Annotated in this window: 59 protein-coding genes, 4 tRNA genes and 1 pseudogene (2 of these 64 only partly in view); 40 read left to right on the top strand and 24 right to left on the bottom strand. The window is 24.6% G+C overall.

The features are described 5' to 3' along the window. The 9 genes from QEG99_RS03150 to greA form a co-directional block, all read left to right on the top strand. On the top strand, window positions 1-736 hold the 3' portion of the coding sequence (locus QEG99_RS03150; protein WP_280102368.1) for a segregation/condensation protein A. Its footprint begins 38 nt before the window's first position; only the last 736 of its 774 coding nucleotides appear in the window; its start codon lies beyond the left edge, outside the window; it ends in the stop codon at window positions 734-736. After that, on the top strand, window positions 726-1,319 hold the full coding sequence (scpB, locus tag QEG99_RS03145) for an SMC-Scp complex subunit ScpB (protein WP_280101739.1): 594 nt from the start codon (window positions 726-728) through the stop codon (window positions 1,317-1,319). Before QEG99_RS03150 ends, scpB begins: the two co-directional genes overlap by 11 nt. Before the next feature lie 11 nt (window positions 1,320-1,330). Then, window positions 1,331-4,204 carry a YbhN family protein gene (locus QEG99_RS03140; protein ID WP_280101738.1) on the top strand — a complete coding sequence of 958 codons (2,874 nt, stop codon included), beginning with the start codon at window positions 1,331-1,333 and terminating at the stop codon, window positions 4,202-4,204. A gap of 75 nt (window positions 4,205-4,279) precedes the next feature. Beyond that, window positions 4,280-5,389 (top strand): tRNA 2-thiouridine(34) synthase MnmA, encoded by a 1,110-nt coding sequence (gene mnmA, locus QEG99_RS03135; RefSeq protein WP_280101737.1) that lies wholly within the window; start codon window positions 4,280-4,282, stop codon window positions 5,387-5,389. Window positions 5,390-5,399: 10 nt separating this feature from the next. Beyond that, window positions 5,400-8,021, top strand: a complete 2,622-nt coding sequence (gene alaS / locus QEG99_RS03130) for an alanine--tRNA ligase (protein ID WP_280101736.1) — start codon at window positions 5,400-5,402, stop codon at window positions 8,019-8,021. Continuing rightward, window positions 8,021-8,437, top strand: a complete 417-nt coding sequence (gene ruvX / locus QEG99_RS03125; RefSeq protein WP_280101735.1) for a Holliday junction resolvase RuvX — start codon at window positions 8,021-8,023, stop codon at window positions 8,435-8,437. Before alaS ends, ruvX begins: the two co-directional genes overlap by 1 nt. Window positions 8,438-8,439: 2 nt before the next feature. Beyond that, window positions 8,440-8,754, top strand: a complete 315-nt coding sequence (locus QEG99_RS03120; RefSeq protein ID WP_280101734.1) for a hypothetical protein — start codon at window positions 8,440-8,442, stop codon at window positions 8,752-8,754. A gap of 1 nt (window position 8,755) precedes the next feature. After that, entirely contained in the window at window positions 8,756-9,394 is a 639-nt protein-coding gene (locus QEG99_RS03115) for a BC85_0335 family putative methyltransferase (RefSeq protein ID WP_280101733.1), read from the top strand. A gap of 33 nt (window positions 9,395-9,427) precedes the next feature. Then, complete coding sequence (gene greA / locus QEG99_RS03110) at window positions 9,428-9,925, top strand: transcription elongation factor GreA (RefSeq protein WP_280101732.1); 498 nt, start codon at window positions 9,428-9,430, stop codon at window positions 9,923-9,925. A gap of 47 nt (window positions 9,926-9,972) precedes the next feature. On the opposite strand, the gene QEG99_RS03105 is transcribed toward greA, so the two are convergent. The 12 genes and pseudogenes from QEG99_RS03105 to QEG99_RS03045 all read right to left on the bottom strand — a co-directional run bounded on the left by QEG99_RS03105 (window position 9,973) and on the right by QEG99_RS03045 (window position 20,035). Continuing rightward, window positions 9,973-10,623 (bottom strand): restriction endonuclease subunit S, encoded by a 651-nt coding sequence (locus QEG99_RS03105; protein WP_280101731.1) that lies wholly within the window; start codon window positions 10,621-10,623, stop codon window positions 9,973-9,975. A 13-nt stretch (window positions 10,624-10,636) separates the two neighbouring features. Continuing rightward, window positions 10,637-11,958: pseudogene (locus QEG99_RS04340) on the bottom strand (restriction endonuclease subunit S). 153 nt (window positions 11,959-12,111) lie between these two features. Continuing rightward, complete coding sequence (locus QEG99_RS03090; RefSeq protein ID WP_280101728.1) at window positions 12,112-12,390, bottom strand: restriction endonuclease subunit S; 279 nt, start codon at window positions 12,388-12,390, stop codon at window positions 12,112-12,114. 19 nt (window positions 12,391-12,409) lie between these two features. Then, window positions 12,410-13,153 (bottom strand): restriction endonuclease subunit S, encoded by a 744-nt coding sequence (locus QEG99_RS03085; protein WP_280102367.1) that lies wholly within the window; start codon window positions 13,151-13,153, stop codon window positions 12,410-12,412. Further along, window positions 13,150-13,503: a hypothetical protein gene (locus QEG99_RS03080; RefSeq protein WP_280101727.1), complete on the bottom strand. Its 354-nt coding sequence runs from the start codon at window positions 13,501-13,503 to the stop codon at window positions 13,150-13,152. The genes QEG99_RS03085 and QEG99_RS03080 overlap by 4 nt, the downstream gene beginning before the upstream one ends. Window positions 13,504-13,531: 28 nt before the next feature. Continuing rightward, complete coding sequence (locus QEG99_RS03075) at window positions 13,532-14,170, bottom strand: restriction endonuclease subunit S (RefSeq protein ID WP_280101726.1); 639 nt, start codon at window positions 14,168-14,170, stop codon at window positions 13,532-13,534. Between the two features lie 142 nt (window positions 14,171-14,312). Further along, window positions 14,313-15,536, bottom strand: a complete 1,224-nt coding sequence (locus QEG99_RS03070) for a restriction endonuclease subunit S (RefSeq protein WP_280102366.1) — start codon at window positions 15,534-15,536, stop codon at window positions 14,313-14,315. Between the two features lie 17 nt (window positions 15,537-15,553). Next, window positions 15,554-16,360, bottom strand: coding sequence for a restriction endonuclease subunit S (locus tag QEG99_RS03065; protein WP_280101725.1), 807 nt, complete (start codon window positions 16,358-16,360; stop codon window positions 15,554-15,556). 66 nt (window positions 16,361-16,426) lie between these two features. Further along, window positions 16,427-17,068 carry a restriction endonuclease subunit S gene (locus tag QEG99_RS03060; protein WP_280101724.1) on the bottom strand — a complete coding sequence of 214 codons (642 nt, stop codon included), beginning with the start codon at window positions 17,066-17,068 and terminating at the stop codon, window positions 16,427-16,429. 28 nt (window positions 17,069-17,096) lie between these two features. Next, window positions 17,097-17,735, bottom strand: a complete 639-nt coding sequence (locus tag QEG99_RS03055) for a restriction endonuclease subunit S (protein WP_280101723.1) — start codon at window positions 17,733-17,735, stop codon at window positions 17,097-17,099. A gap of 140 nt (window positions 17,736-17,875) precedes the next feature. After that, window positions 17,876-19,837, bottom strand: coding sequence for a restriction endonuclease subunit S (locus QEG99_RS03050; protein WP_280101722.1), 1,962 nt, complete (start codon window positions 19,835-19,837; stop codon window positions 17,876-17,878). Window positions 19,838-19,949: 112 nt separating this feature from the next. Next, window positions 19,950-20,035 (bottom strand) — tRNA-Leu (locus QEG99_RS03045). Between the two features lie 38 nt (window positions 20,036-20,073). Here QEG99_RS03045 and QEG99_RS03040 point away from each other — a divergent pair. The 9 genes from QEG99_RS03040 (at window position 20,074) to QEG99_RS03000 (ending at window position 29,598) form a co-directional block, all read left to right on the top strand. Beyond that, entirely contained in the window at window positions 20,074-22,542 is a 2,469-nt protein-coding gene (locus tag QEG99_RS03040; RefSeq protein WP_280101721.1) for a DUF31 family putative serine protease, read from the top strand. An 81-nt stretch (window positions 22,543-22,623) separates the two neighbouring features. Beyond that, on the top strand, window positions 22,624-23,448 hold the full coding sequence (mutM, locus tag QEG99_RS03035; RefSeq protein ID WP_280101720.1) for a DNA-formamidopyrimidine glycosylase: 825 nt from the start codon (window positions 22,624-22,626) through the stop codon (window positions 23,446-23,448). Further along, a complete protein-coding gene (locus tag QEG99_RS03030) occupies window positions 23,438-23,695 on the top strand; it encodes a Smr/MutS family protein (RefSeq protein WP_280101719.1) in 258 nt (85 codons plus the stop codon). The genes mutM and QEG99_RS03030 overlap by 11 nt, the downstream gene beginning before the upstream one ends. A gap of 6 nt (window positions 23,696-23,701) precedes the next feature. Beyond that, window positions 23,702-24,208: a hypothetical protein gene (locus tag QEG99_RS03025; RefSeq protein WP_280101718.1), complete on the top strand. Its 507-nt coding sequence runs from the start codon at window positions 23,702-23,704 to the stop codon at window positions 24,206-24,208. A gap of 221 nt (window positions 24,209-24,429) precedes the next feature. Beyond that, a complete protein-coding gene (rpsL, locus tag QEG99_RS03020) occupies window positions 24,430-24,843 on the top strand; it encodes a 30S ribosomal protein S12 (RefSeq protein WP_280101717.1) in 414 nt (137 codons plus the stop codon). A gap of 27 nt (window positions 24,844-24,870) precedes the next feature. Beyond that, window positions 24,871-25,341, top strand: coding sequence for a 30S ribosomal protein S7 (gene rpsG / locus QEG99_RS03015; protein ID WP_280101716.1), 471 nt, complete (start codon window positions 24,871-24,873; stop codon window positions 25,339-25,341). A gap of 2 nt (window positions 25,342-25,343) precedes the next feature. Then, window positions 25,344-27,431 (top strand): elongation factor G, encoded by a 2,088-nt coding sequence (gene fusA, locus QEG99_RS03010; RefSeq protein WP_280101715.1) that lies wholly within the window; start codon window positions 25,344-25,346, stop codon window positions 27,429-27,431. A 174-nt stretch (window positions 27,432-27,605) separates the two neighbouring features. After that, window positions 27,606-28,889: an LppA-related lipoprotein gene (locus QEG99_RS03005; RefSeq protein WP_280101714.1), complete on the top strand. Its 1,284-nt coding sequence runs from the start codon at window positions 27,606-27,608 to the stop codon at window positions 28,887-28,889. After that, window positions 28,882-29,598 (top strand): class I SAM-dependent methyltransferase, encoded by a 717-nt coding sequence (locus tag QEG99_RS03000; RefSeq protein WP_280101713.1) that lies wholly within the window; start codon window positions 28,882-28,884, stop codon window positions 29,596-29,598. The genes QEG99_RS03005 and QEG99_RS03000 overlap by 8 nt, the downstream gene beginning before the upstream one ends. A 227-nt stretch (window positions 29,599-29,825) precedes the next feature. On the opposite strand, the gene QEG99_RS02995 is transcribed toward QEG99_RS03000, so the two are convergent. Both QEG99_RS02995 and QEG99_RS02990 read right to left on the bottom strand, forming a co-directional pair. Beyond that, window positions 29,826-29,902, bottom strand: a tRNA-Arg gene (locus QEG99_RS02995). A gap of 34 nt (window positions 29,903-29,936) precedes the next feature. Then, window positions 29,937-30,428 (bottom strand): dUTP diphosphatase, encoded by a 492-nt coding sequence (locus QEG99_RS02990; protein WP_280101712.1) that lies wholly within the window; start codon window positions 30,426-30,428, stop codon window positions 29,937-29,939. A 150-nt stretch (window positions 30,429-30,578) separates the two neighbouring features. On the opposite strand from QEG99_RS02990, the gene QEG99_RS02985 reads away from it, so the two are divergent. The 3 genes from QEG99_RS02985 (at window position 30,579) to QEG99_RS02975 (ending at window position 32,320) form a co-directional block, all read left to right on the top strand. Beyond that, window positions 30,579-30,665: transfer RNA gene (locus QEG99_RS02985), tRNA-Leu, on the top strand. 3 nt (window positions 30,666-30,668) lie between these two features. Next, window positions 30,669-30,744 (top strand) — tRNA-Lys (locus tag QEG99_RS02980). A gap of 196 nt (window positions 30,745-30,940) precedes the next feature. Continuing rightward, window positions 30,941-32,320 (top strand): BMP family ABC transporter substrate-binding protein, encoded by a 1,380-nt coding sequence (locus QEG99_RS02975; RefSeq protein ID WP_280101711.1) that lies wholly within the window; start codon window positions 30,941-30,943, stop codon window positions 32,318-32,320. 101 nt (window positions 32,321-32,421) lie between these two features. On the opposite strand, the gene QEG99_RS02970 is transcribed toward QEG99_RS02975, so the two are convergent. The 9 genes from QEG99_RS02970 to QEG99_RS02930 all read right to left on the bottom strand — a co-directional run bounded on the left by QEG99_RS02970 (window position 32,422) and on the right by QEG99_RS02930 (window position 39,622). Next, entirely contained in the window at window positions 32,422-32,895 is a 474-nt protein-coding gene (locus QEG99_RS02970; protein ID WP_280101710.1) for an MPN499 family protein, read from the bottom strand. Between the two features lie 3 nt (window positions 32,896-32,898). Next, window positions 32,899-33,759: an HAD family hydrolase gene (locus tag QEG99_RS02965; RefSeq protein ID WP_280101709.1), complete on the bottom strand. Its 861-nt coding sequence runs from the start codon at window positions 33,757-33,759 to the stop codon at window positions 32,899-32,901. Next, entirely contained in the window at window positions 33,737-34,405 is a 669-nt protein-coding gene (locus QEG99_RS02960) for an L-ribulose-5-phosphate 4-epimerase (RefSeq protein ID WP_280102365.1), read from the bottom strand. Before QEG99_RS02960 ends, QEG99_RS02965 begins: the two co-directional genes overlap by 23 nt. A gap of 51 nt (window positions 34,406-34,456) precedes the next feature. Next, a complete protein-coding gene (locus QEG99_RS02955; protein WP_280101708.1) occupies window positions 34,457-35,320 on the bottom strand; it encodes an L-ribulose-5-phosphate 3-epimerase in 864 nt (287 codons plus the stop codon). Then, window positions 35,295-35,951, bottom strand: coding sequence for a 3-keto-L-gulonate-6-phosphate decarboxylase UlaD (locus QEG99_RS02950; protein WP_280101707.1), 657 nt, complete (start codon window positions 35,949-35,951; stop codon window positions 35,295-35,297). The genes QEG99_RS02955 and QEG99_RS02950 overlap by 26 nt, the downstream gene beginning before the upstream one ends. An 18-nt stretch (window positions 35,952-35,969) precedes the next feature. Next, on the bottom strand, window positions 35,970-36,449 hold the full coding sequence (locus QEG99_RS02945) for a PTS sugar transporter subunit IIA (RefSeq protein ID WP_280101706.1): 480 nt from the start codon (window positions 36,447-36,449) through the stop codon (window positions 35,970-35,972). A 1-nt stretch (window position 36,450) separates the two neighbouring features. Then, window positions 36,451-36,741 carry a PTS sugar transporter subunit IIB gene (locus QEG99_RS02940; protein ID WP_280101705.1) on the bottom strand — a complete coding sequence of 97 codons (291 nt, stop codon included), beginning with the start codon at window positions 36,739-36,741 and terminating at the stop codon, window positions 36,451-36,453. A 71-nt stretch (window positions 36,742-36,812) separates the two neighbouring features. After that, the gene (locus tag QEG99_RS02935) at window positions 36,813-38,555 is read right to left on the bottom strand and encodes a PTS ascorbate transporter subunit IIC (protein WP_280101704.1); all 1,743 of its coding nucleotides are present in this window, start codon (window positions 38,553-38,555) and stop codon (window positions 36,813-36,815) included. A gap of 11 nt (window positions 38,556-38,566) precedes the next feature. Further along, entirely contained in the window at window positions 38,567-39,622 is a 1,056-nt protein-coding gene (locus tag QEG99_RS02930) for a phospho-furanose lactonase (RefSeq protein ID WP_280101703.1), read from the bottom strand. Window positions 39,623-39,880: 258 nt separating this feature from the next. Here QEG99_RS02930 and QEG99_RS02925 point away from each other — a divergent pair, with 258 nt between their 5' ends. The 12 genes from QEG99_RS02925 (at window position 39,881) to QEG99_RS02870 (ending at window position 51,323) form a co-directional block, all read left to right on the top strand. Continuing rightward, window positions 39,881-40,123 carry a hypothetical protein gene (locus QEG99_RS02925; protein WP_280101702.1) on the top strand — a complete coding sequence of 81 codons (243 nt, stop codon included), beginning with the start codon at window positions 39,881-39,883 and terminating at the stop codon, window positions 40,121-40,123. Beyond that, complete coding sequence (locus QEG99_RS02920) at window positions 40,092-40,406, top strand: hypothetical protein (protein ID WP_280101701.1); 315 nt, start codon at window positions 40,092-40,094, stop codon at window positions 40,404-40,406. The genes QEG99_RS02925 and QEG99_RS02920 overlap by 32 nt, the downstream gene beginning before the upstream one ends. Before the next feature lie 12 nt (window positions 40,407-40,418). Further along, the gene (gene ruvA / locus QEG99_RS02915) at window positions 40,419-41,075 is read left to right on the top strand and encodes a Holliday junction branch migration protein RuvA (protein ID WP_280101700.1); all 657 of its coding nucleotides are present in this window, start codon (window positions 40,419-40,421) and stop codon (window positions 41,073-41,075) included. Next, window positions 41,047-41,997: a Holliday junction branch migration DNA helicase RuvB gene (gene ruvB / locus QEG99_RS02910; RefSeq protein ID WP_280102364.1), complete on the top strand. Its 951-nt coding sequence runs from the start codon at window positions 41,047-41,049 to the stop codon at window positions 41,995-41,997. The genes ruvA and ruvB overlap by 29 nt, the downstream gene beginning before the upstream one ends. A gap of 89 nt (window positions 41,998-42,086) precedes the next feature. Beyond that, entirely contained in the window at window positions 42,087-44,654 is a 2,568-nt protein-coding gene (gene secDF / locus QEG99_RS02905; RefSeq protein WP_280101699.1) for a protein translocase subunit SecDF, read from the top strand. Window positions 44,655-44,668: 14 nt separating this feature from the next. Continuing rightward, the gene (gene hisS / locus QEG99_RS02900; protein ID WP_280101698.1) at window positions 44,669-45,928 is read left to right on the top strand and encodes a histidine--tRNA ligase; all 1,260 of its coding nucleotides are present in this window, start codon (window positions 44,669-44,671) and stop codon (window positions 45,926-45,928) included. Continuing rightward, a complete protein-coding gene (gene aspS, locus QEG99_RS02895; protein ID WP_280101697.1) occupies window positions 45,916-47,616 on the top strand; it encodes an aspartate--tRNA ligase in 1,701 nt (566 codons plus the stop codon). Before hisS ends, aspS begins: the two co-directional genes overlap by 13 nt. A 340-nt stretch (window positions 47,617-47,956) precedes the next feature. Continuing rightward, complete coding sequence (locus QEG99_RS02890) at window positions 47,957-48,292, top strand: MG284/MPN403 family protein (protein ID WP_280101696.1); 336 nt, start codon at window positions 47,957-47,959, stop codon at window positions 48,290-48,292. Next, window positions 48,285-49,403, top strand: coding sequence for an MHO_1580 family protein (locus QEG99_RS02885; protein ID WP_280101695.1), 1,119 nt, complete (start codon window positions 48,285-48,287; stop codon window positions 49,401-49,403). The genes QEG99_RS02890 and QEG99_RS02885 overlap by 8 nt, the downstream gene beginning before the upstream one ends. Further along, a complete protein-coding gene (locus tag QEG99_RS04335; protein ID WP_416388968.1) occupies window positions 49,381-49,833 on the top strand; it encodes an MHO_1590 family protein in 453 nt (150 codons plus the stop codon). Before QEG99_RS02885 ends, QEG99_RS04335 begins: the two co-directional genes overlap by 23 nt. 8 nt (window positions 49,834-49,841) lie before the next feature. Beyond that, on the top strand, window positions 49,842-50,063 hold the full coding sequence (locus QEG99_RS02875) for a phosphopantetheine-binding protein (RefSeq protein WP_280101693.1): 222 nt from the start codon (window positions 49,842-49,844) through the stop codon (window positions 50,061-50,063). A 21-nt stretch (window positions 50,064-50,084) separates the two neighbouring features. Further along, window positions 50,085-51,323, top strand: a complete 1,239-nt coding sequence (locus QEG99_RS02870) for a Y-family DNA polymerase (RefSeq protein WP_280101692.1) — start codon at window positions 50,085-50,087, stop codon at window positions 51,321-51,323. On the opposite strand, the gene QEG99_RS02865 is transcribed toward QEG99_RS02870, so the two are convergent. After that, window positions 51,320-52,003, bottom strand: coding sequence for a hypothetical protein (locus QEG99_RS02865; RefSeq protein ID WP_280101691.1), 684 nt, complete (start codon window positions 52,001-52,003; stop codon window positions 51,320-51,322). The two genes, QEG99_RS02870 and QEG99_RS02865, sit on opposite strands and share 4 nt — an antisense overlap. Window positions 52,004-52,164: 161 nt before the next feature. Between QEG99_RS02865 and pyrH the strand changes: the two genes are divergently transcribed. The 7 genes from pyrH to QEG99_RS02830 form a co-directional block, all read left to right on the top strand. Next, window positions 52,165-52,881 (top strand): UMP kinase, encoded by a 717-nt coding sequence (gene pyrH, locus QEG99_RS02860; RefSeq protein ID WP_280101690.1) that lies wholly within the window; start codon window positions 52,165-52,167, stop codon window positions 52,879-52,881. A 1-nt stretch (window position 52,882) separates the two neighbouring features. Further along, window positions 52,883-53,434 (top strand): ribosome recycling factor, encoded by a 552-nt coding sequence (frr, locus tag QEG99_RS02855; protein WP_280101689.1) that lies wholly within the window; start codon window positions 52,883-52,885, stop codon window positions 53,432-53,434. A 1-nt stretch (window position 53,435) separates the two neighbouring features. Further along, the gene (locus QEG99_RS02850; RefSeq protein WP_280101688.1) at window positions 53,436-54,386 is read left to right on the top strand and encodes a phosphatidate cytidylyltransferase; all 951 of its coding nucleotides are present in this window, start codon (window positions 53,436-53,438) and stop codon (window positions 54,384-54,386) included. A 12-nt stretch (window positions 54,387-54,398) separates the two neighbouring features. Next, window positions 54,399-55,313 (top strand): Cof-type HAD-IIB family hydrolase, encoded by a 915-nt coding sequence (locus QEG99_RS02845; protein WP_280101687.1) that lies wholly within the window; start codon window positions 54,399-54,401, stop codon window positions 55,311-55,313. Further along, on the top strand, window positions 55,313-55,972 hold the full coding sequence (locus QEG99_RS02840) for a ribonuclease HIII (RefSeq protein ID WP_280101686.1): 660 nt from the start codon (window positions 55,313-55,315) through the stop codon (window positions 55,970-55,972). The genes QEG99_RS02845 and QEG99_RS02840 overlap by 1 nt, the downstream gene beginning before the upstream one ends. A 187-nt stretch (window positions 55,973-56,159) precedes the next feature. Continuing rightward, on the top strand, window positions 56,160-57,539 hold the full coding sequence (locus tag QEG99_RS02835; protein WP_280101685.1) for an APC family permease: 1,380 nt from the start codon (window positions 56,160-56,162) through the stop codon (window positions 57,537-57,539). A 77-nt stretch (window positions 57,540-57,616) separates the two neighbouring features. Beyond that, a protein-coding gene (locus tag QEG99_RS02830) for a PolC-type DNA polymerase III (RefSeq protein WP_280101684.1) crosses the window boundary here: on the top strand, window positions 57,617-57,671 show its 5' end (the start). 4,262 nt of this gene lie beyond the right edge of the window; 55 of the gene's 4,317 nt are visible here — the first part of the coding sequence; its start codon is at window positions 57,617-57,619; its stop codon lies off the right edge, out of view.

Raw genomic sequence — 57,671 nt, 5'->3', positions numbered from 1 at the left:
AAATGACACTGATATTAATATTGAAAATTTTAGCGGACCTCTTGATTTATTATTATCTCTAGTTAAAGAAAAAAATGTTGATATTTTTGAAATTAATTTAGCAGAATTAGCAACTGATTATTTAAGAATTATTGATAAAATTAAAGATACACATTTTGAAATTGCAACTGATTATTTAGTTATGGCAGCAACTTTAATTCAAATTAAAGCAAGAATGTTATTAGCTGAAAAAGATGAAGTTATCGATCAGGAAATAGAAGAAGATAAGGCAAAATTACTAAGATTATTAGCTGAATATCAACAATTTAAACCAATTTTTGCGCTTTTAAGAGAACAAGAAGAAAAACGAGCATTAATTTACATTAAAAAACCATCTAATTTAGAACCTTTTATTAGACCCATTGATAGAACAGCGGTGGATGGAAATTCATCTAAAACTAAATTAACTCAAGTTTTAACTATGATGTTTGAAAGGCTACACGCTGAAAAATTAAGACAAATAAAAATTGATAGTGTTAATGTTACTCCTGGCGACCAAATGAAAATGATTAGAAATTTATTTACTCAATATGGAAAAGTAACATTTGAAATGGTATTTTCAGTACCTTCAATTAAGCATTTTGTTATAACATTAATCGCTCTTTTAGATATGAGTAGAAAAGAAGAAATCATTTTATCGCAAGACGAACAATTTGGAATTATAAAAATCGAAAAAGGACCAAACTATGAAAAATAAAATTATAGAAGTATTAATGTATATGCAAGGAGAAGATGGAATATCTTCAGAACAATTACAACAAGTTTTAAAATTAAATACCGTTAATGAAGCAAGAAGTTTATTAAAAAGATTTTTAGATAGTTTTAATAAATTAGATAGAGGAATTTATGTTGTTGAATTTAATGATGTATTTAAATTTGCTACTAGAGAAGAATATAAAGAATATTTATCAGATTTAGTTACCATTACAAGAAGACATAAATTATCAAATGCCGCAATTGAAACAGCAGCAATCGTTGCTTATAAACAACCAGTAACAAGATCGATGATTAGTGAAATTCGTGGAGTTGCATCTGATGCAATTGTTGCTTCTTTATTAATGAAAGGAATTATTGAAGAAGTAGGAATTTCACCAACTGTTGGACAACCAATTTTATACGGCATTACTAATAGATTTTACGACTATTTTAAATTAAAATCATTGCAAGATTTACCTAAATTTGTTGAATTTGATCAATTTACTGAAACTTCAGGAGAATTTGATGAAGAGCAAATCGAAGAAGCATTTGATCTTTTTGGCTCACAAAGAGAAGATAAATAATAAGGCAAGTCATGGAAAGAGAAAAACAGTCAATTAAAGTAGAAGATTTTAATTTGCAAAATATAAATCACTATGACAATTTATTTTGAAACGAATCAGTTAAAACTGTTGATATTATTTCCTCAGAAATATTAGCAAGATTAGGAGATGCTAAACAGGAATTAAACGAAAATGTTATTATTATCAAGGCATTATTATTAAGACAATTATTAGAAAAAGATAAAAAAAATAAAAACATTTTTATTTATGGTGCAAATGATGACATTTGTTATGCATTTAAAGAAATATTTTCTAAAGTTTTATTAGCCAATCCCTATAATGTTGTTTTCAGTATTGATGAAGAATTAAATTTATCTTCAGATTTAGCGATGAATGAAGTTGTTAATAATGAATATGATTTTGTTATTTTTATTTTAAAAGATAAAAGTTCTGAATTTTATAAAATCGTTTTCAGAAAAAACAATTGAGAAAAATTATCAACTGATGAAGAAAAATTTTTAAATAAAAGAACATTAACCGAAATTAGTAATGTTGAAGTTAAATCATTTCTTAATAATAGTTTAAAAATTAACAGAATTAATAATAATCCAATTTTAAATAATAAAAATTTAAATATTGTTAATAAAAAATTAAAACTAAAAGCGACAATTTACTCCGATGTAAACGATGAAGAAAATATCTTTAATTTTGAAGATTTAAGCACTTCATTAAAGTTAAAAAAGTATAAAAATACAGAAAATAAAAAACGCATTAATGAAAAAACATTAATAAGAAAAATTTTAACAAAAGAAAGCGGAAGTAAAAATGATGCAATTTTTTATATTAACAAAGAATTTAATAAAAAACTTATTTTAATAAAAAATAAATTAAAATTCCATCATATTTCTATTAGTGATTTAAATATGTTAATAATTGAATATTTATCAAATAATAGTAATTTTCAAACAACTCCCTTTTATTTTTTAAATCCAGTTTCTAATTATATTTCTGATTTTGTTAAAAGAAGCGGAAATGAAAATACAATAATTAAACGTGATATTTATTCGATTTATGATTTTATATTTAAATTTAAAAACGAAATTCCCGAAAAGGAAGTTTATGTGTATGATGGAAAAGTAATTTCAATAATTAAAAAAAATAAAGGAAAAATAACAGGATTTGAAAGCGTTTCTAACACAGTTTTAATTATTAAAATGCTCGAGTATTTTAAAAATAAAAAAATTAATATTTTTCAATACTTAAAAAAAATTTATTACGAAAATAATCGTGAAAGAGCATTTCATACAAGTGCATTAATTTCTTATAATTCCTTTTTAGAATATGTTAAAACCATAAGAAAAGAACGGGAAATTGCTTCTTATAAATTAACTAGAACCAATATTAGTCAAGAAATAAAAAACATTAATAAACGGGAAATTGATATTCATCTTGCTTTAGAAACAAAAGAAAGAATTAATTTAAAATTTAATAAGTTAAAAAATAGTTTAGAAGTAAATATTTTTTCATTAGAAACAAAAGAAAATTCTTATAAAAATATTGTAAAAAAAGAAGAAAAAATAAAAAATGAAATTATTGATTTTTCTAATAAAATGAAAATTGTTGAAACTAATAAATGAAAAAATATTTTAAAGTTCTTTTCATTTGGGGTCATAATTTTATTAGTTTTTGTCATTCTATTTCAAACAATTTATAAAACCGATGATAGTAATGATTTAGGTTTTTTTGGAATTTTTAAAACTTTTTATGATGTCTTTTTAGCGAATTTAACTTTAAGAACTTATTCACTAATAATTGTGTTTACAAATTTAATTCATTACTTTCTTTATTCAATAATGGTATTTAGAATTTTAAAGCGACAAAAAGTTAAAATTTTAATAAAACATGCACTTTTATCTGTTTTCATTTCTACAATTGTGCAAAATATCACTCCATTTTCATTCGGTGGTGATCTAGCATCATATTGATATTTACAAAAAAAAGGGTATAATAAGCAAGCGCTTGCATCAACTTTCGCCGTTTCTTCTCTTTTTCATCAAATAACAATTTTATTTACATCGTTAATTTTCATTCCTTTGGGATTATATTTATATAAAGATGTTTTAATAATGGATATAAATCCAGAAAAAATAATTACATTAATTTTTATGGCATTAGGAATTGTTTTAAATGTTATTCTATTTTTAATCATATTATTAATTTCAACATTTAAAAGAGTGCAAAAATTAATAATTTCAATAATTATATGAATTTATTCAGTTAATCCATTTTATTATTTTATAGATTTAAGTAGAAGAAAAACTCTTTTAGAAATTAAATTCCAGGAATTTAAAGACGGATTTAAATCACTATTTAAAGATTCAAAATTTTTCTTTGAATGTTTATTTTTATACAAATTATCATCCTTTTTATTAAACGGTTCAATTATTATTGTTTTAATAATAGATAATTCAATTTTAAAAGAACACACTGGTTATGATTTTTTTGTTTGATATATAAAATTTTTATCAGGTCAAACTTTATTAAATATGGCAAATAATCTTTCACCTGTACCTGGTGGAATTGGAACTTCTGATTGATTATCAACAATTATTTTTCAAGGTGTATTTTCACAAAATAGTAATTTAGAAAATAATTTAAAACTATTTACTTTCTCTAATAAAATATTTTATTGATTAATTCCAAACATCATTTCTTCTTTATTACTATTAACGTTATATTTAGGAGAAAAAAGAATTGATAAATATAATAATATTAGTTCATTAATTGAATTAAATCCAAAAATCGCTCAAAAATATAAAAGAACTAAAACTTCATATTTTAAAATGGCATTATCAGTTTGAATTTTATCTTTAACTTTATGCATTGTTCTTTTATACGTTCTTTAAACATAAGCCACACTTTTAAAAGTGTGGTTTTTTCTTTTATTTTATATGAAAAATTATATAATTTATAATATTATTATGGCAAAGATTATTGTAGGAATTTCAGGTGGTGTAGATTCATCTGTAGCAGCTTATTTGCTAAAACAGCAAGGGCATGAAGTCATTGGCGTTTTTATGAGAAATTGAGATTCTTTAATTAATAATGATATTAAAGGCAATAAATATGATTTTGATCAATGTCCTCAAGAAAGTGATTGAGCCGACGCTCAAGAAGTTGCTAAAAAATTAGATATTAAAATTTATCGAAAAGATTTTATAAGTGAATATTGAGATAATGTTTTTACATATTTTATTGAAGAATATAAAAATGGCAGAACACCAAATCCTGATATTTTATGTAATAAATATATAAAATTTGATAAATTTTTAAATTATGCATTAAAGGAATTTAATGCAGATTTTATTGCAATGGGGCACTATGCAAAAACAGAAAATGGTAAATTATATAGAGCAAAAGATCAAAATAAAGATCAAACTTATTTTTTAGCACAATTAAATAATTTTCAACTTTCTAAAACAATTTTTCCTTTAGCTGATTTAAGTAAACAAGAAGTTAGGGAAATTGCTAGCAAATTAAATTTAATTACAGCTAAGAAAAAAGATTCAACAGGAATTTGCTTTATAGGAGATAGGAATTTCACTGAATTTTTACAAAACTACATTCCTTCTCAACCAGGAAATATTTTAGATATAAAAACTAAAAAAATTTTAGGAACACACATTGGAGCGATGTATTACACTTTAGGACAAAGAAAGGGATTGAATTTAGGTGGTATGAGTGAACCACATTTTGTTGTGGGTCATAATATAAAAAATAAAGAAATTTATGTAGCTCCAGCATCAGAAAAAGAATGATTAATTTCTGATGAATTAGATGCATTAAATTTAAATTTAAATGAAATTAATTTTAATAATAAAAATTTAAGTGCTAAATTTAGATATCGTCAAAATGATATTCCAGTAACTATAGAATTATTAGAAAACAATAAAATTAAAGTATTTTATCCTCAAGGCGCAGAAGCTGTAACTCCGGGTCAACAAGTTGTTTTATATGACGGAGAAAAATGTTTAGGTGGAGCTACTATTGATAAAATTTACAGAAAAAAGAAATTAATTACTTATGTTTAAAAGGAGAAATATGCTCAGTTCAAAAGAAATTAGAGAAAAATGATTGAAATATTTTGAATCAAAAGATCATTTAATCGTTGAAACTAAATCACTAGTTCCAATTAACGACCCTTCACTTTTATGAATTAATTCAGGAGTAGCAACACTTAAAGATTATTTTTCAGGAAAAAAAATTCCACCAAAAAATCGATTAACTAACTCCCAAAAATCATTAAGAACTAATGACATTGAAAATGTCGGAATTACAACTAGACATCATACAATGTTTGAAATGTTAGGAAACTTTTCAATTGGTGATTATTTTAAAAATGAAGCAATTGAATATGCCTATGATTTTTTACTAAATGAATTAAAACTAGAAAAAGATAAATTATATTTCACATATTTTGAAGAGGATGAAGAAACAAAAAGAAAATGAATGTCATTAGGAATTGATGAAAGTCACATTATTAAAGGGACTATGAAAACTAATTTTTGAGATATCGGTTCCGGTCCTTGTGGTCCGTGTACTGAAATATTTTTCGATCGTGGAGAAAAATTTGATAAAAGAGGAGTTGAACTTTTAAAAAACGATGAAGAAAATGATCGTTTTATCGAAATTTGAAATTTGGTTTTTTCACAATTTAATAATGATGGAGAAAACAATTATACTGAGCTAGCTCAAAAAAACATCGATACTGGTGCAGGTTTTGAAAGACTAGTTTCAATTATGCAAAATGCTCCTACAAATTATGATACTGACTTATTTTTACCAATAATAAAGGAAATTGAAAAACTTACACCATATAAATACAAAACAGAAAATTACTTTATTAAAGATGAAAATCAAGAAAAAATTAATATTAAATTTAAAATAATTGCTGATCACATTAGAGCAATTGTTAATGCAATTAATGACGGGGTTGAGCCATCTAATGTTTCTAGAGGATATATAATTAGAAGATTAATAAGAAGATCTTACCGTGCTGGATTACAACTAGAAATAAAAGAAAAAACTTTTTTACATACTTTAGTAACAATTGTAAAAAATTCATTACCTTATGATATAAATGTAAAAAAAGTTTCAAAAATTATTAAAGAAGAGGAATTACTTTTTTCACAAACAATTGAACAAGGACATAAATTATTGGAAAAAGAACTGGAAAATAAAAATCAAGAATTTGATTTTGCTATTGCTTTTAAATTGTTTGAAACATATGGCTTTCCAATTGAATTAACTCAAGAAATTTTATTAGAAAAAGGAGTTAAATTAGATATTTCACAATTTGAAAAATATAAGCAAATGCATGCTGAATTATCAAGAGGCTTAAAAAAAGTTGCAATGAAAACAGCGATTAATTCTTTAGCTTATGTAAAAGGTGAAATTTCTAATTTTATTGGTTATAATTTGCATGAAAAAACTGCTAAAATAGTATTTTTAGCCAATTCAGAAAAAGAATTAAAAATAACAGAAAAAGACGAAATTTCATATGTTATTTTTGATGAAACTGTATTTTATGCAACTGGCGGTGGTCAAAAACATGATCAAGGTTATATTTTGCAAGATAATAGAAAAATTCAAATTATTGAAGTGTTTAAAGATAAATTTAGAAATAATGTTCATGTTATTAAAGGAATTTTAGATAAAGATCAACCAGTACAACTATTTGTTGATAAAGAAAATAGAATAAAATTAGAAAGAAATCATTCATCCACTCACTTATTGTTTAAATCTTTAAGAGAACAATATGGAATGGAAATTAAACAACTAGGATCTGATAATAATGAAAATAGATTAACATTTGATTTTCCATTAAATAAAAAACCTACTGAACAAGAAGTTTTTGAAATTGAAAATCGAGTTAGAAATTATATAAAAAGCAAAACTGATCGTTATTATATTGAAACAACCATTAAAGAAGCTGAAAAAATGAATGCTATAATGACACTTGAAGAAAGCGAATATATGGATCCAACTAATGTTAGATTGGTTGAATTTAAAAACATTACAGTTGATTTATGTGGAGGAACACATATTAAAAACACTCACTTAATTGAAAATTTTAAAATTGTTTCAACAGAAAATAAAGGAACTGGTATTTTTAGAATTAAAGCAATTACATCTAACGAATTAATTGATAAATATTTAGATGGAGAAATTGAAAAAGAAACATTATTGCTTAATAATTTAGTTGAAAAAAATATAAAAATTAAAAAAGATTATCAATTTGATTTAGAAAAAACAGATGATAAAGAAAAGCAATTAGAAATTATTAAAAATTCGATAGAAAAAGTTCGTCAAGATTATAAAAATATTATGAAGGAAATTGATAATACAGAAATTGAAATTAATGTTATTGAAGAAGTTATTAATAATCATAAATATTTCATTAATTTTGACATTCCTGTGCAAAATCTTAAAAATCAAGCAGTTATTTTAAGAGAAAAAAATCCTAATATTACATTTATTTTAGGGGCAAAAACAGGATCAAAAACATTGATAATAGTTTCATCTAAAATACAAGATTCTAAAATGGTATTAGATAAAATATTAAATTCAATATCAGGTAATGGTGGAGGAAATAAAATCTTGGCTCAGGGTTCTATTAATGACGAAAAAAATGCAATTGAAAAAATAAAAGGCATTTTATAATGAAAAGAAAATTAGCCTTAGATTTAGGAACAAAAACTTGCGGTTTTTCAATTAGCGATTCATTAAATATTATTGCAATTGGTTTAGAAAATTTTCATTTTCCAGAAAATGATTTTTCTAAAGTTTTAGTTAAAATAAAAGAAATTTTAAAAGAATATGAAGTGGATACTTTTGTTTTAGGATATCCTTTAAAAATGAGCGGAAATAAAAGCGATAGAACAGTTATGGTTGAAGATTTTAAATTACTTTTAGAAGCTAATTTTCAAATACCAGTTATTTATATTGATGAAAGAGAAACAACCAAAAGAGCAAAACAAATAATGATAGACGCAGGTCTATCTAGAAAAAAACAAAAGAAAAACAAAGATAAATTAGCTGCTCAGCTAATTTTAGAAGATTATTTAATGAGGTTATAAAAATGATTATAAATTTAGATGATAAAGATAGAAAAGTAGAAATTGAATTTTTAAACGAAAAAAATGAAAAAGTTACTGAAGCTGTTACCGTTTTATTTGAATTTGATGAATTGGGTGAAAATTTAGTGTTTTATTTATCAGAAAATAATTCAATTTTATGTATGAAATTAGCTGAAGATGGAGAAACTTTAAGTTATTTAGAAGAAGATGAAGAAGAAATTGCATCTGATCTTTTAAATGATTTTTTAAATGAAAATGAATTTATTAAAAACGGAAAACCTTTTGATATTTTTGAAGAAATAGAAACAGAAGAATAATATGAATGAAACAGTTAAATGAATTTTAATAGCATCAATTTTTATAGTTTTAGCAATAGGTTTTTCACTTTATTTTTTCTTTAGATTTAAAGCTAAACAAGAAATTAAAAAATATCAAGAATTAAATAAGGAATTTGAAGTTAAATCAGATATAAAAATGGATGAAAAAATTAAAGATAATATTCAAACAACCAATTGAGTTGTAGATGATTTTGAATTTATAATTAATACAATCAGCCATAATAATTATTACTATAATTTATTTATTGAAAAAGATGGATTAGCTTTTTCAGTTGTTAATTATCAGTTAAAAAATAAACATTCTTTTATTTATAAAACAAATGATATTGAAAAAAACATTGAAAATGTTTATAAAAATACAAATTTTCGTTTTGATAAAGAAAAATTAGTTAGTGATATCGATAAAAATAAATGGGATTTTATTTTTATCAATAACTGAAATGAATTAGAATTAAAAGTTAAAAAATTAATTCCATTATTGAATGAAAATGGAATGATAATGATTAAGGATTTAACAGATAAAAAAGTCAAGAAAAATTTAATAGAATATTTGGAAAAATCCCACATAAAACATCAATTTTTAAAATACACACATACTTTTTTATTAATAGTAGTATAAATTTGATAAAATTTATAAGAAAATGGAGGAAAAATGAAAAAGAAAAATGAAAATGAAATTTTACTAACTCAAGATCGTTTAGATTCTTTTAAAGAAGAATTAAATTATTTAATTAATGTAGAACGTCCAAAAGTTATTGAAGATATTAAAGATGCGAGAAATCAAGGTGACCTTTCGGAAAATGCTGAATATGATGTTGCCAGAGAAAAACAAGGACAAATAGAGGCAAGAATAACTGAATTAGAACACATTATTTCTAAAGCTAAAGTTATTCAAGAGACAAAAAGTAATATCGTTTCTATTGGTTCAACTGTTAAATTAAGAATGTTTGAAACCAAAAAGCCTGAAAATGAAAATAAAATAATTGAATTAAAAATTGTTGGTTCTTTAGATGCTGATCCATTTGAATCAAGAATTTCCAATCTTTCTCCATTAGCTGTAGCGATACTTGGACAACCAATTAATGAAATAGTAGAAGTAGAAGCACCTGAAAAATATTCAGTAGAAATTTTAAGCATTGAAACAAAATAAAAAATAAAAATAAAATAAACATCCAATTTTTTTTGGATGTTTTTTTGTTAATGAAAATTTAAAAGTTTATTACAATAATAATCATATTGTTTTTTTCTCAATTCAATTTCTTGTGGTAGCCCCTTTGTTAAATCATTAATTAGTTCATAAAATTTATCTAAAATATTAACAATATGTTTTTGAACAGTAATAGGAGGAATTAAAAATTTTAATTTTGAAATTTCTGTTAAATTTATTATTATAGGGTGGGCACTATGTAAAATTCTTTTATTTAATTCTTTTTTACCCTGTTCGCTTTCAATCATATATTTTAAAAATTTACTTAAAACAATATTTTGATTCGGTCTTAATAAAGCTAAAGATACATAATAAGCTAAATTATCATTATTTTCCACTACTGCACAAGTACCTATGTCGCCAATTCTGGTCATAAATAAATCGCCTTTTTGCGGTTTGATTTTATATTTATTAAAATCATTAAGTGATATAAATTTATTAGTTGCATAAATATTTTTAATATTTTCTACACTTACAAATGGTACTCCTCGATCAGTGTATTTGGGCGTTTGGTGTACACCATCATAGCATTTACAAATTTCTTTTACACTCTTTATCTGGATTTTATAAATATCTTTATTTTTAATAACTGAACTATTTTTTAATAACTTACATATCAGTTTTTCTGCCTTTTCAAGCAAAATTCAATAGGAATTAGGTATTACTATTGAATTTTGCTCTCTCTCTCTCTCTCTCTCTCTCTGGAGTTACATCAATATCAAATGAAAGTAGTTTATCACGATAATATTCATACTGAGTTTTTCTTAACTCAATTTCTTGTGGTAGTAATCCTTTTGAATTTTCAATTGCATCTTGAAATTTGTCTAAAATATCAACAATTTTATTTTGTAATTCTAAAGGAGGAATTAAAATTTTTAAGTTATTCAAGTTATTTTTATGCAAACTAGGAATTCCTACTCCAACTTTCATATTTTGTAAATTCAATTGATTCATTTTTAGAAAATAAAATAAAAATTTATTAAATACATTATATTTTAATTTAAATTCTGAAATAATTTCTTTTTTCGGAACAATTGAATAAGCATGGGAACCAAGTCAAAATTCACTTTCTAAAAATGAAACGTATCCAGAAGAACCGCCTTCTGCAATAGTTATTGTATTTTTTCACAATTAAATTGATTAACAAAACCAGAAGGAAGAACACCGCCGTTTATTACTGGATATTTTCCATTTATTGGCATATCAGATTTATTAAATTGTTTACCTTTTTTAATTTCACAGATTTCACCTAACATTTTTAACTGTAATTTATATTCTTGATTATTACAAAATATTAATTTTATAAATTTTTTATTCTTTATGATTTTGCTGTGTGTGTGTGTGTGTGTGTGTGTGTGTGTGTGTGTGTGTGTGTGTGTGTGTGTGTGTGTGTTGTGAGTTAAATTATATGAAATTTTGTTTAAATATTCTTTACTCAATAATTTATCACGATAATATTCATATTGTTTAATTCTGGAATTAAGTTCATTATTTAATTCATTTTTTAAATTAGAAAGCTTATCAAGAATTTGCACTATTTTTTCTTGAGTTTTTAAAGAAGGTATTGGAATTTTTATTTTTGATACTGTGTTTGACATTAATTTAGGATTTCCAGAACCAGAATGTACATATTTTTTGGCATTTATTTGCATTCAATAACTAATAAATTTAATATTTAAAATTTCATCAAACTTTGGAAAAATTATTCCACATATATTAGTAATTGAAAACTTTCCATTTCTATAAAAAACAGTTCCAGCATATGCTCCGTCGGTTGTTCAAGTTACATATTCTCCGTCAAAATCATATGTTTTAATTTTTCCGATTTCGCCATTATTAAAAGTTTGAGAAGAGTAAACGGGATACTGCCCTTTATTTTCTTCTAAATATTTTTTAGAAATAACTCTACCTCTTTTAATTTCGCAAACTTCGCCTAATGTTTTTCACTCTACTTTTTCATTTTTTAACAACTGCATAAACTTTTTCATTATTTAATTTTAACCTAATTTAATCTATTTAAAAAATAAATTAAAAATTTATTGTTAATTTTTAACTTAATTAAATTTATCAATAATAAAGTAAATAAAAAACACCTTTATAAAAAGGCGATTTCATTTATATGCAAAAAATTATTTTTTAAAATTAAGTAATTTATCACAATAATATTCATACTGCTGTTCTCTTAATTTAATTTCTTGTGGTAATAACCCCTTTGAATGTTCAATTGCCTTTTGAAATTTATCTAAAATATTAACAATTTTATTTTGAATTTCTAGAGGTATAATTGGAATTAATAAGTTTTCTAGTTGAACTTTTCTAATACCTTTTAAGGTACTACCTTTTAAATCTTTGAAAATTTGATTTTGAACTATTGAAGATCTTAAATAATGCATCAAAAACTTTGGCATTATATTATTTTGATTTACTTTAATTGCATAAGTAGATCTCGCTAATATCAAAATTATAAGGTTCAAAATCAACAAGTGCAACTTTTCCTACTGTTCCTATACCAGAAAATAGAATATCATTTTTCTCTAATTTACTTCTTTTATTAATTAATTTTCTAGCGACTTCTGTTATTTTAGCAGTTTTATTAATATCAAATATTATTTCTTGGTTTTCCGAATAATCTTTTGTTGTTATGTATCAAGCTACTAATTTTTCATTTGATTCATCATTTAAATTAAAATTATTTCTTGGATTTAAACCGGTATTAATGGAATTGGTGATTGTTTTATCACGTAGTTTTAAATAAATAATTTTTTTATAAATTTTATTTTTTATATATTCAATTGCCTGTTCAAGCAAAATTCAATAGGAATTAGGTATTTCTATTGAATTTTGCTCTCTCTCTCTCTCTCTCTCTCTCTCTGGAGTTATGTCAATATCAAATGAAAGTAGTTTATCACGATAATATTCATACTGCATTTTTCTTAATTCAATTTCTTGTGGTAATAATCCCTTTGAATTTTCAATTGCATCTTGAAATTTATCTAAAATAGCAACAATTTTATTTTGTAATTCTAGTGGCGGCAATCAAATTTCCATATCTAAAATTTTACTCATATCTGGATGCTTAATTCCCGAACCCCTGTAAAATTCTTTTACTTTTTCAATATTATTTTCAAAATAATAATACAAAAATTTATTGCTTAATATATTTTTATCTATTGATGTTGCAATTCGATTATCGCTTGTAATAAACTTGCCATTATAATATTGAACAATGGGATTTCCGCCTCAAGGTATGCAAACAATTTCTCTATCAACAATAAAATTTTTACTTTATTTTCATTTGCAAAAATGTTGCTTTTATTAGTTGTTAAAATTTTTATTTTGCCATCTTCATCTTTTAATTTATTAATTTCATTAGCTAAAAAAGTATTTATATTTATAAACATTTTTTTGCTTATATGATTTAACTCCAGAAAATTTTTATCTCAAATTGTTAGTTCTCAAATAAATTTTTTATTAATAGAATTAGAATATTGATCTAATGAAATTTCTGCATTTTCAGGCAAAATCTTATTTGAATTTATACTAAATTCATTATGATTTTGCTGTGTGTGTGTGTGTGTGTGTGTCGTGAGTTAAATTATATGTAATTTTGTTTAAATACTCTTCACTCAATAATTTATCACGATAATATTCATATTGTTTAATTCTAGAATTGAGTTCAATTTTCAATTTTTGATTTAATTCATTTTTTAAATTAGAAAGCTTATCAAGAATTTGCACTATTTTTTCTTGAGCTTTTAAAGAAGGTATTGGAATTTTTATTTTTGATACTATACCAGACATTAATTTGGGTCTTTCTTTTGAACCTTGTAAATATTTTTTTGTATTTTCGCTTAGTCAATAGCCGATAAATTTATTTAATAATTTATTTGATCTTGAATATATTAATCCACAATTTCTTGTTATAGAAAATTTTCCTTGTCTAATAAAAACAGTTCCAGCATACGCTCCATCTGTTGTGTAAGTAATATATTCTCCATCATAATCATATTCGTTAGTTCTTCCGACTTCTCCGTTATTAAAAGTTTGAGACGAATATACAGGATATTTTCCATCACCTTTGTAGTTAAAATATTTAGCATTTATTTTTCCTCTTTTAATTTCACAAACTTCGCCTAATGTTTTTCACTCTACTTTTTCATTTTTTAACAACTGCATAAACTTTTTCATTATTTAATTTTAACCTAATTTAACCCATTTAAAAAATAAATTAAAAATTTATTGTTAATTTTTAACTTAATTAAATTTATCAATAATAAAGTAAATAAAAAACACCTTTATAAAAAGGTGATTTCATTTATATGCAAAAAAATTATTTTTTAAAATTAAGTAATTTATCACAATAATATTCATACTGCTGTTCTCTTAATTTAATTTCTTGTGGTAATAACCCCTTTGAATGTTCAATTGCCTTTTGAAATTTATCTAAAATATTAACAATTTTATTTTGAATTTCTAGAGGTATAATTGGAATTAATAAGTTTTCTAGTTGAACTTTTCTAATACCTTTTAAGGTACTACCTTTTAAATCTTTGAAAATTTGATTTTGAACTATTGAAGATCTTAAATAATGCATCAAAAACTTTGGCATTATATTATTTTGATTTACTTTAATTGCATAAGTAGATTCGCTAATATCAAAATTATAAGGTTCAAAATCAACAAGTGCAACTTTTCCTACTGTTCCTATACCAGAAAATAGAATATCATTTTTCTCTAATTTACTTCTTTTATTAATTAATTTTCTAGCGGCTTCTGTTATTTTAGCAGTTTTATTAATATCAAATATTATTTCTTGGTTTTCCGAATAATCTTTTGTTGTTATGTATCAAGCTACTAATTTTTCATTTGATTCATCATTTAAATTAAAATTATTTCTTGGATTTAAACCGGTATTAATGGAATTGGTGATTGTTTTATCACGTAGTTTTAAATAAATAATTTTTTTATAAATTTTATTTTTTATATATTCAATTGCCTGTTCAAGCAAAATTCAATAGGAATTAGGTATTTCTATTGAATTTTGTCTCTCTCTCTCTCTCTCTCTCTCTGGAGTTATGTCAATATCAAATGAAAGTAGTTTATCACGATAATATTCATACTGCATTTTTCTTAATTCAATTTCTTGTGGTAATAATCCCTTTGAATTTTCAATTGCATCTTGAAATTTATCTAAAATAGCAACAATTTTATTTTGTAATTCTAGTGGCGGCAATCAAATTTCCATATCTAAAATTTTACTCATATCTGGATGCTTAATTCCCGAACCCCTGTAAAATTCTTTTACTTTTTCAATATTATTTTCAAAATAATAATACAAAAATTTATTGCTTAATATATTTTTATCTATTGATGTTGCAATTCGATTATCGCTTGTAATAAACTTGCCATTATAATATTGAACAATGGGATTTCCGCCTCAAGGTATGCAAACAATTTCTCTATCAACAATAAAATTTTTTACTTTATTTTCATTTGCAAAAATGTTGCTTTTATTAGTTGTTAAAATTTTTATTTTGCCATCTTCATCTTTTAATTTATTAATTTCATTAGCTAAAAAGTATTTATATTTATAAACATTTTTTGCTTATATGATTTAACTCCAGAAAATTTTTTATCTCAAATTGTTAGTTCTCAAATAAATTTTTTATTAATAGAATTAGAATATTGATCTAATGAAATTTCTGCATTTTCAGGCAAAATCTTATTTGAATTTATACTAAATTCATTATGATTTTGCGTGTGTGTGTGTGTGTCGTGAGTTAAATTATATGTAATTTTGTTTAAATACTCTTCACTCAATAATTTATCACGATAATATTCATATTGTTTAATTCTAGAATTGAGTTCAATTTTCAATTTTTGATTTAATTCATTTTTTAAATTAGAAAGTTTATCAAGAATTTGCACTATTTTTTCTTGAGCTTTTAAAGAAGGTATTGGAATTTTTATTTTTGATACTATACCAGACATTAATTTGGGTCTTTCTTTTGAACCTTGTAAATATTTTTTTGTATTTTCGCTTAGTCAATAGCCGATAAATTTATTTAATAATTTATTTGATCTTGAATATATTAATCCACAATTTCTTGTTATAGAAAATTTTCCTTGTCTAATAAAAACAGTTCCAGCATACGCTCCATCTGTTGTGTAAGTAATATATTCTCCATCATAATCATATTCGTTAGTTCTTCCGACTTCTCCGTTATTAAAAGTTTGAGACGAATATACAGGATATTTTCCATCACCTTTGTAGTTAAAATATTTAGCATTTATTTTTCCTCTTTTAATTTCACAAACTTCGCCTAATGTTTTTCACTCTACTTTTTCATTTTTTAACAACTGCATAAACTTTTTCATTATTTAATTTTAACCTAATTTAACCCATTTAAAAAATAAATTAAAAATTTATTGTTAATTTTTAACTTAATTAAATTTATCAATAATAAAGTAAATAAAAAACACCTTTATAAAAAGGTGATTTCATTTATATGCAAAAATTATTTTTTTAAAATTAAGTAATTTATCTCGATAATATTCATATTGTTTAATTCTATAATTAAGTTCAATTTTCAATTTTTGATTTAATTCATTTTTTAAATTAGAAAGATTATCAAGAATTTGCACTATTTTTTCCTGAGTTTTTAAAGAAGGTATTGGAATTTTTATTTTTTTTAATTCCGAAGTATTTAATGCGGGTATAGCATTAAATGTACATATTTTACGGATAACACCCTGATAATTTAAAAGTAAATGATATAAAAATCGTGTATTAAGATATTTTTGGTTATTAATTGACACCGAATAATTTAAATTACCTCTAAAATATCTACCCGTTTGATAAGTAATGCTTCCAACTCCAGAACCTCTAGATGTAATGCCGATAGGATCGTTTTCTACATTTCAAAAACTAATATATCCTAGCGGTGCCATTCCGCTGTTAATTACTGGATATATACCAGGATTTTTTAAAATTACTTGTTTACTTATTGTTTCTCCAGATTTTACTTCACAAACTTCGCCTAATGTTTTTAACTGTAATTTGTATTCTTGATTATTTTCAAGCAAAATCTTATTTGAATTTATGCTAAATTCATTATGATTTTGCTGTGTGTGTGTGTGTGTGTGTGTCGAGAGCTAAATTATATGTAATTTTGTTTAAATATTCTTCGCTTAATAATTTATCTCGATAATATTCATATTGTTTAATTCTAGAATTGAGTTCAATTTTCAATTTTTGATTTAATTCATTTTTTAAATTAGAAAGATTATCAAGAATTTGCACTATTTTTTCCTGAGTTTTTAAAGAAGGTATTGGAATTTTTATTTTTTTTAATTCCGAAGTATTTAATGCGGGTATAGCATTAAATGTACATATTTTACGGATAACACCCTGATAATTTAAAAGTAAATGATATAAAAATCGTGTATTAAGATATTTTTGGTTATTAATTGACACCGAATAATTTAAATTACCTCTAAAATATCTACCCGTTTGATAAGTAATGCTTCCAACTCCAGAACCTCTAGATGTAATGCCGATAGGATCGTTTTCTACATTTCAAAAACTAATATATCCTAGCGGTGCCATTCCGCTGTTAATTACTGGATATATACCAGGATTTTTTAAAATTACTTGTTTACTTATTGTTTCTCCAGATTTTACTTCACAAACTTCGCCTAATGTTTTTCACTCTACTTTTTCATTTTTTAACAACTGCATAAACTTTTTCATTATTTAATTTTAATCTAATTTAATCTATTTAAAAAATAAATTAAAAATTTATTGTTAATTTTTAACTTAATTAAATTTATCAATAATAAAGTAAATAAAAAACACCTTTATAAAAAGGCGATTTCATTTATATGCAAAAATTATTTTTTAAAATTAAGTAATTTATCACAATAATATTCATACTGCTGTTCTCTTAATTTAATTTCTTGTGGTAATAAACCTTTTGAATGTTCAATTGCATCTTGAAATTTATCTAAAATAGTAACAATTTTATTTTGAATTTCTAAAGGGGGCAATCAGATTTCCATATCTAAAATTTTACTCATATCCGGATGCTTAATTCCTGAACCTCTGTAAAATTCTTTTACTTTTTCAATATTATTTTCAAAATAATAATACAAAAATTTATTGCTTAATATATTTTTGTCTATTGATGTTGCAATTCGATTATCGCTTGTAATAAACTTTCCATTATAATATTGAACAATGGGATTACCTCCTCCGGGGATGCAAACAATCTCTCTATTAACAATAAAGCTTTTTAATTTATTTTCATTTGCAAAAATGTTGCTTTTATTAGTTGTTAAAATTTTTATTTTGCCATCTTCATCTTTTAATTTATTAATTTTATTAGCTAAAAAGTATTTATATTTATAAACATTTTTTTGCTTATATGATTTAACTCCAGAAAATTTTTTATCTCAAATTGTTAGTTCTCAAATAAATTTTTTATTAATAGAATTAAAATATTGATTTAATGAAATTTCTGCCTTTTCAAGCAAAATTCAATAGGAATTAGGTATTACTATTGAATTTTGCTCTCTCTCTCTCTCTCTCTCTTGAGTTATATCAATGTCAAATGAAAGTAGTTTATCACGATAATATTCATACTGCATTTTTCTTAATTCAATTTCCTGCGGTAATAATCCCTTTGAATTTTCAATTGCATCATGAAATTTATCTAAAATATCAACAATTTTATTCTGTAATTCTAAAGGAGGAATAAAAATTTCCAACTTATTCAAGTTATTTTTATGCAAACTAGGAATCCCTGCTCCAACTTTCATATTTTGTAAATTTAATTGATTCATTTTTAGAAAATAGAATAAAAATTTATTAAATACATCATATTTTAATTTAAATTCTGAAATAATTTCTTTTTTTGGAACAATTGAATAAGCATGGGAACCAAGTCAAAATTCACTTTCTAAAAATGAAACGTATCCAGAAGAACCGCCTTCTGCAATAGTTATTGTATTTTTTTCACAATTAAATTGATTAACAAAACCAGAAGGAAGAACTCCGCCGTTTATTACAGGATATTTTCCATTTATCGGCATATCAGACTTATTAAATTGTTTACCTTTTTTAATTTCACAAACTTCACCTAACATTTTTAACTGTAATTTATATTCACTATTATTTTCAAGCAAAATCTTATTTGAATTTATACTAAATTCATTATGATTTTGCTGTGTGTGTGTGTGTGTGTGTGTGTCGAGAACTAAATTATATGTAATTTTGTTTAAATATTCTTCACTCAATAATTTATCTCGATAATATACATATTGTTTAATTCTAGAATTAAGTTCAATTTTCAATTTTTTATTTAATTCATTTTTTAAATTAGAAAGTTTATCAAGAATTTGCACTATTTTTTCTTGAGTTTTTAAAGAAGGTATTGGAATTTTTATTTTTTTAATTACTCCCGTTGTCAAAGTTTTTCTAGTTGTTGCCCCCTTGGCATATTTTTTTCCAAAATTTTGTAAATACAATGCAATAAATTCAGTTAACACAAAATTATGTTTAGAATATAATAATCCACAATTTTGTGTTATTGAAAACTTACCGTTTCTTAGAAAAAATGTTCCCGCTGCTATACCCACCATTGTAAATGTTATGTATCTTCCATCAAAATCATATTCATCAATTCTTCCAATTTCTCCATTATTTTCGACTTTGGCAGAGTATAGTGGAAATTTTCCATTTTCTTTTATATTAAAATATTTTGCATGTTTTTTCCCACTTAAAACTTCACAAACTTCACCTATTGTTTTTCACTCTACTTTTTCATTTTTTAATAGTTTCATAAATTCTTTCATTTTAATAATCCTTCTCCTTATTATAAATTGTATAAAATAATAAAACTGATTCGCTAAAATCTAACAAATCAGTTTTAAAATAAAAATTTATTTATTGGTGTTTATAAACATATGGTGGCTCATATCGGACTTGAACCGATATGCAATCTCTTGCGGGAGGTTTTGAATCTCCTGTGTCTACCATTTCACCAATGAGCCATATACAAATTATACAAAATTTTGCTAAAATAGTAAGTATGAAAAAGAAAAAAGTTTTATGAATTTCTCTAGGAACACTAGTGGGAACTGCTGTTTTAGCAGAAATTGGAGTTGGAATTTATTATATTACTAAATCTTGAAATGAACCTAATACTTTAGATAATCAAAATGATGATAATCAAGATTTAGCAAGCATTGATAATTTTCTTGGTGTAGTAGCATATGATCAAAATGGTTCATTTGAAAAATATCCAAGTGAAATTTTAAATGAGGAAAATAAAGGATTTTTTAGAAGTTTTTTATCATATGTAATGAAACCAAATTCTCAAATATCTGATATTTTAGAAAAAAGGAACATTGAAATTATTCCAATTGAAAATAGTGATAATGATGAAGAAGGAACATTAAAAATTTTAATGGTTTCCAAAGATAAAATAACAAATAATGTCTTAGAAGAAAAAGAATTTATTGTTTCCGGTTTTAAATCAAATAAAATTAAAAATATTCAATTTAAAGATAGAATCGAAAATGCTTTAAAAAATATAAATTTTGAACCAAAGGAAAATAATTTATTAGCAAACCTAGATTATAAAGAGCTAAACAGTGAAAACTTTTTTGACTTTTTTCAAATTCCCGCCAATTTTAAAAAAGATTTAAATAATAAAATTGTTTTAGCGGAAAAAGAGTTTTATTCGTTAAAAGTAGATGTTTTAAATAACAGTTATGATAGTGATAATAAAAAAATGCAAGTTTTAGTTAAACTTAATCATTCATTTTCTGAAAATTTTTATTATGGAAAAATAGTTACGCTAGATAATATAAATTTTAAAAATAATAAAGTTAATGTTTTAAATGATTTAGATTTAAAACTTGATGAAAAATTAGAAAAAGCATTTCCTTCACTTTTTGAAAATAATTTAAATAAAATTGAAAATTATGTATTATCAAAAAAAGATGAATTAGATTTTACTATTGTCAATGAAACAATTAGTGATCAAAATGGAAATATTGATATTTTAATTTCAACAAAAGATAAAACTAGTGCAAAAGTTTTTAATTTTAAATTATGAAGTTATGACAAAATAAGTGAAAATGCTATTGATTATTTTAAAATTAATGAAGAATATATAAATAGTTCATTTAATGTCAAAACTCATAAAGATTTAGCAGTTAATAGTCTTAATAGTGCTGATAAAGTTTTAAGTTATAATACAATCGGAAGTAAAGTTAAAAACTTTTTCTCAAATAGTCAAGAATTTAAAGAAAATTTAAATTCTTTTAATTATGATTTAAATAATTTTAATTATTTAGGTGTTTATAATTTTAAATCACAAGATAAAAAATTATCATTTACTTTTAAAAATTGAAATGGAAAAGAATTTTATTTATCATTGCCACTAAATGAAGAGCCGAAAGATGACTATAACATTGCTCTTGATTTTCCTAAAGATAAAGAAATTTCAAGTGCAAAAGATGTTTTAGCAGATATTAAAAATCGAACAATTGCAATTAATTATATCGTTAATGAAAATGGTTTTTCTAAAGTTGTTAGTGGAACTTCATGAGTATTTGATCACATTAAAGATAGTAATACATATTATTTAGCAACAAATATTCATGTTGTTTCAGAATTGATTAAAAACAAGGGAAAAGTTAGCTCTTTTTCCTATAGTTATAAATCAAATTTAGATATTTTACCCTCTTTAAATAATCCTGAAACATTAGACGGTAAATCCTATTTAGATGTATTTAGAAGATTTGATCGAAAAATAGAGTTTCCTTATGCTACTAAAGAAATTAATAATTCGCGATTTATTACAAAAGAATCGCAAGAATTTTGAAACAATTTAGAAATAATTCCTGTTGGGTTAAATGTTCCTGGAAATAATACTTTTACTGACTTTGCTTTAATAAAAATAACATTTCCTGAAGATAAAATTTATAGATCTTGAATAGGTAAAGAATATAAAATTCAAAACATCCCTGATCAAGTGCATTATTATAATCAAAATAAATTAGATTTTTTTATCAGTGATAAAATTGATTTTCCTAATAATTATCAACATCCTAAACATTTAAGTCCTCTTCCCATGGAATTAAGTTTTGGAGGTTATTTGGGCGGAGATAAATGAGTAGAAGTAACTCAAGTGCCTTATTTATCGTTTAACGATCTACAAAATAAAAGTGAAATTATTAATAATAAAGAATATAAAGGAATTGATTCAAGTTTAAATTTAAACAATATTAAAAGTGGGCACGGAATGTCTGGTTCGTTAGTTATGAATCAATTTAAACAAGTTGTTGGGATTTTTTGAGGCGGATATTTTAAAACTAGTGATAGCAATAATCAAATAGAAACGGGAACAGGAATTCTTGATACTTTATCAATTAAAAGAATTGAAGGAAAGACGATTTTAAGAACTTGACTAGATAAAACAAAAGACATTGAAACTGATTTAGATAAATTTGAACTTGAAAAAAGTAAAAATAAAATAGAGATTTTTTAATAAAAATTAAAACAAAAAAAGTTTTTGAAACTTTTATTATAAAAAAATCTTATTTATTTAATCATTTAGTAAAATTATTATATGCCAGAATTACCAGAAGTGAGAGTTGTTCGTCAAGAACTAAATAAATATGTAAAAAATAAAATAATCACTGATGTTCACGTTTTCAGAGATTCTTTTATTAAAGAAATAAAACCCGAAGAATTTAAAAAAGCTATTGTTGGTGAAACAATAATTGAAATAACCAATTATGGTAAATTTTTAGTTTTTCATTTAACAAATGGAAAAATTATTTTAAGCCATTTAAGAATGGAGGGAAAATATAATTTTTTCGACCCAGCAAAAACGCGCTTTTATCATGATTATGTTATTTTTGAACTAGATGGAAATACCAATTTACATTATAATGATACAAGAATGTTTGGTACTTTTCATTTGCGAAATGTTAATAATTATTTAACGATTGAACCATTAAGTAAATTAGCTAAAATACCTGCAGAAACTGATTTAAATACCTTTTATGATAAACTTTCAAAAAGTAAAAAAGCAATAAAAACATTACTTTTAGATCAAACATTTGTAGTTGGTCTTGGTAATATTTATGTTGATGAAGTTCTTTTTGCAACCAAAATTCATCCGCAAACTTTAGCAAATAAAATAAATAAAAAACAAGCAAAAATGTTATTAGAAACTGCTACTGATATTTTAGATCGTTCAACAGAATTGGGTGGTAGCTCCATCAATTCATATACCTCATTAAATAAGAAAAAAGGTAGTTTTCAAAACTTTTTACAAGTTCACACAAAAGTAAATCAGCCTTGTCCAAGATGCAAAAATAAAATTATAAAAATTAAAGTTAATGGAAGAGGGACATATTATTGTCCAGTGTGTCAACGTGAACAATAACTGAGATAGAAAATATACAATTGATTTACATGGACAAAATAGTGATGATGCAATTATTAAATTATCAAATGCCTTATTTTCTTTTTCTAATAACGAAAATTTAGATGAACTAGAAATTATTGTCGGTAAGGGAACGGGAGTTTTAAAAATTTTTATTCGTGATTTTCTTGAAAAAGAAGGACATTTTTTTATAGAAACTGAAGAAAGGGACAGCTTTATTGTCCTAAAAAACAATTTAAAATGATAGGAAAATATGAAAAAAAGTAATAAAGAAATTAATATATATAAATTCAAAATTGTTAAATATATTGGAATATTAGTTCGTAATACACTAATTGTTTTAACAGCAATAATTGCACTAATTACTTTAATTTCAATGATTTGTTTTTTAACAATTGAAAATGCAGATAATCATAGAATTTGATTTTTTATTGCACCAATTTTAGCAATATTTGTTGCAGTTATTTTTACTTCATATAATTTTTATATTTTTGATAAAGCATATAAAACTTTAAAAGAAAATAAAATGTATCAAGATTCATTAGAAGTTCTAGTTAGCAATTTTTTTATAATTAAAAAAAATCCAGATAAACTGGAGCAAAAAATAGAAAAATTAACTGCTCAAGAAAGTGATAGAAAATTTATTGTTTATGCTGTGACTAAATCTTTAAAATTAAGAAAATTGAATATTTTAAAATTAGAGCATGAAAATGAAGTTGAAAGTTGAATGTCAATTTTTGATAATGAAGAGAATCAATAATAATTTTAATTCAATTTAAAAGTTTGAAAAAATGAAAATAGATAGTTAAAAATCGCAACTATCTATTTTTTTATAAAATCAAAAAAAAAAAAAAAACTTTTTTTGATACTCTCGGCTAAGTTGTTATATAATTATAAAAGCATTTATTAAAGTCTTGTTAAAGATAATTAATTAAAGCTAGTAAAAATATTATTAAATTTAAAAAATAGAAAGGAATTAAAATGCCTACAATAGCGCAATTAGTAAGCCAAGGGCGTGTTAACAAAGTTAGAAAAACTAAAGCCCCTGCACTTATCGTTGGGTACAACTCTTTACACAAAAAAGAAACAAAATTACCTTCACCATTTAAACGTGGTGTTTGTACAAGGGTTGCAACTATGACACCTAAAAAACCTAACTCTGCTCTTAGAAAATATGCAAGGGTAAAATTATCAAATGGAATGGAAGTAACAGCTTATATTCCAGGTGAGGGACACAATTTACAAGAACACTCAGTTGTTTTAATTCGTGGAGGAAAAGTTAAAGATTTACCTGGGGTTAGATACCATATAGTTAGAGGAACACAAGATACAGCTGGTGTAAGTAAAAGAAATCAAGCTAGATCAAAATACGGAGCTAAAAAACCTAAAAAATAATTAAATTAAAATAAATAGGAGGAATATATGTCAAGAAGAAAACAAGCGCCAATTCGTGATGTTTTAGCTGATCCAATTTTTAACTCGAAATTAGTTACAAAATTAGTTAATGCTATTATGTTAGATGGTAAAAAATCAACAGCTCAAACAATTTTGTATTCAGCTTTTGATATTATTAAAGAAAAAACTGGAAAAGATCCATTAGAGGTTTTCCAACAAGCAATTAATAACATTACCCCTCAATTAGAAATTAGATCAAGAAGGGTAGGGGGAACAAACTACCAAGTTCCAATGGAAGTTTCAGCAAGAAGAAAACAAACATTATCATTAAGATGATTAATTAATTATTCAAGAATTAGAGCTGAAAAAACAATGGACTTAAGACTTGCAAATGAAATTATCGATGCATCAAATAATACTGGTGGAGCAATTAAGAAAAAAGAGGATACTCACAAAATGGCAGAAGCAAACAAAGCATTTGCTCATTTTAGATGATAATTATGGCAAGAAAATTTGATTTAAAAGATTACCGTAATATCGGAATTATGGCTCACATCGATGCAGGAAAAACTACAACAACTGAAAGAATTTTATTCCACACTGGTAAAATTCACAAAATTGGAGAAACACATGATGGTGGTTCTCAAATGGACTGAATGGAACAAGAAAAAGAAAGAGGAATTACTATTACTTCTGCTGCTACAACAGCATTTTGAAAAGACAAAAGAATTAATATTATTGATACCCCAGGACACGTTGACTTTACAGTAGAAGTAGAACGTTCATTAAGAGTATTAGATGGTGCTGTAGCGGTTTTAGATGCTCAATCTGGTGTTGAGCCACAAACTGAAACAGTTTGAAGACAAGCAACAAACTATAAAGTTCCTAGAATCGTTTATGTTAATAAAATGGATAAGGCGGGTGCTGATTTTGAAGCATCAATTCGTTCCGTTAAAGAAAGACTTGGGGGAAATGCTGTTGCTATTCAATTAAATATCGGTTCAGAAAATGATTATAGAGGTTTAATTGACTTAGTAGAAATGAAAGCCTTTGAATACGACGGAGAAAAAGAAGAGGAAGCAAAAGAAATTGAAATTCCTAGCCATTTATTAGATAAAGCAAAATTAATGAGAAGTCAGTTAATTGAAGCTGTTGCTGATTTTGATGAAGAATTAATGATGATGGCTTTAGAAGGAGAAGAAGTTTCAGCAGATAGATTAAAGCAAGCAATAAGAGTTGCTACTTTAACATCTGAATTTTTCCCTGTAGTTTGTGGTACATCATTTAAAAATAAAGGTGTTAAAAAAATGATCGATGCAGTAGTTGATTATTTACCTTCCCCTTTAGATGTTCCTGCAATTAAAGGATATATTGATGATGAAGTTATCGATGTTCCAGCATCGGATGATTTTGATTTTTCAGCATTAGCATTTAAAATTATGAACGATCCATTTGTTGGTACTTTAACATTTTTCAGAGTTTATTCAGGAGTTTTACAAAAAGGTTCTTATATTTATAATTCAACAAAAGATAAAAAAGAAAGAGTGGGACGTATTTTAGAAATGCATGCTAACTCTAGAGAAGAAATTGATGAAGTAAGAACAGGAGATATTGGAGCTGCAGTTGGGCTTAAAGATACATTTACAGGAGATACATTAATTTCTGAAAAAGCAAAACGTTTTGTGTTAGAAAAAATGGTTTTCCCAGAACCAGTTATTTCCCAAGCATTAGAACCAGCTTCTAAAGCAGCAACAGAAAAATTATCATTAGGATTACAAAAATTAGCAAATGAAGATCCTACATTTAGAACATGAACAGATGATGAAACTGGGCAAACAATAATTGCTGGTATGGGTGAATTACACTTAGATATTATTGTCGATCGTCTAAAAAGAGAATTTGGTGTTGAAGCAACAGTTGGAGCACCACAAGTTTCATATCGTGAAACAATTACAAAAGATGCTGAAGTTGAAGGAAAACACATTAAACAATCTGGTGGTAAAGGTCAATATGGTCATGTTTGAATTAAATTTGAACCTAATCCAGATAAAGGATTTGAATTTGTTGATAAAATCGTTGGTGGTAAAATACCTAAAGAATACATTAAATCAATTCAAAAAGGTCTTGAAGAAAAAATGGCAGCTGGAATTTTAGCTGGATATCCAATGATCGATTTAAAAGCCACATTATTTGATGGATCATACCATGATGTCGATTCATCTGAAATGGCTTATAAAATTGCTGCATCTAAAGCTCTTACAAAAGCAAAAGATGCTATTGGAACTGTTTTATTAGAACCAATTATGGATGTTTCTGTAGTTGTGCCCGCTGATTATTCAGGGGATGTTATGGGAGATTTATCTCGTAGAAGAGGACAAGTTAAAGAACAAGAAACTAGATCTGATGGTGCTAATATTATTAGAGCAGATGTTCCTTTATCAGAAATGTTTGGATATTCAACTCAATTAAGATCTATGACTTCAGGTAGAGGTACATACCAAATGCAATTTGATCACTACGAAGTAACACCAAGACAAATTGCCGATGTAATTATTAAAAAACGTGCAATTAAAGCTGATGAAGATTAATATTAAAATACAAAGTGCGACTTTGTATTTTTTTATTTTTCCAATTTAAATAAAGATATAAATTAAATATTTCATCATTTTAAAAAAATATAAAATTAAAATATTAAAAGTGCAAAATTAAATTTTTATAAAAATATTTTGTTTTTTAAAATTTTATAATAAAATACTCAAACTATGAAAAAACACTGATTTAAATATTTAAGTATTATAAATTTATCAACTGCAGCAACTATATTATTTAGTTCTTGCTCATCTGAGGTTGAAAATGTAAATGTACCCGATGAAGATAAAAATAAAGATGGTATTAAAGACGATAATAAAGATCAAAAGTCAAATGTAGATAATAAAAATAAAATAAGTAAAAACGACGATAATAAAAACACATTAATTTTAAAAGATGAAAATGATAATAATAAAGATCAAAAAACAAGCAATAATCAAACTGATAAATTCCAAAATGTAAATAAAGATCAAACTGATAATAATCAAGTTGATAAATCAAAGAAAAATGAGCAAATTAAAACTACTGATAAAAGAGAAAATTTTTTAATTCCAAAAGATTTAGAGCAATGAGTTTTAAATCTTTTTCCCTCTTTAGTAGGTTCAATGCTAGTTTATAATGAAAATTTAGATAAACTAAATTCACTTCAATATAAAAAGGAAGGTTTAAACAATATTAACTATTCATTTTTATCAAGTTATAACAATGCAACTGAAATATTTAGAGAAGAAAAATATAATTTAAATTTGGCTTTAAAACAACTATTTTTTGAAACTAATAATTCAGATGATCAATATGAATTTGATTATAAAGTTAAAGCGGTTAAAGCTGATGATTTAAATGGAACATTAGACATTGAAGTACAAATTGAAAATTTAAAAGATAATTCAGGTATTACAAATATTTTTACAAAAACATACAGTTTTTCAAATTTTAGAAAAATCAATAAAGAAAATTTTAAAAACTTTTTTAACTTTAACTTACATCGTCCTGATTTTAAAGAAATTTTAAAGAAATTAAAACTAGTTGATATTATTAAACAAAATGCAGCTAACAATCAAAATGAAAGAGAAATTAATAGTTTATTTAATAATAAAATTGATTTTTTTAAAAAATTAATGCATTCTAAATTATCGGTTATTTTAAATGATAATGAAAAAAATGCATATCATTTAAAAATGGCTGATAATAAAATTGAAAATTTTAAAGCACGAAATGATAATATTGCAATTTACCCCTTTGTTACTAATTTATCTGACAATATTATAAAAAACATTAATTTTTATTTTGTAAATACCAGCGATAGAGGATTAAGTTTAAAAATAACAGTTGACTATGAATTATTTTTACTTAAATCTACCTCAATGAGCGATATGGTAGATATTGGTTTTACTGACCAAGTTATTAGTTGACAAGAAAGTTATATTTTACCAATAGACAGTTTAGATAATGAATAATAAAAAAGCTTTTTTAGATCCTAAAACTGTTTTAGATTATAGCAATGCCACTTTAAATGTAAAACTATGAAAATCAGAAGAATTTTTAATTAATAAATATGTAAATAAAGATGCAAAAATTTTAGATTTAGGCTGTGGTTCAGGAAGAACAACTTTTGCTCTTTATGAACAAAATTATAAAAACATTGTTGCTTGCGATATTTCCCAAGCAATGATTGAAAATGCAAAAATAATTAATGAAGACAAAAAATATCTTATTGATTTTTTAGTTGCCGATGCAACAAATTTGCCTTTTGAAACAAATACATTTGATTTTGTATTATTTTCCTTTAATGGTTGACCTGGAATTCCTCTAGAAAAAAGCAGAATTAATGCTTTAAAAGAAGTTGAAAGAATTTTAAAAGATAATGGAATTTTTATTTTCACAGCCCACGAAAGAGATGAAAAAGAATATTTACTTTATTATAAAAATTATTTAGAAGAATGTAGTGAATTTACATATGAAAAATATGGTAATTTTATTTTTAAAAATGAAAATAAAATTTGCGATTTTCTTCATTTATATTCCAAAACTGAATTAATTGAATTAATTTCAAATAATACTAATTTAACTATTTTAGAAATTGTTGATAGAGATAAAAATTTTTATGAATCAAATGAAGTTAAAAAATTTTCAGACAACACTACATTTTGAATATTAAAAAAATAATAAATTAAAAAAAGTAGACTGATAAAAAGGTCTACTTTTTATATGTAAAATTATTAAAATAAGGATTTTAATAACTTATTTTTAAAACTATTATTTCCTCTTCCAGGACCAGGAACGTTATGAGATCTAGAACCTCTTTTGTCATTGAAAAACATTTGCCTATTTTTTTAATATTTATAAATAAAAAATTAATAATAGCCATTTTTATTTTAAAAAAAATAAAAAAATGGCGATCCCGAGAGGATTCGAACCTCTGACAACAAGCTTAGAAGGCTTGTGCTCTATCCTGCTGAGCTACGGAACCACTAATATGTATTATAGCATATTTTTTTATTTTTTTAATATTTATTTTCTATTCTTTTTAAATTAATTTCAACCTTTTTAAAATAGGCATCAATTAATTCTTGTTCTTTAACATTTAAAATATTTAAAAAACCTAAAATTAAAGAATATAATTTTCTTAAATTTTCTTTATTAAAATTTTCTTGAAATTCAACTGCCGCTTTAAATGCATGTTTAAATTGGAAATTTACATTATCAGAAGCTACAAAAGGGTTAATTTCGCTTTCTAATTCTAACTTGTTTGCACAAGAACTTAAAAAGTGAATAATATCTGCTCACTCTTCCATTATTTTTTCTTTATTAATATTTTTATTTAATTTTCAATATTTAAAAGTTTGAATTTCGTTAGCGAATTCAGCTATTTCTACAATAATTGCTAAAGTAATTTTATTAGCTAAATTATCTTCTCCGTTGTTAGCCTCGCTTCTTAATGTTCCAAATTTTAAATCGATTTCTTTTTGGCAGTCAAATATCTTTTTTAAATTCATAATAGCATTATTATAAATGAATTTAATTAATTGAAAAGATTAATTTTAAAAATTATAATATTCATTTTATTTAATTAATGTAAATAAAAAAAATAAAAAAAGTTTCTGTTTTTTTAAAAATCTTGTATAATGTTAAAGCAACAAAGAAATGCTCGAGTGGCGGAATAGGTAGACGCAAGGGACTTAAAATCCCTCGGTGGCAACACCGTGCTGGTTCAAGTCCAGTTTCGAGCACCATATGCGCCCTTAGCTCAGAAGGTAGAGCAAATGGCTTTTAACCATTGGGTCAGAGGTTCGAATCCTCTAGGGCGTACCATTTCAAATGTTGACCTAATCACCAAGTTTTTTGGTGATTTTTTTTATTTTTTTTAGATTTTGCTAAATTAAATTCACTATTACTATCTATAAAATAACTAAAAATTCAAAGAAAAGTACTACTTTTAATTTTATTGTTGTATAAAAAAATAAAACAAATTAAAATTTAATTATAGAAATAAAAAATGAGGTTATATATGAGAAAAAACAATTATAAAAAATTATTATGAAAATTAGGAGGAACTATATCTACAGTTTTTCCTATTGCAATTGCTGTTTCTTGCGGAAATGAATTAGAAAAAGTTGCTAATCAAGATCAAAGCAAACATTATGCGACAACTGATTATTCAAAAATTAATCAACTTGTTGAATCTAAAAATGAAGAAATTGCCAAAGCTAAAGAAAGTGGTAATTTTAAAGAATTAAGAATAGGACTGATCACTAGTGGAGGTACCGTTGATGATAAATCGTTTTATCAATCGATTTGAGAGGGTGTTTCTAGACACTCATTACAAGTAGGTGCTACTTGAAATAAAACTGTTTATAATTCAACTTCTGATTTAACAAGAGATTATAATTCTTTTATGCTTACTGATTTAAATGTGTGAATTTTAAGTGGTTATAAGCATAGTAATGCTTTTAAAATATGATATTCTCAAAATAAAAAAGAATTTGATGAAAGAGATATTATTGTCATCGGAATTGATTTAGAACTTTCTGATTCGGAAGTTAAACCAGGAAAAATAATTACAATTAATTTCAAATCAGAAGAAGCAGGATGAATGGCAGGTTATGCAGTTGCTGATTATTTAGCAAATACTGTAGCGGATGATGAAAAAAGAAAAGTCACTACTTTTGGTGGTTCTGACGAAGGGGCTGTAACCGATTTTATCGCTGGTTATTTAACGGGAATTGATGCTTATAATCAAACAAGCGATAAAAAAACCAAAATCTCTTCTCAAAATAATGGAGTAGTATTAGATATTGGTTATGAAATTGCTGTCCAAGGTACAGAAGCGAAACTAAATAATATTTTAACAACAAATGATCCATTAGTAATTTTTCCAGTAGCTGGTGATTTAACAAAAGCAACAGTTGAAGCGATTAAAAAATTAAAGAAAAATCAATTAGTAATCGGAGTTGATACCGATCAATCTAAAGCGTTTGAAAAAGAAGGAGAATCTAAAGAACAAGAAAGTGATTCTAAATACTTTTTCACTTCAGTAGAAAAAAGACTGGGAGCTACTATATATCGGGTATTAACTGATTTATGATTGAAAAAAGGGAATAAATCAGATATTATTCCTGATTTTGAATTTAATAAAACAAATGCTAATGTAAAAGAGGGTTATAAAAATGATTTTGTTGGAATATCTCCAACAGCAATTACGGGAGAAAATAAAGTTCAAGCACAAAAATCTTTAGATAAAGCTAAAAATAAATTTGAAGAGTTAGTTAATGCTTCTAATGAAAAAGATGTAAAGAAAATTTTAGGAATTCCGGAAATGAATATCGATTCACAAAAAGGAAACGAAGAAAAAATCAATCAATTAGTTGTTAAAATTAATTCTAATTAATTTTTAATGATGGTTATAGTTATATAACAGTAAATTTATTTGTTTTAAAAAAACGATAATATAAAAACGAGTAGCGAAAACTACTCGTTTAATTGTTTTATTTATTTCACTTGATATCCCCGTTGTCTAAATGTTAAATTTAAAATTCCGTCTTTAATAAAACTTTGTTTTTCTTGTAAAAGATTGGTAAAGTATTTTTTACTTACAAAAGGTATATAACCATTATAAATTGCTTCAATTGCTTTGAAATCATAATGTATTATTACATTTTCAATTGGCGAAAATGTAATAATATCATTTTCATTCATTTTATTAATTTTATTAATATCCAATTGTAAATTATAACCTCTTAATTTCATCAATTTATTAAATAGAACAAAGTTTTTATCACCATTAAACGAAAAAATGATTTCACGGTTAAAAAATTCATTTTTATCAATCATATCTTCAATTGTTTTTGTATGTTTTAAAACAAAATTTCTTGATTTGGGAGTGAATATTTTGTAAATTGAAGGAACTAATCAAAAACCATTATTATTTCAATTTATTTTGACTTTTTTTATTTCTTTGAACATAATTTATTTTAAATATTTATTGATAAAATTGAAAATCCCTTCGTCGTTATTTGAATCTGTAATAAACGTTGCTTTTTCTTTTATAACATCTTTACTTTGTCCCATTGCGACTGAATATTTAGCAACTTCAAACATCGACACATCATTTTGTTCGTCTCCAAAAACTAAGGTTTCTTCTAAATTAAAATTATTAGTTTTAGAAAGTACTTCAAGTGCATAACCTTTTGAAGATCCTTCCGGCATTATATCAATTACTTTTTCTTGTGATTGAATTATATAAACTCCCTGAAATTTAGTTAATTCAGGTTTGATATTTTCAATATCTTTTTCTTGACTATCACTTTTTATAACTAAAAATTTTACAATATCGAATTTTTTAATATCGAAATCATTTTTTGTTTTTGAATTTAAAATCGTTAGATTAAATTGAAATTGTTTTTCTCTTTTTTCAATACTACTTTTTAATCAATTAAATCAATCAGCTTGATAATTTTCTCTTGAATAACCGTAAATTTCGCTAGTTGTATACATTAAAAAAGTAATATTATTTTTAACTAATAATTGAAAAATTTGTTCACTAATATTTTTATTAATTGGATTTTTATAAACTAGTTTATCATTTTTAAAATCATAAACCAATGCTCCATTACAACCGATAATAGGAAAATCACAATTCAATTTATAATATTCTTCTTTAGCAAAATAAACAGGTCTTCCAGTAACGATGGAAACTGTTTTTCCCTCTTTTTGCATCTTTTTTAAAATGGAAATTGTTTTTTGACTAATTTCTTTATTAGAAGTTAGTGTTGTACCGTCTAAATCTAAAAATATATTTTTAATTTTAGTCTTTAAGTTTTTGTCCATAATAAGCATTTTTTCCGTGTTTTCTATAATAATGTTTATCTTGAAGTGTTTTATTTGCTTGCACTTTTTTCGAATCAACACTCAAAGTGTAAATTGCCATTTTAGCAACTTCTTCGAGTGTTAATGCTAAATTAACCGCATCTTGAGGGCTTTTAATTGATCAAACAAATGGTCCATGCTCTTTTACTAGTGTAGCACTAGTTGATTCGAAACTAATATTATTTTTTTTATAATGCTCAATAATTACAAGTCCGGTGTTGTGTTCGTATTGTCCATTAATTTCTTCATCAGTTAATTCCCTTGTGCACGGCACTGAACCATAAAAATTATCTGCATGTGTAGTTCCAAAACACGGAATTTCTTTTCCTGCTTGCGCTCAACCTACAGCAAATGGGGAGTGAGTATGTACAATGCCCTTGATGTTTTCATTCGCTTTATATAAAAGTGTATGAGTCGGAGTGTCGCTAGAAGGATTTAAACTTGATTCGATAACATTATTATCCATATCAACTACAACCATATGATCTGCGGTCATTTTTTCATAACTTACACCAGATGGTTTAATTACCATATATTTACGATCCTTTGTTATTCCAGAAACATTTCCTCAAGTGTGTATTGCCAATTTATATTTATACAAAAGCATATTAGCTTGATAAACTTCTTCTTTTAATTTTTGAATTTCTTGTTTATCCACTTATCTCACCTTCTTTCACTGCAAGTGATAAAATTCTTTTGCTTTTTTAAGAAGTTCAACATTTTCTTTTAAAGTTTCATCTTTATTATTTTTAGATCACATTTCAATCAAAATAGGACCTTTAAAATTAATTTTTTTAATTGCTTTGAGTGATTTGGGAAATTTAACAGTCCCTTTACCTCATTCCACTTCTTTAAATTTACTTGAAGTTGTATCTTTAAAATGAAAGGCAATGATTTTATCTTTTCCTAACATTATTTCGTTTTCAACATCATTAGTAAATTGATTTAAATTTCCTAAATCAGGATATACAAAAAAGTTAGGCATATTAATTTCTTTTAAAAAAGTTAAACACTTAGAAATTGTTCCAGCAAAAGGTGTATCCATTGTTTCGAACGCCAAATCTACACTATATTTTTGAGCTAATAATGCACATTTTTTCATTCCTTCTATAAATCTTTTTCTAGTTGTTTCATTTGCTTTCTCATAATAAACATCATAAGCAGCCATTTGAATAATTCTAATACCTAGTTTTTTGGCTAAAATTAATGCTTTTTCCATTATTTCTAAAGCTTTTTTTCGAATAATTGGATCTTTAGAACCGAATGGAAATTTTCTATGTGCACTTAAACACATTGAATTAAAATAAAAATTTTTCTCAATTAATATTTTTCTCAATTCATTAATTTGTTGGTCGGTTCAATCTAATCTTTCTAAACGAAAGTCAGATTCATCAACACTAAATTCAATAAAATCAAATCCAGCTTCTTTAGCTATATCAATTTTTTCTGCTCAAGAAAATTTATTATTTATTGCCTTTTCATAGATTCCTAAAAATCTATTTTCAGTATTTTTTAAATTCATCTTTAAATTCCTTAGCTGCTAATTCTGGGTTTTCTGCGTCTCTAATGGATCTTCCTGCAATAAATATATAAATAGGAATATCTTTAAATAACTTAATATCTTCAACAGAAACTCCGCCAGTTACAGTTACTTTAAATCCTAAGTTCGCTAGTTTAGCAACTGTTTCGATATCGTTTTTACCTCATTTAACACCCGCCGCTTGTGCATCGCGCGCTCTGTGTCAAACAACTTGAGGAACTCCGGCTTTTTTTCATTGTTCTACTTGTTCTCATGTGAAATTAGTTGTCATTTCAACTTGAATTTCTTTATTATCTGAGAAAGTTTTTGAATATTCAACTAAATCAGCCATTGTAGCATTTTCTGCAGCACAAATTGCTGTTGTATAATCTGCGCCATTTTCGAAAAACATTTTAGCAAACACTTTTCCAGCATCGGCAATTTTTCCATCTGCAACGATGATTTTATCTGGAAAATGTTTTTTAATTTCTGAAATGGCTTTTTTTCCTTCGGATGCTAGTAAAATTGTTCCAACTTCAATAACATCAATATATTTTGCAGCTTTTTTTACAGAATTAATAGCATCTTCTATTGTTAAATTGTCTAGTGCAATTTGTAATAATGGTAATGACATTATTCTCCTTTATTATTTTTATTGTAAATATTTTGTAAAATCGGTTTTTTCAATTATTTCTAATACTTCTTCTTTTGTCTTAGCATTCATAATTGAGTTCAATGTTTTTTGGTCTTCGAAAACAGCAACAATTTGAGGAAGAGCTTCAGAGGTATGGACATCTGCACTCGTTGCTCCTAAGGCGATTAAAATTTTTACTGGTCTTGAATCATTTTCGAAGTATACCGCGTCTTTAAGAGTTACTAAAGAAAAGCAATTTTCTAAAACACCAGCATCACTTTGAGCATGTGGCATTGCTAAATTTTCCGATATTATGTAATAAGGCCCATAATTTAATGTGCTTTCGATTACTGCATCATAATATCTTGGTTCTACTAATTTTTTATCTATTAATGGTCTAATAGATAAATAAACAGCTTCTTTTCAGTCTTTTGCTGTTAAATTTAAACTAATAGTATCGTTTTCTTTTAGTATTTCAAGTAAATTAATTTTTTTCATATTACATCCCTAATGCAACTTTTAAAGCATCTTTAATTTCTTTTTCATCCATTAAATTGACAACACCAACAATTTTAGCTTGTTGATTGTGGTTAAATTCGCTTGATAAATGTTTTGAAGATATGATGATATCAACTGAATTAGTCATTCCTTTTGATTGTCCCATTGAAAGTGCTTCTACAGTAGCATCAATCCCTAATTCTTTACAAATTTTTTGTACTTTTAATTTAATTATCATACTTGTTCCCATTCCATTTCCACAAGCAGCGATGATTTTTAATGTTTTGTTCATTTTTCTCCTTAATGAAAATAGTTAGCAAATGCTAACTATTTTAAATTTTTTTATTTATTTTTTTAATTTAATTAGTTAGTCACTAATTCTGTTTTCAATTTTAACATTTTTTGTAAAAATGTTTGTTTTGTTTGAGTTCCATTGTCTACTATTTGTGCTAATACAACTAATCCAATCATTGTAACTGGAACTAAAATTCAAGCAATAACAATGTGGTAAGAAGAAATTCACATTAATATACCGAAGTATAGGTTTCAGTCAGCCATACCGATGAATCCTGTATCAACTGGTGAAAATGCTCCTGCTGTATTAGAAATCGCTTTAGTAGCAAAAGATACAACAATAATTTCAACTAGTCCTATTAATCCAGGAAGTATAACAGCTGCTTTTCATCCACCCGAAGCATTTGCATAAACCCCTAATGCACCAGAGTTGAAAAATAGTGTTATAAATAATGGAATTGTTACAAATACAACATTTTGTCCTGGAATTGCTGCTAATCCTATCATTAAAGCAACTCCTAAAAATTGTCCAATAACACCAGAAATAAATCCAAATGTTACTGAGTTAATCGAAAATCCATATATTGCAGCAACGTCAACGGCAACCACTGCTCCAGGAATAACTTTTTCACTAATTCCGTGGAATGATTGTTGCAATTCTGTAATAAACATTCTTACACCAGTCATAATAGCGATCAATGAAGCTACTAATTTAAATGCTCCACCTAAAATATTTAATACAAAATTAGCACCACCGAATGTTCCATTTCATACAGCTAATTCGCCTTTTAATGATGTTCAGTCTTTGCTTAATAAATCAGGTTTAGCAATGATTAAAATTAAAATTAAGATAAAGAATAATATCGAAATAATAACTGTTTGAGTAAAGATATTATCTTCAAATATTTTTAAATAACTTGGAAGTTTTTTAGTTTCAGCTGAATCTTCTTTTTTACCAAAAAGTCTTCCTAATTTATAAGTTGTAGCAATTGCTAACATTTGTTGGTGTCCAATTGAGAAACCAGAATTTTGTGTTACCTCGTTTGTTCCTCTAAGTGTAGCACTAGAACCTACAGCTCAGTAAATTCCTAAGAACAATCCAGACATAACAATTATTCCAACTTGTTCGCCTGGATTAATTGTACCGTCAAATATTCTTAAATCTTGGAACAAGATTATGTAGAATATTGTAGTAACAACAGCAGCTTGCTGTAACATAACGTGTCCAGTTATCATTAAACTGTTTGTATTTGTAAATTTTTTAAGAGCAACCATAATAATATTTACTATGAATCCTGCTAAAAATGCAAATGAAATTAATGAAACGTATGAGTTACTAAAAATGTTTGATGTTCCCTCTCCTGCTCCGAAAAATGCATTAGAACTTGCTAATGAGAAGTAAGGATCTAAAGGAACAACACCTTGACCTAAATTCTTAATTTCATTAAATACAGGTTTTGCTAATCCAGTTAAAGAAGCAGAACCAATTCCTAATAATAAATATCCTATAATTGTTTTTAAAGCACCGATTAAAGAATCTTTTATTCCTCTTCCAACAACTAGATACCCTAGTAGCGTTAGAGAACCTAAAATCAGCGCTGGTTGTTTTAAGAAGTTGTCTAAATACACTTTATTTAATAAAAATAAAAAGGCATCTAGTCAAGCATTTGAACCCCATGGATCTACACCCTCTTTAGGAACTGCCGCCTTAACTAATAATGTAACTAGAATAATTATTAAGTTAACAGCTGCAAATATAGATCAACCGATTAATGCTTTTTGTTTCTTTTTGCTATTGATCTTATTAACCATTTCCCCTCTTATTATTTAACTTTTAATTGTTTTTTTAATTCTAAAACTCTAGGATTAACTTTAGATACATCATATTTTCTTTTTGCATCAAAAGTCAATATTTCCCTAGGGTTATTTACCAAGATATCTTGGATTGCTTCTTCACTAACACCTACTTGTCTTAGTAAAGGTAAAAATCTGTCAAATAGATACCCTAAACCAAAAGTTTGTTTTCCTTTTTCAATTCCATAATTTCTTTGGTATAAAATTCTTCCAGCATCTAAAGCCATGGTGATGTGTTTTTGATATCCTTTGTCTACTAAGTATTTAATGTTTTCAGCTAAAGTTGCATCTGTGTAGTATTTAACTCTATCTGGCCCATCAAAACAAAGTGTTACACCCAATTCTTTTATGATTTTTTCATAGTAGTATTTATCTGGGTTTTTATTTAAGTGAGATAATTGAATTTTTCTCGGATTTGCTCCAAAATCGATTAAATGTTGAGCAGCTTCATAAGCCATTGTTCCCAATTGTGTATGAACCAAAATTGGTGCCCCTGTTTCAATACTTGATCTAGCAGCAATTTCAAGTGATTTTAATTCTAATCTATCAATAGCAGCATATCCTGTACCCGCTTTAATAATACCTGCTTTTGATTTAGATCTTTTTACAACTGGACCACTATAGTTTAATTCATCCATCCCAACTTCAATTTCAGCTTTAACCATTTCAACGATATCATCTATTGGTGCTAAAGATAATCAAGAAGCTCCTTTATCATAAAATGCAGCTTTGTGGAAACCTGTTGACATAATGATGTTAGCTTTTCCTCTTAATTTTTCTGCAATTTCTAGCATCTTGTAGACATCTCTACCAACATTAGGTGGATCCATTGTAACCATCGTTTTTCCACCTTTTTCAATAAATTCATCCATTTCTTTAAGTGCAGCATCTACAGACATCATAACAAAGTCTGGGTGCTCATGTGCTTCAGGACCATAGTTTTTAATTAAATGGTCATGACAGTCAACGACACCTAATTCCTTAGGATCAATATCCCCAAGAACAGTTCTTGCGAATTTTTCCATTTTTTCCTCCGTTTTTATTTTTTACAAAAATATTATACTTGTTTTTCATAAAGTGGTTCAAATTTGTTCAAAAAAGTTCAAATTTGTTCATTTTTTAAATAGTTTTAACTTTTTCTCACATTTATTTAATTGTGTAATTTTATTATTTTTATCTTGGATTTTACTGTCAAAAATTTAGGAAAAATCGCCTGTTTTTCCTAAATTTTTCCATTTTTTGGCAAAAATCACTAAAAATTGACATTATATGTGGAGGACAAAATGGAAAAACAAGAAAAAAAATTTACTAATTTTCATAAGACAAAAAATTCTAAAAATCAGCGAAAAAAAATTAAAAATATTTTTTCAGAAAAAAAGAAAAATACAATTTATGAAAACGATCTTTTTAGAGATTATCTAAAAGGTGTTTATAAATCTAATAAAGATTTAGATAAAAAAATAAAAAAATGAAAACTTATATTTAGGAGATATTATGGAAATAAAAAAGATCATCATTGATGGTAATAAAAAAATTCAAAAAGAAAAAAATGAATTTAACTTTAATGTTAAAAAAATGGAAGAAATTAGTTTTTTCGACTTTGCTATAAGCGCTGTTGAAAAATACTTCAGTTTGTTGAAAAAAATTGATAATAAACAAAAAAAAGAAGAAATACTTGATCACATTTCAAAATTAGTTAAGGATTTAAGAAAAGCATCTGACTTTTTTTCAAATGTTATTGCTAATGTTAAAGAACATACCAGCATTATTAATGCGATATTTCTTGATGAATTTGAAAATGAAAAATAATAGGAGAATAATATGGAAATTTATAAAATAGGAAAAATAGTATCAAAAAATAAAAATTACATTATTTTAGAAAGTAATTTCATTGGCAATTTAATATATGTTGCAAATAGTGAAAGATTTATAAAAGGAGAAAATCGTAAAATTTATATTTATAAATGAGAAAACGAATATCAAAAAACAACTTACGGATTTGAAAATTTCCGTGAAAGAATCTTATTTGAAGATTTAGTTAACATTTCAGGAATTGGACCGAAGACAGCCATTTCAGTTTTAAACGAAAGTTGAGAAAAAATAATGTTATTAATATCGGAAGGAGATTGAGAAAAACTTTCTAAATTTCCTTACATATCTCAAAAAACCGCTAAGCAGATTGTCTTTGAATATCAAAAAAAATATCAGAGAATAATTGAGACAATGAGAAAAAATAATGACGAAGGCAATGACGAAAATAAAGATGATAATAATTCAATTCAATCAAATTTATTTACTGGAAAATTAGATTATAAAGTAGCATCAGAATTGGAAGATACTTTAAAAATTTTAGGTTTTCAAAAAAAACAAATTGATTTAGCTGTTTCTTCTGTAGAACCAAATGAAAATTTTGAAATTTTAGTTGAAAATGCAATTAGGATTATTTCAAATGCAAGAGAATTTAGAAATCAGACCTAAAAACTTTGATGAATTTATTGGACAAAAAGAGTTGGTAAACACTTTAAAAGTTTTAATAAATTCATCTAAAAAAAGACATAAAAATTTAGACCATATTTTATTTTATGGCGCGCCAGGATTAGGCAAAACAACTTTGGCAAAAATTATCTCTCTAGAAATGAAAGAACAAATCAAATTTGTTCAAGGATCTTTAATTGAGAAAAAATCAGATGTTCTATCAATTTTCGGCTCGATTAAAAAAGGAGATTTAATTTTTATTGATGAAATTCATTCTCTAAATAAAAATGTTGAAGAATTACTTTACAGCGCAATGGAAGAATATGTAATAGATATTCAAATAGGAGTTGAAGGTGAAAGTAAAATTATGAGAATGAAATTACCAGAATTTACATTAATTGCTGCAACTACTAAAATCGATAAAATTTCTCAACCATTAAAAGATCGTTTTGGTTATTTAGCAAAGTTAAAAAGTTATAGTAAACAAGATATGGCAATTATTATTAAAAATTCATCGAAAAAATTAAAAATTAAAATAGATGATCAAGATATTGACTATATAACGACATTTACTAATTCAACTCCGAGAATAGCAAATAATATTTTAAAAAGAATTAGGGATTTTTTCATCTATGAGAAAAAAGAATTTATTGATCGAACACTAATTGACAAAACACTAAAAAATATCGGAATTCATCGGAAGGGGTTAAATAATTTACATATTGATTATTTAAAAATGGTTGGTCAAGTATTTAGAAAAAAATCTGTTTCGCTAGATGTAATTTCGGGAATTTTAAAAGAAAGCAAGGAAAATATTTTAACAAATATTGAACCTTTACTTTTACAATTAAATTTAATAGAAAAAACTAGCAGAGGAAGAAAAATAACAGATTCTGGTATCGAATATTTAAAAACAATTTGATAAATTACTATAAAAAACATTAAAAAAACAAAAAATGTCTTATAATAATAAATATTATTATGATAAAAGACTTTTTTAAAAAAATTTTTACAATGAAAAATTGAAAAAGGTGATTAATCGCTTTTTTCACTTTTTCTTCTGTCTTAGTTACTATTACTTTAGGCTCTAAATATTATATTTCTAAAAATGCAAACAAATCCATTGAATATGGTGGCGGAGCAGAATTATTAGTTGAAGTAAAAACTAATAACGACCAATTAAATAAGGAAATTATTGAAAAAGCAGATACTGAAACATTTGATCGTTTAACTGGTGGAACAGGATTAAGTGGAACACAAGTGAATATTCAAGGTGATGGGAAAATAAAAATTTCTCAAAATGGAATTCATACTGTTGATCAACTTTCTAATTTTGTTAATCAAGTAACTAAAAAACAATATTTAATAGCAACTGATATGGATGGTAAACCACTATTTTTAAATGGCAAATTTGTTGCTGATCAAAATGTTGATTATAATGATTTACAAAATTTTAATGAAAACTTATATAGTATCCCAATTAAGCCGGGTGGTGCATTTGCTCAAATTGATCATAATAACAGAAATCAAATTTCAGTAGCTTTAAAAGACAACGAAGCACAAGTTGAATGAACTAAAGCAACTGAATATATTTCTAAAAAAGATCAAAATAAAAAAGCGCTTTTGATTTGAACTAATTTAAAAGATTTAATTTCAATGGCTAAAAATGATTTTGCTTCTCAATGAGCAAATGCAAAATATAATCCATACAATTTTGTTTATGTTAATGAAGATCCAAATAGAAAAAATATTGGAACAAATCAAAAAATTAAATTTTCTCAACCAATTTTAAAACAAGAACAATTTGATGCACGAAAATATTTAATTTCTGTTCTTCCGGTTTTTCAACCATTAACTGGAGAAACATTTATTATTCAAAATGATTTTTCATCAGCTGATGCTAAGCAATTAGCACTAGATATTAATTACGGTGCCCAAGATTATCATTTAAAATTACTTTCTTCTTCTTTTATTTCTTTTGAACAAGGAAATCAAACTTTTAATTATTTATTAATTGCAGGTATAGTTGTTTTATCATTAATTTCAATTTTTTTAATGGTTAATTATGGATTATTGGGATTTTTATCAACCATTTCAATGAGCCTATACATATTTTTAACTTTATTATTATTCACAACAGTTAGAGGAGAATATTCTCCTTCAACTGTTGCTGCATTAATTTTGGGAATTGGTTTAGCAATCGACTCAAATATAACGATGTTCGAACGATTTAAAAAGGAAGTTTATTATGGCTCTAATTTATTAAAAGCAAATAGTAAGTCAAATAAATTTTCACTACCAATTATTTTAGATTACACTGTTGTTGGTATTTTATTTTCTGTTTTATTATTCTTTTTAGGTGAAAAAGAAACTAAAATATTTGCATCTACTTTATTATTTTCTTTAATTTTTACAATTATAATTATGCTTTTTTTCACAAGAGCAATGGCAACATTATTAATAAAAACTGGCATTTTTGATGAAAGAAAACAACTGCTTGGAATTCAAAAAAAATATTTACAAAAATTTGAAAGAGGATATACTCCATTATTGGAAAGACCTGATTATATAAAAATTTCTAAATTTAGTAATTATGTTCCCTTGGCGATATTTATAGTAGCAATTATTGTCTTTACTGTTTTTGCCTCTATTAATAAAAACTTTTTATCTGGATTTAATTTATCTGTACAATTTGGTGGCGGAGCAAGCATATTAATTGAAAGCGCCGATAATAATGGCAATTTAATAAACTTTGAAAAAGCTTTAAAAATAAAAGAATATTTAGAAAATCAGGGGATAAATAACGATAATAATCAAATTGTTTTACAAAAAATAAGTAATAATTTTGATATTTATAATGTTAGTGTTGTAACAAATCAAAATATTTCAGATATTGTTAACAAAATATCAAATGATATTCAAAATCAATTTACTAATATTAATTTTATAACTTACAATATTTCCGCACAGGAAAGCAATTTACTAGTTATTAATACAATTATTTCATTATTAATTTCTTTATTAGTGGCAATTATTTATATTTTTATTAGATTAAAATGAACATATGCAATAGCGATAATTATTTCATTATTACATAACGTTTTAATTGTCTTATTATTATTTATCATATTTAGAATTGAAATTTCTAATTCATTTATTTTAGCAATGCTAGTAATAATTGGATTTTCAATCAGTGATAGTACTATTATTTCTACTAAAATAAGAGAAACAATTAAAGATTTTCCTTATCAAGAAGTTCAAGATGCTCAAAGACTAAAATCCATAGTTAATAAAACTATTAGAGATTCAATTAAAAGATCACTGTTTATATCTGCTATTTTAATTATTAGTACTTTAATATTAATTTCATTTAATGGTGCTATAAATCTAAATTTTGCAATTGCAATTATTTTTGGATTTATATTCACCAGTTATTCTTCATTATTTATCGCTCCATTTATTTGATTATTAATTGAAAATATTAGAAATAAAAGAAAATCAAAAAGAATTAGAAGCGGTTATTGAAATACACAAAAAGTTAAAGAACAAACTTTCCACGGAATTAATGATTTCCAACATTAAATTAAGGAGTAATTATGTTTATAAAACCGAAGGGAACTAGGGATATTTTCGGAAATAATGCAATACTTTTTGAAAGAGTAAGAAGCGAGTTTTTTAACATTTGTAAATTATGAAACTTTAAATATGTTGAAACCCCAATTTTTGAATATAGCGACTTATTTTTAAGAACATCAGGGGAAATGTCGGATATAGTTAAAAAAGAAATGTATGTTTTTAAAGATAAATCTGAAAGACAATTAGCATTAAGACCCGAAGGTTCTGCTCCTGCAATTAGAGCTATTATTGAAAATAAATTATTTGTAAATGAAAGTAAATTTTTCTATTTTGGTCCAATGTTTAGATACGAAAGACCGCAAAAAGGAAGATATAGACAATTTTATCAAGCTGGAGTTGAATATTTAAGTGATATAAATTACATCAATGATTATGAAATTATTTCTCTAGCACTTAAATTTTTAAACAACTTATCTATTAAAGAATTTAAATTAAAAATCAATTGCTTAGGTGATCAACAATCTCGAAAAAAATACATAAATGCTTTAGTTGAGTATTTACAAAAATATAAAGATCAATTATCAGTCATTTCTCAAGAGAGATTATTAAAAAATCCATTAAGAATTTTAGATGATAAAGAGGAACAAGAAAAAGAATTTATTAAAAATGCTCCTAAATTATTTAATTATTTAAACGAACAATCTAAAAACAATTTCAATAACTTATTAAATGTATTAAATAATAAAAAAATCGCTTATGAAATTGATTATTATTTAGTAAGAGGACTTGATTATTATGATGAAATTGTTTTTGAATTTGTTTCCAATTCCGATGCTCTAGGAACTAAAAGTACCATTATTGGTGGCGGAAGGTATAATAATTTATTTTCAGAACTTGGAAATGTACAAACTTCAGCAATTGGATTTGGTGCGGGAATTGAAAGAATTGTTGAAATACTAGAATATAAAAATAACATAAAAATCGAAAAACAAGTCGACTTTTATGTTGCTTCATTTAATGAAAGTGAAATTTATCAATCAATTTCAATTGTTGATAAATTAAGGGAATTAAATTTTGTTGTGGAATTTAACAAGCAAATAACTAAAATTAATAAAATATTTAAAAAAGCAGAAGATTTAAAAGCTGAATTTATTATTTTTAAAGAAATTAACCAAGATGAAAATTCCATTACTATAAAAAATCTTAAATCAAATAACAAAGCAATAATAAAAATAAATGAACTAGAAAAATTTACGAAAGAGGAAATATGAAATCTATAAACAATAATCAACTAAGATTAGTTGATGTAAATAAAGAAGTAGAATTATATGGTTGAATTCATAATATTAGAAAATTTAAGGATTTATATTTCATTGATTTAAGAGATCGTTGGGGAATTACACAAGTTGTTTTTAATCCAACAAATATTAATGTTAGCCTCGCTAAAGAATATGTGATTAAAGTTAAAGGGATAGTTGTAGAAAGAAAAAGTTATAATCTTGATTTAGAAACTGGTCAAATAGAAATAAATGCACTAAAAATAGAAATTTTATCAAGATCAAAAGAATTACCTTTTGATATTAATGATAATATTAATGTTTCTGAAGATTTAAGATTAAAATATCGTTTTTTAGATTTAAGAAGAAATAAATTGAAAAATAATATTATTTTTAAAAATAAAGTTGTTAAATATTTAAGAGATTTTTTAAATGAACAAGATTTTATAGATATTGAAACTCCGATTTTATCCAAATCAACTCCTGAAGGGGCTAGAGATTTTTTAGTTCCCACAAGAAAAGAGGGAAAATTTTTCGCCTTACCACAATCTCCGCAACTATATAAACAAATTTTAATGGTTGCTGGATTTGAAAAGTATTATCAATATGCCAAAGTTTTTCGTGACGAAGATTTAAGAAAAGATCGCCAATATGAATTTTTTCAATTAGATATTGAAATGTCATTCGTTGACGAAAATGATGTTCAAACTTTAGTTGAAAAAATGATGCAAAATTTATTTAATAAATTAAACATCAATTTAAATGTTCCATTTAAAAAAATGGATTATGATTATGCAATTGATAATTACGGAAGCGATAAACCTGATTTAAGATATGAAAATAGATTAATTGATGCAAATGAGTTAAATGATAATTTAGAATTTTTATTTAATAATCAATGTACTAAAACGTTATTTTTAGAAAATGAAAAAATTTCTAAGCAACAATTTAAGCAGTTTGATGAAATTATTAGAAAAAATAAAGCAAATCGTCTTTTATATTTAACAATTGAAAATAATCAAATATCAAATTCTTCATTTAAAATTGCAGATTTTTCAAAAATAAACAATTTTATTTCAAAACACAAATTTAATAGCGGAACACTGTTTATTGTTAGTGATCAATATGAAAATGTTTGTCAATCATTAGGAGCATTAAGAATAGAATTGAATAATATCTATAAATTTGCAAAAAGTGACAGTTATGAATTTGTATGAATAGTTAATTGACCAATGTTTGAATATAACGAAGATGAAAAAAGATACAGTGCTGCCCACCATCCCTTTACAATGGTGCAAGAGCAATATTTAAAAACTTTTGATAGCGATCCAAAAAACGCTAAAGCTAAAGCATATGATTTAGTTTTAAATGGATTTGAGATAGCAGGCGGTTCAATTAGAATTCACGATACAGACATTCAAAGAAAAATGTTTAAAACTATTTCAATGTCAGAATCAGAAGCTGAAAAACAATTTGGCTTTTTCCTAAATTCATTAGAATATGGTGTTCCACCACATGGGGGAATTGCTTTTGGAATTGACCGTTTAATTATGATTTTAACAAATTCAGAATCAATTAGAGATGTTATTCCTTTTCCGGTAAATTCTAAAGGAATAAACTTACTTTCTGATTCTCCTTCGCAAGTATCAACTGAACAATTAGATGAATATTATTTAAAACTTAAAAATTAAATTTTAAAATAAATAAATTACTAGAAAGAAAAATTCTAGTTTTTTATTTTCCTAAAATCTTGGTATATGTAGATATTATTTTTTAGGAAAAATCGCCTATTTTTCCCAAATTTTTCCGTATTTTTTCGCTATTTATAAAAAATATTTATCATTTAATTATATGAGTAAATTGAAAAGTCAAATAATTAAAATAATTATAGTAAACACTAATCAATTTAAAAAAAATAAAATTAAATTTATAAAAATTTATAAAATATTAAAATTCTTTATTGAAAATATTAGAAGTCCCTGTTTATGTCTATTTATAAAAATAATTAAATAAAAAAACGAAAGGAACTAAATGGAAATACAAAAATTAAAATTTAAAGAAAAACGCAATTTAGTTGAATCGATTGTTAGTGTCTATAAAAAGATTAAATTTTCATCAGAATTAGAATTAAATTTGCAAAAACATAAAAATGAAACACAAATAAAAATTCCTAAAGAACTTAATTCTGGACTTTCTGCTTTTGAAAGAATTATGAGTTTTTTACAACCGATTGATGTCTTTGTTATTAAAAAAGAGTTTCTAGAAGATAGTCCAAAAAATTGATTTCAAGAGCATTGATCAAAAAGTACTTATTACAAATATGTAACTACAGCAATTGATAATTTTTTATTTTACTTTTATGGATAATCAAGTAATTATTAACAACGATGATTTGCAAGTTTCGGAAGTCATTAATATTATTAAAAATAAAAATATAGGTCAATTTGCAAATGCAAATGAAGTTCAATTTATTGAAATTAAACGAAACATTAAAAATAATACAATGTTTATTAAAGTTGTTTATTTTTCAAAAACTACTAAAAATATAGTGATGAAATTACAAATTAATAACACACCAATAGAGTTTTTTGAAACCAAGACTATTAATAATGAAAGTTATGAAACATTTTATTTTTATTCAAAAAAATTTGAAAAATTCCCCTTTAGTGCAATTGAAAATATGGCAATTATTTCAAGTGAATTAGATAAAAATGAACATTTAATTCTTTCGCAAATTAAAATTGAAAAAAACAAATATTTTGAAAAAGATTTTTTTGTGGATACAAAATTAAAATTTAAAACCGTTAAAGCTTTTAGAGTTTCAACTTATGCTAACAAAATTAATGAAGTTTTTCAAAATGAATATGATGCTTTATTTTATAATAATTTAACATTTTATTCGCAAAAATTAGTCCCTGGAAAACATAATGAATCTCTTTTTAAAATTACAGCATTTAATGATATATACGATGAAGAGATTGTTGAACGGGACATAAACATTTTAGCAAAAAGCGTTTCAAATTTGCCTATTTTTAATAATGAAAAATTAAAAATAGCCTTTGTTAAAAATAATGAAAAAGAATTTATTGATAAAAAACCTGTAATTGGTGAAATTAAAATTATTGATGAAACATATTATGATTTTGATAAAAAACAAACTGTTAAAGGTGTTAGCGATAAATCGAAAAGAGGTTATATAATTCCTTATAATTTTTCTGGAATTATCAGTCCAAAAATTAATTTAGATATTAATCAAGATTATAAAGATATTAATTTAATTTATAAGCAAAAAATTGATACTAAATTCTTGGATAAAGATAATGGAATAGTTAAATTTTATATAGCAGTTTATCCGCAGGCTGAATTAAGTGAAATGGAGCATTTTTTAATCGCTAATAAAAATTTTAAATACGTTATTAATGACAGTTTATCTCTCGATGGATTAAAACAACTTTATAAAAAAGAGGAAGATTATTAAAAAAATTAAAAACTATTTTAAAAAGCACAAAAAATGATTTTTTTATTCTTTAGGTGGCATTTTTATTTTAGGAATTATAACTTCAGTTGTTTTAATAATTAATAAAAAAGAATATTTAGTAGAAAATCAAGAAATTAATCAATCAACAGATAATTTTTATAAACTTTCTGAAAAAGATGTTTTTCCCGAAATTAACTCAAGAGATTATTACGATTTAATTGAAATTAAAAATAACAAAGCAGTTATTTCTGAAAAAATGATTAGCTTTTTTATTTCTGATGTTATTAAAAAACTGGGAGTTTCATATGGTGATATAAAATTTAATTATCTTTATAAAAGCGAACAAAGTGTTATTGTAGAGTTTATTTGAATTGACAAAGACCAAAAACTTTATAAAAATTATCATCTAAAAATCAATGATACTATATAATTATAGTTATGAATGAATATGTATACTCAAAATTAAAAAAATTTACTAAAAGAAAATTCGATGATAATAGCAATGTTTTTGAAATCGGAATAGATTCACTAGATTTAGTAGAGATTATAACAGAATCGGAAACCGAATTAAATATCACAATTTCCGATGAAGAATTATTAAATTTAAAAACAATTAGTGATGTTATTAAATTATTAGAAAGTAAAAAAAACGCAAGTTAATCTTGCGTTTTTTAGTGGTTTATGAATAAAAAAATAATTATGCATATTGATATTGATTCTTTTTTTGTATCAGCGGAAAGAAAAAATAATAAAAATTTATTAAATAAATCAATTGCAATTGCTTATAAAAAAAGTAATGCAATTGCTGTTTCTATTTCATATGAGGCAAAAGAAAAAGGAGTTAAAGTACCTTGGAAAATTAAAGATATAATTAAAATTGATCCAGATATCATTATTATCGAACCGCATTATAATTTATATGTTAATGAATCAGAAAAATTTTTTGATTTTTTAAGAAAAAATATTACTAATAAAATTGAAATAATTTCTATTGATGAATGTTTTTTAGACGTTAGTGAATATGCTAAAAATTATGACGATCTAAATCAAATGGCATTAAAAATAAAAGAACAAATTTTTACTAGCTTAAATTTACCAGTAAGTATAGGAGTTTCCTATAATAAATTTTTAGCAAAAATGGCAACAAATTTAGCAAAGCCTTTTAATGTTCAAATAATTTATAGAAAAGATATTGAAAGTAAAATTTTACCCCAATCAATTGACAATTTTTATGGTGTTGGAATTAAAAGTGCTGAAAAGCTAAAACAATTAAATATTTTTACAATTAAGCAATTTTTATTTGCACTAGAAAATAATGAAATTGTAAAAAAAATATTAGGTAAAAAAAGGGTAGATATTCTTGAAAATTTAACCAAAGAAGGTGATAATAAAATTAAATGAAAAAAAGAGGATTCAAAAACAATTAGTCATCAAATAACATTTGATGAAAATAGTATTTACTTAGAAAGAGATGAATTATTAAAATATTTAAAAGAAATTTCAATTAATTTATCATCTAGTATGAAAATTAAAAATTTATTTTCCAACGAAATTCAATTAACTTGCTTTTTTAAAGAAAAAGAAAAGACTTTTAAAAAAGTTAAAACAAGTAAATATTTTAATGATTTTGACACCATTTATAATAATGCTATTTATTTGCTTAATTTAATGTGATATGAACAAGAAATTAAGTCAATTATTTTATCAATCAATAATTTAGTTCCTTCATTTTCGCAAACGGATTTAATTAATGAAAATGATTTTAAAAAAGTATCAAAAGAAGAAATGATAATTAAAAGAATTAATTCTTTAAAAAATAGTAATCTTTTAATTAAAACATCGGATTTAAAAAAAATTAAAGATAAAGAAAGCGATCCGGTTAAAACTTTTGCAATTGCCAAAAATAAAAAGATCAATTAATTTTTGTTTTTAATCAAATTTCCTTTATTTTTTCAATTATAAATTCGATAAGTTAAAAGTGATATATAAATTATCATAGTTAATATTTGGATTATTAAAATATAGAAAAAATCAAAAGATAAATTTAAAGAAATTGAAAATAAAATTAATCAATATAAAGTTCAAAAAGTATTAATAATAAATTGAATTATTAAATTAATAAATAAAATATTTTCAATTTTTTTAACTTTAATTAAGTTATAAATTTTTTTTCAAAAAATTATGTAAGTCATATTAATTGCTAAAAAACCATAAACAATTACTAATCAATTAAAACTGGTTCAATTATTTGCAAATGAAAGGGCATAAACCACAATTAATGTAATTATAAAAATTGTTGTTAAAAAAATAAATATACTAAATCATCTTGATTTTTTATATTTCAAAAGTAAAGAAATAATGATACTTAAAAATATTAAAAGTAAAATTCCAGAAATCGTGATAATGATTTCTCTTTCATAAGAATAAGTGCCATATAATGTTCAAAAAAACAGCGCAAAATATAAAATAAAATAGTTTGTTAAATCAACTTTATGATTTTTTTCTTTATAAGTTTTTACTATGTAAATAGTTGCATATGAAATTGAAAATAAAAGTGCAATGATTGCAAAAAAATATTTAAAAAAGATTTCTATTGTCATTATTTTTCCTTTATTTAGTTAAATTTAATTACTTAATTATTATAAATAATACAACTTTAATTATTGAGAATTTATAAATTTTTGAAATTTTATCAAAAAAAATAATAAATTATTAAAAAAAGTTATAAAATATTTATATTAAATAAATAACAAGGTGGTTTATGGAATATAAAAGAATTTTGCTAAAACTTTCTGGTGAAAGTTTAGCTAATAAAGAGAGTAGTTTAGCCATTGACTATAAACTCGTAAAAAAAATAGCAAAACAGTTAAAAGAAGTTATTAAAATGGGAATTGAAATCGCCATAGTTGTTGGTGGTGGAAATTTTTGAAGAGGTACATCAGCGGAAAAAAACGGAATTTCAAGAAATAGAGCTGATTATATCGGGATGCTTGCTACTGTAATGAATGGTCTTGCACTGCAATCTGGTTTTGAGCAAGAAGGATTAACAGTAAGAGTTCTATCTTCAATGAATTTAGATAAAAGAGTTTCTGAATATTACATTAATGAAAAAGCTCAAAGAAATTTATCAAAAAAAGAAATTGTTATTTTTGTCGGAGGAACAGGAAGACCATTTTTTACAACTGATACAGCAGCAACTTTATTTGCATCAGAAATTAAGGCGAATGTAATTTTTGTTGGTAAAAACAATGTTTCAGGTGTTTATGATGAAGATCCAAAAATTAATCCTAATGCAAAAAGATATGATGAAATAACTTATGAAGAAGTTTTGAAGAAAAATTTAAAAGTTATGGATTCTACATCCTTTTCAATGGCGAGAGATAATAACATCGAATTAATTGTGTTTAATATTAATGAAGAAAATTCAATTATTAGAGCAGTAAAAGGCGAAATCGAACATACAAAGGTGAGAAATTAATATGGAATTAGATTTATATTTATTAGATTTAGAAGAACGTTCAGAAAAAGTTATTGATACATTTGAAAAAAAATTGAGCAAAATTTCAACAGGAAGAGCAAATCCGCAATTGGTTTCATATATAAAAGTTGATTATTATGGAACTTTAACTCCAATTGAACAACTTTCATCAATTTCAGTACCCCAGGCACAGCAAATTTTAATCAAGCCATTTGATTTAGGTTCTGTTAAAGATATTTATTCCACAATTGTTGCCCACAACTTGTCAGTTCAAGTTGTTAATGAAGGACATCAAATTCGTTTAACTTTTCCACCTTTAACCACAGATCGAAGAAAAGAATTAGTTAAAGGTCTTTCCAAATCAATTGAGGAAGCTAAAGTTGGAATAAGATTAATTAGACAAGAAGTTAATAAAGAAATTAAAAAAGATGATGATTTAACAGAAGATCAAGAAAAAAAATATTTAGACGAAGTTCAAAAAATAGTTGATAAAAAAATTGAAATTATTAACAAAATAGCAAACGAAAAAGAAAAAGATTTAATGACTGTATAATATGAAAAATATTACTAAAAATAAAGTATTTAATAGATTAATTATAGTTATTTTAATTTTTGCAATTTTATTTCCAATATTTTTTGCGACTGATTATGGTTATTTACCAGGAAGAATAATAGGTTTTATTTTTTTTGTTGCGTTAGGAACATATGGTTTATATGAAGTTATAAAAAATGTTAAAGTTCAAAATTGAATAATTTATTTTTCTTTAATATTCTCTATTATTATTTATTTTTTACCATTTTTTGTAAATGTAAATAAAGTCCCTCTGATTGTTAATATTATCAAAAATGATGTAGATTTTAATCTTGGCGAATTTAAAAGAGCAATTTTATTGTCTTATGAGGAAATATTTTTAATTGTTGTTTACTTTTTGTTTTTAATGTTTGTAAGTTTATTAGATAAAGCGAATAACAGAAATTTTTTAAATTATTTTATTGTATTTTTCTCATCTTCTTTTATTCCGCTGTTTTCCAAATATATGTATTTATTTAATGTTTATAGTGTTTATGCAATTTTAGCAATTGGTTTTATTGCTGGAGTTTCAGATACATTCGGTTTTTTTGGAGGTAAGTTTTTAGGAAATAAAATTTTTAAATCAAAATTAGCACCTAAAATTTCTCCTAAAAAAACTTGAGAAGGGGCAATTATAGCCTTTATCTTCACATTTATTTTTGTATTTTGTATATTTTATTGAACACCACTTTTTGATCCAATTTTTCAAGATCTTGCAAGTTCAAGAAAATTAATTTTTTCACTTATAAGTAGTTTTTTATTACCAATCGCTTCCAATTTAGGAGATCTTTTATTTTCAATTATTAAAAGATATATAAAAATAAAAGATTTTTCACGGATTTTAGGTGAGCATGGTGGTATTATGGATCGCTTTGATTCGACTTTTTTAGTCGTTTTTGTGATGGTTCCAATATTATTAGTATGTATGTCATAGAAAGGAAATGATATGAAAAATAAAGAAAAAAAATTTCTTTTTGTTTTGGATTTAGATGGAACAGTTTTATCTAATTCAGCTACAGGAGAAATTCATCAAGATACACTTGATGCAATTAAATTAGCAAAAAGTTTAGGTCATGTTGTTTGTATCGTAACAGGTAGACCTTGAAGAAGTACAAAACCAATTTATGATAAATTAGAATTAAATACTGTTGTAGGAAATTACAATGGTGCTCATATTCATAATCCTAGTGATGAATTTTTTATTCCGCAAATTCACTATTTAAATTTAAATGAAATGTTATATATTTTAGGTGATAAAAAGGTTAAAAAAGAAATTTCTAACATCGCCATTGAAGGGCCTGGATGGGTACAATTAAAAAAACGGGATGAAGCACTTGAAAAAGTCTTTGGATTTAACGATACACCCAAATTTACTGTAGGTTTAAATTTAAATAGATTACCTTTAAAACCTACTGGAATAGTTTTTGACGTTAAGCCAACAACTGATGTTTATGCATTAAAAACTTATTTAGATCGTAGATATGGAGATTTAGGTGAATTTTCTTCTTGATCAAAAGGTGAAGGACTAACTCCAGTTTTTGATATTACTACAGTAGGAGTTAATAAAGCTAAGGTTGTTTCATTATTAATGAGATATTATCATGTTGAAACAGATCATACAATTTGTATTGGCGATGGTTATAATGATGCTCCGATGTTCCGTGTTGCTAATGTTGCAGTTGCTATGGGAAATAGTGATCAAAGAGTTAAAAAATTAGCAACAGTAGTGCTTAAAAAGACAAATAAAGAAGGTGGAGTTGGATTCTATATTAAAAAATTCTTAAAAAATCCACTTAAAGAAATTGAAAAATCTAGAAAAATAAGAGAATCTAGAGATGGAAAAGAAGCAGAAATTACCTAATGAATAATCGAGTTGGTTGTGATGAAACTGGAGTTGGTGATTATTTAACCCCAATAGTTGCTTGTGCACTTTTTATTCCCGAAGAAAATCTAAATTTTATTAAAAGTTTAAATATCAAGGATTCTAAAAAGCTCTCTGATGAATATATAATATCCATTGCTGATAAATTAAAAAACAATTGTATTTATAAAATTAGTTATTTATCACAACAAAATTATAATAAACTTAATAAATATTTAAATGCTCATGAACTTAAAATGCTTTTGCATTTGCAAAATATTAATTATTTAGAAAAACACAATATTATTAATGAAATTGTTTTAGATCAATTTTCTAATATAAAATCAATTTCAAAATATATAACAAAATTAGTTAATTCATCATTGCAAGTTTTTAATATTAAAGCACCATTAATTTTAGAAACTCATGCAGAAGATAAATATTTGGAAGTTGCATGTGCATCAATTTTGGCTCGCGATTATTTGTTAACAAAAATGAAAGAGCAACAGGAATTATGAAATTTCAACTTTCCTTTAGGAGCTAAAAGCGATGTTAAATTAGCCGCTAAAGAATTTATTAAAATTTACGGTTTAGAAAATTTGGAAAAAGTTGCAAAAATTCATTTTAAAACAACAAAAGAAATAAAAAATGAATTTTAATAAAAAATTGATTGTAGAATGTTAATCTGCAATCTTTTTTTATTGAAATTTTATTACTACAGATTAATCGATTGATTTTTTTCAAAAAAATGAAATTTTTTCATCGTTATTAATTTTTTTATCAATTTTCTTATAAAAAAAATATAATTTCTAGAAGTTATAATATTTTAAAATAAGAAAGGGTTTTATGAAAAATAAATTAAGCGAAAAACAATTTTGGCTTTTTGGTCTTAATTATATAATTGGATTTGGTTTTGTAGTTACCATTGCAGGAATTGTATCTAAAGGTTTATGAGGAATTTTAATTTTTGCAATTACTGCATTTATCGGTTTTTCAATTATGTTAGTATTTGCTAGAGGAACTCAAAATTATCCAACAGAAGTTGGTGGAAGTTATGCATATGCTAAAAAAGCATTTCCAAAGCAGAAATGGTTTATTTTTTTACAGGGATGAAATCAGTTTGCTGTTTTGCCACTTTCTTCGGCCTCAGCACCATTATTTTTTTCAGAATTATTTAGCGCTTTTGATAAAGAGCATCAGTCAATTTATCAAATTTCCTCTGTTATTTTCTTTTTAATTTTAATATTAATAGGAACACTGGGAATAAAATTATCAAAATGAGTTATTTTATTAATCGCTGCCTTTAAGTGAATTATTATTGGTTTAGGATTTATTTTAGTTATTTGATTTTCTTTCACTCAACTAAAATTTGGTGAAAATATTCTTAAACCAACATCAGAAATATCGATTGTTACAATTATCGCTACAATTCAATCTTTTGTTTATGCATTTGCTGGAGCGGAAGGACTAGCAGGTCTTTCATCAGAAGTAAAAACAAAAAGATTTAAAAAGATTTTAATGAGTATTTTTATTGTAGTACTAACATTTTATTTTATCTTTTACTTAATTTTTTTAGGAATTGATGCTAATGTTTTAAAAGATACAAGTACTGCATCGTCTTTTGGAGTTATTTTTAATTTGGCATTTGGAACAACTGGACTGATTTTATTTGCCATTGGAATATTATTTCAACAATCAGCCTCACAATTAACAACATTAATTTATTATGCAAGAACAATTGCTCCACTAGCAGAAGATGGATATTTACCTAAATATCTTGCTAAAAAAGCAAAAAATGGAGAATACAAAAGAGCACTTTATTTTATTGCAATTTTCGCAATAATTTCAATGATAATTTTTACATTCATTCCTTCTTTGTTTAATGTAAAAGATCAATTTAATGCTGTTTTATATTCTTATATAGTTGTCTTTTATATGCAATATATTCTTACAATTATTAGCATTTTAGCAATTGGATATAAAAATAAAGAATTTAAAGTTCCAATTTGAGAACAAGTTATTTACTATTTATCGATGCTATTAATGGGATTTTTAGTATTGGTGGCATTTATTCCTTCAATTATTGGCAAACAATGAGAATTTTCAAATATTGTATTAATGCCAAGTTATTTAGGAATTTTATTATTTGGATATTTAATTTGAGGTTCTTATATTTGAATTAACAAAGTTATTAAAAAGAAAAGAAGTAAAAATTATATTCATTAGTATGTAATGTAAATCAAATTTATTTTTTGGTTTGCATTATTTTTTATTTTTAATAAAATGGTTTATAATAATTTTCTATGGATGTTACATTTAAAAAATTTTGCGATGAAATTAATTTTCAAGCTAATAAAG

It is taken from the genome of Mesomycoplasma lagogenitalium (assembly GCF_029854295.1).
GTDB lineage: Bacteria > Bacillota_I > Bacilli_A > Mycoplasmatales > Metamycoplasmataceae > Mesomycoplasma_A > Mesomycoplasma_A lagogenitalium.
This window is presented reverse-complemented; position numbering and strand designations above follow the sequence as displayed.